General features: G+C 72.1%; 54 protein-coding genes (1 of these 54 only partly in view). 34 read left to right on the top strand and 20 right to left on the bottom strand.

The features are described 5' to 3' along the window. Positions 1–479: the 3' portion of an ABC transporter permease gene (locus tag ACLQ26_RS30880; protein ID WP_425747884.1), read on the top strand. It extends 508 nt beyond the left edge of the window; only the last 479 of its 987 coding nucleotides appear in the window; the start codon falls outside the window, past its left edge; it ends in the stop codon at positions 477–479. A gap of 146 nt (positions 480–625) precedes the next feature. Next, positions 626–2,368 carry an ABC transporter substrate-binding protein gene (locus ACLQ26_RS30875; protein WP_425747883.1) on the top strand — a complete coding sequence of 581 codons (1,743 nt, stop codon included), beginning with the start codon at positions 626–628 and terminating at the stop codon, positions 2,366–2,368. 115 nt (positions 2,369–2,483) lie between these two features. On the opposite strand, the gene ACLQ26_RS30870 is transcribed toward ACLQ26_RS30875, so the two are convergent. Together ACLQ26_RS30870 and ACLQ26_RS30865 are read right to left on the bottom strand one after the other, a co-directional pair. Further along, entirely contained in the window at positions 2,484–3,290 is an 807-nt protein-coding gene (locus tag ACLQ26_RS30870; RefSeq protein ID WP_425747881.1) for a class I SAM-dependent methyltransferase, read from the bottom strand. Between the two features lie 10 nt (positions 3,291–3,300). Beyond that, positions 3,301–4,494: an NYN domain-containing protein gene (locus tag ACLQ26_RS30865; RefSeq protein ID WP_425747880.1), complete on the bottom strand. Its 1,194-nt coding sequence runs from the start codon at positions 4,492–4,494 to the stop codon at positions 3,301–3,303. Between the two features lie 159 nt (positions 4,495–4,653). Here ACLQ26_RS30865 and ACLQ26_RS30860 point away from each other — a divergent pair, with 159 nt between their 5' ends. The 6 genes from ACLQ26_RS30860 (at position 4,654) to ACLQ26_RS30835 (ending at position 8,712) form a co-directional block, all read left to right on the top strand. Continuing rightward, positions 4,654–5,634: a sensor histidine kinase gene (locus ACLQ26_RS30860; RefSeq protein ID WP_425747879.1), complete on the top strand. Its 981-nt coding sequence runs from the start codon at positions 4,654–4,656 to the stop codon at positions 5,632–5,634. Further along, positions 5,631–6,278: a response regulator gene (locus tag ACLQ26_RS30855; protein ID WP_425747878.1), complete on the top strand. Its 648-nt coding sequence runs from the start codon at positions 5,631–5,633 to the stop codon at positions 6,276–6,278. The genes ACLQ26_RS30860 and ACLQ26_RS30855 overlap by 4 nt, the downstream gene beginning before the upstream one ends. A gap of 169 nt (positions 6,279–6,447) precedes the next feature. Beyond that, positions 6,448–6,987 carry a GNAT family N-acetyltransferase gene (locus tag ACLQ26_RS30850; RefSeq protein WP_425747877.1) on the top strand — a complete coding sequence of 180 codons (540 nt, stop codon included), beginning with the start codon at positions 6,448–6,450 and terminating at the stop codon, positions 6,985–6,987. A gap of 117 nt (positions 6,988–7,104) precedes the next feature. Then, positions 7,105–7,497: a hypothetical protein gene (locus tag ACLQ26_RS30845; protein ID WP_425747876.1), complete on the top strand. Its 393-nt coding sequence runs from the start codon at positions 7,105–7,107 to the stop codon at positions 7,495–7,497. A 71-nt stretch (positions 7,498–7,568) separates the two neighbouring features. After that, positions 7,569–7,943: a DUF805 domain-containing protein gene (locus ACLQ26_RS30840; RefSeq protein ID WP_425747874.1), complete on the top strand. Its 375-nt coding sequence runs from the start codon at positions 7,569–7,571 to the stop codon at positions 7,941–7,943. A 130-nt stretch (positions 7,944–8,073) separates the two neighbouring features. Further along, on the top strand, positions 8,074–8,712 hold the full coding sequence (locus ACLQ26_RS30835; protein WP_425747873.1) for an AAA family ATPase: 639 nt from the start codon (positions 8,074–8,076) through the stop codon (positions 8,710–8,712). Positions 8,713–8,777: 65 nt separating this feature from the next. On the opposite strand, the gene ACLQ26_RS30830 is transcribed toward ACLQ26_RS30835, so the two are convergent. Continuing rightward, positions 8,778–9,137, bottom strand: a complete 360-nt coding sequence (locus tag ACLQ26_RS30830; RefSeq protein WP_425747871.1) for a nitroreductase family deazaflavin-dependent oxidoreductase — start codon at positions 9,135–9,137, stop codon at positions 8,778–8,780. A 142-nt stretch (positions 9,138–9,279) separates the two neighbouring features. On the opposite strand from ACLQ26_RS30830, the gene ACLQ26_RS30825 reads away from it, so the two are divergent. Beyond that, on the top strand, positions 9,280–9,666 hold the full coding sequence (locus ACLQ26_RS30825) for a nuclear transport factor 2 family protein (RefSeq protein ID WP_425747870.1): 387 nt from the start codon (positions 9,280–9,282) through the stop codon (positions 9,664–9,666). Between the two features lie 9 nt (positions 9,667–9,675). Here ACLQ26_RS30825 and ACLQ26_RS30820 read toward each other — a convergent pair whose 3' ends face one another. The 3 genes from ACLQ26_RS30820 to ACLQ26_RS30810 all read right to left on the bottom strand — a co-directional run bounded on the left by ACLQ26_RS30820 (position 9,676) and on the right by ACLQ26_RS30810 (position 13,094). Next, positions 9,676–9,888: a DUF1737 domain-containing protein gene (locus ACLQ26_RS30820; RefSeq protein ID WP_425747868.1), complete on the bottom strand. Its 213-nt coding sequence runs from the start codon at positions 9,886–9,888 to the stop codon at positions 9,676–9,678. A 53-nt stretch (positions 9,889–9,941) separates the two neighbouring features. Beyond that, the gene (locus ACLQ26_RS30815; protein WP_425747867.1) at positions 9,942–10,862 is read right to left on the bottom strand and encodes an alpha/beta fold hydrolase; all 921 of its coding nucleotides are present in this window, start codon (positions 10,860–10,862) and stop codon (positions 9,942–9,944) included. An 87-nt stretch (positions 10,863–10,949) separates the two neighbouring features. Beyond that, positions 10,950–13,094 carry a prolyl oligopeptidase family serine peptidase gene (locus tag ACLQ26_RS30810; RefSeq protein WP_425747866.1) on the bottom strand — a complete coding sequence of 715 codons (2,145 nt, stop codon included), beginning with the start codon at positions 13,092–13,094 and terminating at the stop codon, positions 10,950–10,952. A gap of 86 nt (positions 13,095–13,180) precedes the next feature. On the opposite strand from ACLQ26_RS30810, the gene mshB reads away from it, so the two are divergent. From mshB to ACLQ26_RS30795, 3 genes are all read left to right on the top strand, one after another. Further along, entirely contained in the window at positions 13,181–14,107 is a 927-nt protein-coding gene (mshB, locus tag ACLQ26_RS30805) for an N-acetyl-1-D-myo-inositol-2-amino-2-deoxy-alpha-D-glucopyranoside deacetylase (protein ID WP_425747865.1), read from the top strand. A gap of 17 nt (positions 14,108–14,124) precedes the next feature. Continuing rightward, positions 14,125–14,562, top strand: a complete 438-nt coding sequence (locus tag ACLQ26_RS30800) for a hypothetical protein (RefSeq protein ID WP_425747864.1) — start codon at positions 14,125–14,127, stop codon at positions 14,560–14,562. A gap of 79 nt (positions 14,563–14,641) precedes the next feature. Beyond that, positions 14,642–15,106: a hypothetical protein gene (locus tag ACLQ26_RS30795; protein ID WP_425747863.1), complete on the top strand. Its 465-nt coding sequence runs from the start codon at positions 14,642–14,644 to the stop codon at positions 15,104–15,106. A gap of 111 nt (positions 15,107–15,217) precedes the next feature. On the opposite strand, the gene ACLQ26_RS30790 is transcribed toward ACLQ26_RS30795, so the two are convergent. Beyond that, positions 15,218–16,171 carry a GNAT family N-acetyltransferase gene (locus ACLQ26_RS30790; protein WP_425747862.1) on the bottom strand — a complete coding sequence of 318 codons (954 nt, stop codon included), beginning with the start codon at positions 16,169–16,171 and terminating at the stop codon, positions 15,218–15,220. Positions 16,172–16,250: 79 nt separating this feature from the next. Between ACLQ26_RS30790 and fdxA the strand changes: the two genes are divergently transcribed. The 5 genes from fdxA to ACLQ26_RS30765 are packed head-to-tail and all read left to right on the top strand — an operon-like array spanning position 16,251 to position 20,089. After that, a complete protein-coding gene (gene fdxA / locus ACLQ26_RS30785; protein WP_007464872.1) occupies positions 16,251–16,577 on the top strand; it encodes a ferredoxin in 327 nt (108 codons plus the stop codon). Continuing rightward, complete coding sequence (dapC, locus tag ACLQ26_RS30780; RefSeq protein ID WP_425747934.1) at positions 16,574–17,680, top strand: succinyldiaminopimelate transaminase; 1,107 nt, start codon at positions 16,574–16,576, stop codon at positions 17,678–17,680. Before fdxA ends, dapC begins: the two co-directional genes overlap by 4 nt. A gap of 15 nt (positions 17,681–17,695) precedes the next feature. Beyond that, positions 17,696–18,784, top strand: coding sequence for a prephenate dehydrogenase (locus ACLQ26_RS30775; protein WP_425747861.1), 1,089 nt, complete (start codon positions 17,696–17,698; stop codon positions 18,782–18,784). Positions 18,785–18,794: 10 nt separating this feature from the next. Further along, complete coding sequence (locus tag ACLQ26_RS30770) at positions 18,795–19,442, top strand: SIMPL domain-containing protein (RefSeq protein ID WP_425747860.1); 648 nt, start codon at positions 18,795–18,797, stop codon at positions 19,440–19,442. Next, the gene (locus ACLQ26_RS30765; protein WP_425747859.1) at positions 19,442–20,089 is read left to right on the top strand and encodes a nucleoside/nucleotide kinase family protein; all 648 of its coding nucleotides are present in this window, start codon (positions 19,442–19,444) and stop codon (positions 20,087–20,089) included. The genes ACLQ26_RS30770 and ACLQ26_RS30765 overlap by 1 nt, the downstream gene beginning before the upstream one ends. Positions 20,090–20,330: 241 nt before the next feature. On the opposite strand, the gene ACLQ26_RS30760 is transcribed toward ACLQ26_RS30765, so the two are convergent. Further along, positions 20,331–20,888: a sugar O-acetyltransferase gene (locus ACLQ26_RS30760; protein ID WP_425747858.1), complete on the bottom strand. Its 558-nt coding sequence runs from the start codon at positions 20,886–20,888 to the stop codon at positions 20,331–20,333. 137 nt (positions 20,889–21,025) lie between these two features. Here ACLQ26_RS30760 and ACLQ26_RS30755 point away from each other — a divergent pair, with 137 nt between their 5' ends. Beyond that, positions 21,026–24,376: a S8 family serine peptidase gene (locus ACLQ26_RS30755; protein ID WP_425747857.1), complete on the top strand. Its 3,351-nt coding sequence runs from the start codon at positions 21,026–21,028 to the stop codon at positions 24,374–24,376. 51 nt (positions 24,377–24,427) lie between these two features. Here ACLQ26_RS30755 and dapD read toward each other — a convergent pair whose 3' ends face one another. Beyond that, complete coding sequence (gene dapD / locus ACLQ26_RS30750) at positions 24,428–25,387, bottom strand: 2,3,4,5-tetrahydropyridine-2,6-dicarboxylate N-succinyltransferase (protein WP_425747856.1); 960 nt, start codon at positions 25,385–25,387, stop codon at positions 24,428–24,430. A 78-nt stretch (positions 25,388–25,465) separates the two neighbouring features. Here dapD and dapE point away from each other — a divergent pair, with 78 nt between their 5' ends. Further along, positions 25,466–26,539: a succinyl-diaminopimelate desuccinylase gene (gene dapE, locus ACLQ26_RS30745; protein ID WP_425747855.1), complete on the top strand. Its 1,074-nt coding sequence runs from the start codon at positions 25,466–25,468 to the stop codon at positions 26,537–26,539. A gap of 101 nt (positions 26,540–26,640) precedes the next feature. On the opposite strand, the gene ACLQ26_RS30740 is transcribed toward dapE, so the two are convergent. Continuing rightward, on the bottom strand, positions 26,641–26,817 hold the full coding sequence (locus ACLQ26_RS30740; RefSeq protein ID WP_007464846.1) for a hypothetical protein: 177 nt from the start codon (positions 26,815–26,817) through the stop codon (positions 26,641–26,643). 154 nt (positions 26,818–26,971) lie between these two features. Here ACLQ26_RS30740 and ACLQ26_RS30735 point away from each other — a divergent pair, with 154 nt between their 5' ends. From ACLQ26_RS30735 to ACLQ26_RS30705, 7 genes are all read left to right on the top strand, one after another. Further along, positions 26,972–27,835 carry a TIGR00730 family Rossman fold protein gene (locus ACLQ26_RS30735; protein WP_425747854.1) on the top strand — a complete coding sequence of 288 codons (864 nt, stop codon included), beginning with the start codon at positions 26,972–26,974 and terminating at the stop codon, positions 27,833–27,835. Next, positions 27,835–28,380, top strand: coding sequence for a TIGR00730 family Rossman fold protein (locus tag ACLQ26_RS30730; protein ID WP_425747853.1), 546 nt, complete (start codon positions 27,835–27,837; stop codon positions 28,378–28,380). The genes ACLQ26_RS30735 and ACLQ26_RS30730 overlap by 1 nt, the downstream gene beginning before the upstream one ends. A gap of 131 nt (positions 28,381–28,511) precedes the next feature. Next, positions 28,512–32,207 (top strand): ATP-dependent helicase, encoded by a 3,696-nt coding sequence (locus ACLQ26_RS30725; RefSeq protein ID WP_425747851.1) that lies wholly within the window; start codon positions 28,512–28,514, stop codon positions 32,205–32,207. Further along, complete coding sequence (locus ACLQ26_RS30720; protein WP_425747850.1) at positions 32,204–35,641, top strand: ATP-dependent helicase; 3,438 nt, start codon at positions 32,204–32,206, stop codon at positions 35,639–35,641. Before ACLQ26_RS30725 ends, ACLQ26_RS30720 begins: the two co-directional genes overlap by 4 nt. Before the next feature lie 226 nt (positions 35,642–35,867). Then, complete coding sequence (gene cspE, locus ACLQ26_RS30715) at positions 35,868–36,071, top strand: transcription antiterminator/RNA stability regulator CspE (RefSeq protein ID WP_007464836.1); 204 nt, start codon at positions 35,868–35,870, stop codon at positions 36,069–36,071. 223 nt (positions 36,072–36,294) lie between these two features. Beyond that, positions 36,295–37,608 (top strand): DEAD/DEAH box helicase, encoded by a 1,314-nt coding sequence (locus tag ACLQ26_RS30710; protein WP_425747849.1) that lies wholly within the window; start codon positions 36,295–36,297, stop codon positions 37,606–37,608. 250 nt (positions 37,609–37,858) lie between these two features. Continuing rightward, positions 37,859–38,059 (top strand): hypothetical protein, encoded by a 201-nt coding sequence (locus ACLQ26_RS30705; RefSeq protein ID WP_425747848.1) that lies wholly within the window; start codon positions 37,859–37,861, stop codon positions 38,057–38,059. Positions 38,060–38,168: 109 nt separating this feature from the next. Here ACLQ26_RS30705 and ACLQ26_RS30700 read toward each other — a convergent pair whose 3' ends face one another. From ACLQ26_RS30700 to ACLQ26_RS30685, 4 genes are read right to left on the bottom strand one after another with little or no spacing between them, the layout of a single operon-like run. Continuing rightward, on the bottom strand, positions 38,169–38,630 hold the full coding sequence (locus ACLQ26_RS30700) for an RrF2 family transcriptional regulator (RefSeq protein WP_425747847.1): 462 nt from the start codon (positions 38,628–38,630) through the stop codon (positions 38,169–38,171). 1 nt (position 38,631) lies between these two features. Next, positions 38,632–39,516, bottom strand: coding sequence for an ABC transporter permease (locus ACLQ26_RS30695; RefSeq protein ID WP_393301645.1), 885 nt, complete (start codon positions 39,514–39,516; stop codon positions 38,632–38,634). After that, complete coding sequence (locus ACLQ26_RS30690) at positions 39,506–40,285, bottom strand: ABC transporter ATP-binding protein (RefSeq protein ID WP_425747846.1); 780 nt, start codon at positions 40,283–40,285, stop codon at positions 39,506–39,508. Before ACLQ26_RS30690 ends, ACLQ26_RS30695 begins: the two co-directional genes overlap by 11 nt. Then, on the bottom strand, positions 40,282–41,346 hold the full coding sequence (locus ACLQ26_RS30685; protein WP_425747845.1) for an ABC transporter substrate-binding protein: 1,065 nt from the start codon (positions 41,344–41,346) through the stop codon (positions 40,282–40,284). Before ACLQ26_RS30685 ends, ACLQ26_RS30690 begins: the two co-directional genes overlap by 4 nt. A 141-nt stretch (positions 41,347–41,487) precedes the next feature. On the opposite strand from ACLQ26_RS30685, the gene ACLQ26_RS30680 reads away from it, so the two are divergent. The 4 genes from ACLQ26_RS30680 to nudC are packed head-to-tail and all read left to right on the top strand — an operon-like array spanning position 41,488 to position 46,273. Continuing rightward, positions 41,488–42,603, top strand: a complete 1,116-nt coding sequence (locus ACLQ26_RS30680; protein ID WP_425747844.1) for an LLM class flavin-dependent oxidoreductase — start codon at positions 41,488–41,490, stop codon at positions 42,601–42,603. Positions 42,604–42,613: 10 nt separating this feature from the next. Continuing rightward, positions 42,614–43,924 (top strand): M16 family metallopeptidase, encoded by a 1,311-nt coding sequence (locus ACLQ26_RS30675; RefSeq protein ID WP_425747843.1) that lies wholly within the window; start codon positions 42,614–42,616, stop codon positions 43,922–43,924. Then, positions 43,921–45,267, top strand: coding sequence for a M16 family metallopeptidase (locus ACLQ26_RS30670; protein ID WP_425747842.1), 1,347 nt, complete (start codon positions 43,921–43,923; stop codon positions 45,265–45,267). The genes ACLQ26_RS30675 and ACLQ26_RS30670 overlap by 4 nt, the downstream gene beginning before the upstream one ends. A gap of 46 nt (positions 45,268–45,313) precedes the next feature. Next, positions 45,314–46,273: an NAD(+) diphosphatase gene (gene nudC, locus ACLQ26_RS30665; RefSeq protein ID WP_425747840.1), complete on the top strand. Its 960-nt coding sequence runs from the start codon at positions 45,314–45,316 to the stop codon at positions 46,271–46,273. Between the two features lie 126 nt (positions 46,274–46,399). Here nudC and ACLQ26_RS30660 read toward each other — a convergent pair whose 3' ends face one another. The 3 genes from ACLQ26_RS30660 to ACLQ26_RS30650 all read right to left on the bottom strand — a co-directional run bounded on the left by ACLQ26_RS30660 (position 46,400) and on the right by ACLQ26_RS30650 (position 48,182). Beyond that, positions 46,400–46,675 (bottom strand): hypothetical protein, encoded by a 276-nt coding sequence (locus ACLQ26_RS30660; protein ID WP_425747839.1) that lies wholly within the window; start codon positions 46,673–46,675, stop codon positions 46,400–46,402. A 212-nt stretch (positions 46,676–46,887) separates the two neighbouring features. Further along, on the bottom strand, positions 46,888–47,127 hold the full coding sequence (locus ACLQ26_RS30655) for a DUF397 domain-containing protein (RefSeq protein ID WP_425747837.1): 240 nt from the start codon (positions 47,125–47,127) through the stop codon (positions 46,888–46,890). Between the two features lie 74 nt (positions 47,128–47,201). Continuing rightward, the gene (locus tag ACLQ26_RS30650; RefSeq protein WP_425747836.1) at positions 47,202–48,182 is read right to left on the bottom strand and encodes a helix-turn-helix domain-containing protein; all 981 of its coding nucleotides are present in this window, start codon (positions 48,180–48,182) and stop codon (positions 47,202–47,204) included. Between the two features lie 217 nt (positions 48,183–48,399). Here ACLQ26_RS30650 and ACLQ26_RS30645 point away from each other — a divergent pair, with 217 nt between their 5' ends. Then, a complete protein-coding gene (locus ACLQ26_RS30645) occupies positions 48,400–49,698 on the top strand; it encodes an MFS transporter (protein WP_425747834.1) in 1,299 nt (432 codons plus the stop codon). Positions 49,699–49,766: 68 nt separating this feature from the next. Here ACLQ26_RS30645 and ACLQ26_RS30640 read toward each other — a convergent pair whose 3' ends face one another. Further along, entirely contained in the window at positions 49,767–50,009 is a 243-nt protein-coding gene (locus ACLQ26_RS30640; protein WP_425747832.1) for a mycoredoxin, read from the bottom strand. Between the two features lie 93 nt (positions 50,010–50,102). Here ACLQ26_RS30640 and ACLQ26_RS30635 point away from each other — a divergent pair, with 93 nt between their 5' ends. The 3 genes from ACLQ26_RS30635 (at position 50,103) to ACLQ26_RS30625 (ending at position 53,134) form a co-directional block, all read left to right on the top strand. After that, complete coding sequence (locus ACLQ26_RS30635; protein ID WP_425747831.1) at positions 50,103–52,268, top strand: ATP-dependent DNA helicase UvrD2; 2,166 nt, start codon at positions 50,103–50,105, stop codon at positions 52,266–52,268. Between the two features lie 122 nt (positions 52,269–52,390). Further along, positions 52,391–52,639: a hypothetical protein gene (locus tag ACLQ26_RS30630; RefSeq protein ID WP_425747830.1), complete on the top strand. Its 249-nt coding sequence runs from the start codon at positions 52,391–52,393 to the stop codon at positions 52,637–52,639. A 129-nt stretch (positions 52,640–52,768) separates the two neighbouring features. Beyond that, positions 52,769–53,134: a WhiB family transcriptional regulator gene (locus ACLQ26_RS30625; RefSeq protein WP_007464802.1), complete on the top strand. Its 366-nt coding sequence runs from the start codon at positions 52,769–52,771 to the stop codon at positions 53,132–53,134. A 306-nt stretch (positions 53,135–53,440) separates the two neighbouring features. On the opposite strand, the gene ACLQ26_RS30620 is transcribed toward ACLQ26_RS30625, so the two are convergent. Beyond that, entirely contained in the window at positions 53,441–54,787 is a 1,347-nt protein-coding gene (locus tag ACLQ26_RS30620; RefSeq protein ID WP_363680101.1) for an ABC1 kinase family protein, read from the bottom strand. Further along, the gene (locus tag ACLQ26_RS30615) at positions 54,784–55,896 is read right to left on the bottom strand and encodes a hypothetical protein (RefSeq protein WP_425747829.1); all 1,113 of its coding nucleotides are present in this window, start codon (positions 55,894–55,896) and stop codon (positions 54,784–54,786) included. The genes ACLQ26_RS30620 and ACLQ26_RS30615 overlap by 4 nt, the downstream gene beginning before the upstream one ends. Positions 55,897–56,163 lie beyond the last annotated feature (267 nt).

Here is a 56,163-nt window from a genome sequence, read left to right as displayed (position 1 = left end):
TCTACAACCTGCGGCTGCTGCCGGTGCCCAGCTACACGTCCCTGTTCGACAATCCGGCGAAGTGGGCAAGTGGGCTGGTGCTCGCCTGGGTGGCGCTGGCCTTCCTGTTCTCGGCCATCTACGCCCGGCTGTCGCGGGCACAGATGCTGGAGACGCTGTCCGAGGACTTCGTCCGGACCGCGCGGGCCAAGGGCCTGGCCAAACCCAAGGTGTACGGGCGACACGCGCTGCGCGCGGCGATCACCCCGGTGGTGACGATCGCCGGCCTGGACGTGGGCGGGGCGCTGGGCGGCACGGTGATCACCGAGACGACGTTCGGCATCCAGGGGTTGGGGCGTACGGCGGTGGACGCGGTGCGCTCGGGTGACCTGCCCACCATCATGGCGACCGTGCTGATCGCGGCCGTCTTCGTGGTGCTGGCGAACGTGCTTGTCGACCTGCTCTACGCGGCCATCGACCCGCGGGTCCGGTTGCGCTGACCGGCTCGATGTGAAGCGCGTGGCCGGTGGCGAAATTTATCGACAACTGTTACACAACTCGTAGGTTTTCTTCCTTACGATCCTCGGGACGTCGGCGGTTCTCGCCCCGGCGAAACCGCACGGCACATGGGTGAAGGGGGTACTTCATGCGACTACGCGTGGCGGCTGCCGCAGGCGGCGCAATCGCTCTGGCGGTGACATTGGGTGCGTGCTCGAAGAACACGGGCGAGGGCACCACCGTGGACACCGAACGGCAGCAGACCGGGGTCATCGCGACCGACCCGAAGGACTCACAGGGGCCGGCGGCCGAGGTGAGCGGCGCCGCGAAGGGCGGCACCTTCACCATCATCCGGGAGTCGCCGATCTCCCACCTGGACCCGCAGCGGACGTACTCGTTCGCCGGTCTGATGACCAACCCGCTCTTCGCGCGCTACCTGACCACCTGGAAGGACGACGGCAAGGGCGGCCTGGTCCTGGTGGGCGACCTGGCCGAGACGCCGGGCAAGAACGTCAACAACGACTGCAAGGTCTGGGAATTCACCGTCAAGGACGGGGTGAAGTTCGAGGACGGCCGGCCGATCACCTCCAAGGAGATCGCGTACGGCATCGCCCGCTCCTTCGACCCGGACCTCGCCGGCGGCCCGACCTACATCCAGGAGTGGCTGGCCGACACCCCGCAGTTCGACACCAAGTGGGACTTCAAGAAGAACAAGACGTCGCTGCCGCCCGGCCTCACCACGCCGGACGCCAAGACGCTGCGCTTCGAGTTCGCCAAGCCGCGCTGTGACCTGCCGTTCGCGGTCTCGCTGCCGACCACCGCGCCGCTGCCCGCCGACAAGGACACCGGCGTCGACCTGGACAAGCAGCCGTTCTCGTCCGGCCCGTACAAGGTCGCCAAGAACCAGGTCGGCGTGCAGATCACCCTGGACCGCAACCCCAACTGGGACCCGAAGACCGACCCGGTCCGGCACCAGTACCCCGACCAGTTCGTGTGGAGCTTCGGCCCGACCGCGGACGCCGCCAGCAACCGGGTGATCGCCGACAACGGCGCCGACCAGAGCGCGCTCGCCTTCAACAGCGTGCCCGCCTCGCTTGTCGCGAAGGTCGCCGGGGACGCCTCGCTCAAGGCGCGCACCATCCTCTCCCCGACGCCGAGCGCCAACCAGCTCGTCATCAACAACCAGCGGGTCACCGACCTGAAGGTCCGCCAGGCGCTCAACTACGCCATCGACCGCGAGGGCCTGATCAAGGCGATGGGCGGGCAGACCGTCGCCGCGCCGCTGACCACGCTGATGCCGCCGGCCACCATCGGCTACAAGGCGTACGACGCGTACCCGGCGGGCGCCAACGGCAACGTCGACAAGGCCAAGGAGCTGCTCGGCGGCAAGACGCCGGAGCTGGTCCTCGGTGTCGCCGACAACTCGACCGAGCAGCAGCAGGGCGCCCAGCTCAAGGCCAACCTGGAGCGGGCCGGCTTCAAGATCACGCTGCGGAACATCTCGGACGACGCCAAGCTCGACGAGGTCAAGAAGAAGGACAACCCCTGGGACCTCTACATCGGTAACTGGGCGGCGGACTGGCCGAGCGGGGCGTCGATCCTGCCGGTGCTCTACGACGGCCGCACCATCAAGCCCGAGGGCAACAGCAACCAGTCCTACTTCAACGACCCGACGATCAACGCCGAGATGGACCGCATCCAGGCCATGCCCGCCGCCGACCAGGGCCCGGAGTGGGCCAAGCTCGACGAGCGGATCATGAAGGAGTTCGCGCCTGTGGTGCCGCTCTTCGTCGACGTGGCCTACCACGTGCACGGGTCCAAGGCGGGCGGCGTCCTGATCTCCAGCGTCTTCGGCTACCCGTCGTTCGTCAACGCGTACGTCAAGCAGTAGGTCGCACCGCAGGCCAGAAGGGTCCCCTCCCGACAGCGTCGTCGGGAGGGGACCCTTCTGTCCGTGGTGGCGAGGCGTCCTACCCGGTGGCGGCGGGCGACCAGATCCGCCCGTGTCATGCGGTCGCCGCCGATGCCGGCGTGGCCGTCACGAGGAGATATTCGAGGTCCAGCCGGAAGCGATCGCCATCGACCGCTCCTCGGTCGCCGACGAACGAGCGCAGATCGGCGCGCAGCGCGTCCCACCGACGCTCTGCCGCGAGCCGATCCCGTTCGGCGGCCACGTGCCCGGCGGTGTCGATCAACAGGTTGGTCGCCGCCTCGGCGCTGGAGAAGCTCAGGCCCAGCCGGTGCACGGCCGCCGATGTGATCCTCAGTTCGGCGGCTTCCAGGTACCGTCCGACCAGCTCGCGGTCTCCCCACCGGCTCGGCGGGGCGCCTGCCGCCGGGGGTGGCGGTAGGTAGCCGCCCAGGACCTGGCCCATGGCCGGCAGGAGACTGCCCGGCGTCCACGCAACCAGCAGGACCCGGCCCGACGGGGCGCACACCCGGCCCAGCTCTCGGGCCGCAGCATGGTGGTCGTTCGCGTACATCACCCCGAAGACGGACAGCACCACGTCGGCCGAGTCGTCCGGCAGGGGCAGACAGCTCGCGTCGCCGACCCTCCAGTCGATCGCCAGGCCGTCGTCTGCGGCACGCCGCCGGGCCAACTCCAACAGCGCCGGCTCCAGATCCACCCCGACGGTACGGGCTCCGGCCTGTGCCGCCAGTATCGCCGCGTTGCCCGTACCGGTGGCGACATCGACCACCCGGTCGCCCGGCCCGATCGCGCCAGCTCCGACCACCGCTTCGGCGATCGGCATCAGCCGCCGCGCCATTGCCGGATAGTCCCCGGCCGCCCACGTGGTCACGAACGCACTCATCACGCCTCCCTCATCGCGGAAGGCGCCCTTGATCCGATGTCTCCGGGTGAGCGTGGCGGACCGAGTCCGTCGCAGCGCCTCTCACCTGGGGTATCGCCGACCGTAGATGGTCGGAGTCGGCTCCGGCAGCCCCGCCACCCTGTCCGCAGTGTCGGCAGGCGCCGCGCCGTCGTAGGTGGTAGGTGATGGTGGCCGCGCCGAGCGCGACTCCCCAGAGCACCCAGGGCACGCTGGGAAGGCGCAGGCCCCACCCGTCGTGCAGTTCGAGGTCCCAGAGCATCATCAGCCCGGCCGGGATGAGCACGACGGCGACGAGGGACGCCGGAACGATCGCAAGTGCCGGCGGCACCGGTCTCCCGGCCCTGAACCAGATCCACCGAGGGTAGATTTCGCCCCACCGGCTGACCAGGCCGTGCGTGAGTACGCCACCCAACACCGAGGCTATGGCGCAGCCCAGACCGATCCCGAGCATGCCGTTGGTGTCCTGCATCATCGTGAGAAATTCCCGGCTGACGCCCAGCGGATGCCCGAAGAACCAGGCCACTCTGGTGATCTCGTAGGGCAGTGGCGCCAGGCAGGCGATCACGACGGCCCAACGCCCCCACCGCAGCAGCGCCCGCTGGGACGGTCCGTCGCCGGCCGGTCCGTAGCGACGGCCGCAGTGCTGACATGCCGCACGCCTGCGGCGCTGGTACGCCAGCGTGGCCACGGCCCACAGCAGACCGCCGACGAACAGGATGATCAGGTTGTTGCGGTGCCAATACAGGATGTCACCGATGCCGTCCTGAGGGCCGGGCACGCCGGTGAAGGCGAACACCAGCAGCAGCGGGGCGAACGCCAGCAGAGCGATCAGGGTGTAGTCGGGGATGATCATGGTGAGGCTGGCCGCCACGATCCAGCCAAACGTGATCATCGTCGCCGACTGGCGGCGGGAACCAGCGCCCCGAGCCATCGCCAGCGCGACACCAGCACCGAGCAGGCCGAGCGCCGCCATGAGCGGCGCGCCCACCCCGACTGGGAGGCCCTCCAGAATCGAGCCCGTCTTGTGGTCGTCGTCGATCGGCGCGAACGGGAACCCGTCACCGCCGGCCGTCCAGTACACGCCGAGCATGGCGTACGCCGAAGACCAGCCGGCTGCCGCGTACCCCGACCATGCCGGCCAGCGCTGCCACCACCTGATTTTGCCCTTGAACCCTGGAGACATGTCACTCCCCGCGAGAGCGCGGCGTCCGATCGCCGCTGCCTCACCAGCCTTGGCGATGTCCGGTGTGCGCCACCATCTGCCAACGAGGCGAGATGGAGCACGACTGCCGTGTCGCCCTACGCCGATCGGCATACGGCGATGCCCACCTAGGATCAGGTGATGATGCGACGGCACCTCGGCCGGATCAGCATGGCGGCCAGCGCCTGCACGCTGGGCGTTCCGTTCGTGGGCGACCTTGGCGGCCCGCCGTACCCGTTCGTCCTGGTCATGGCGGCCCTCGCGGTGCTGTTGGCCGTCGCGGTGCGGTGGGGACCGCACCGGCACATCGCTCCTGCTGTCGTGCTCGCCGGGGTGGCGATGGCTCTGGTCCTCTGGTCGATCACCGACGGCATGGCCACGGCGGAACGCATCGGCGCGGCAGTGGTCTGGACGACGCCGGCACTTGTCGCGGTCGTCGCTGGAGGCTACCCACGGCTGATGCTGCACCGGCGGGCGCTGGCCGTCGAGCAGGCCGAGCGTGCTCAGCGCCTGCAGATGGCGCGTGACCTGCACGATTTCGTCGCCCACGACATCAGCGGGATCGTGGCGCAGGCCCAGGCGGCCCGCTATGTCGCTGCCAGCCAGCCGGAGGCGGCCGGTCCAGCGCTGGAGCGTATCGAGGCTGCGGGTCTGGCGGCGCTTGCCACGATGGATCGGGTGGTCGGCATGCTGCACGCGACCGATGCCGGCACGGTGCGGCCGCTGCCCACACTGGACGACCTGCCGGGCCTGGTGGACCGGTTCGGCACCGCGGGTCACCTCGACGCGCGCCTCGTCCAGGATCTCGCCACGGGTGAGGTGTCACGCGACAACGCCGCGGTGACGTACCGGATCGTGGTCGAGGCCCTGACAAACGTCCGGCGCCACGCGCCGACGTCAACCCGCGTCGACGTGTCAGTCACCGGCGATGCCACCGGCATCACGGTGCGGGTCCACAACGACACGGCGCTGCCGCCACCGCCGAAGCGGCGGAACGGGCACGGCGGGACGGGCCTTGCTGGCCTACGGGAGCAGGTTGCCGCGGGTGGCGGCACTCTGTCGGCCGGCCCGTCTGAGCGTGGTTGGGAAGTCGTCGCCGTCATTCCGGCGGTCGCGGCATGAACAGCACCCGCGTCCTGCTCGCCGACGACCAGCCGGACGTGCGCAGCGGCTTCCGCCTCGTTCTGGACTCCCAACCTGACATCACGGTCATCGGCGAGGCCACCGACGGGACCGCGGCCCTGGCCCTGGCGACCAGGCTGCGGCCAGACGTCGTGCTCACCGACATCCGGATGCCCGGCATCGACGGACTGGAACTGACCCGGCTGCTCACCGCCGCGGGCATGCGGGTGGTCGTGGTCACCACCTTCGACCTCGACGAGTACGTGGACGCCGCACTGCGCAACGGTGCCTGCGGCTTCCTGCTCAAACGATCAGGGCCAACGCTTCTGGTCGAGGGAGTCCGTGCGGCAGTGGCGGGTGACGCCCTGATCAGCCCTCAGGTCACCATCCGGCTGCTGCGCGCGGTGACCACGGCCGACCAACCCCCGGTGCCCAACCCTCTGACACCCCGCGAGATCGACATCGTACGGCTTGTCGCTCAGGGGCTGACCAACGCGCAAATCGGGGCCGAACTGTTCATCTCCGCCGGCACCGCCAAGACCCACATCGCGAACATCCAGGCGAAGCTGGGGCTCAACAACCGGGTGGGCATCGCGGCCTGGGCTTGGCGAGCTGGTCTGGCCGATCCGCAAGCCGGGGCATGAGGGTGGGGTCGGGGGTGCCGACCTGCGACATGTGACGACACTCGACTGAAGGCACACCGGGTTGATACGCAGTCAGGCGTTGGTCGAGCGGACCCGACGAGCCGGAGACGTACCTGGGAGGACGAATAACCCGGTCGTGGATCTCGGCAACGGCTGTTAGCTTCGCGGGATGTTCGCCACCGACCGGGTCCGACTGCGCCCGCCCACGCCCGACGACGCACCGAACATGTTCCGCCTCTACGGTGATCCCGAGTTGCACCTGGTCACCGACGGCGAGCCGTTCCTGCCGCGCCACGTCGGTCAAGTCAGGGCCCGCCTGGAGAAACAGGTCATCGAGCCGCCCGACGGACAGACCGCGGTGTCGCTGCTTGCCGAGACGGTGGCCGACGGCACTTTCCTCGGTGGCGGCTCGCTGTGGGGGGTCAACCCGTTCAATCAGTACGCCCACCTCGGCATCTCGCTGCTGCCGGAGGCGCGTGGCCAGGGGTACGGGACCGAAGTGATCCAGCTGCTCTGCCGGTACGGCTTCCGCAACCGCAACCTACGCCGTCTGGAACTGGAGACGCTGGCAAGCAACACGGCCATGCGGCGGACCGCGGAGACATGCGGCTTCACGCACGAGGGCACCCAGCGGGAGCGCGAGTACGACGGCGACGGCTTCGCGGACATGGTGATCTACGGTCTGCTCCGGCGCGACTGGACGCCCTAGCCGGCCGGAAATCAGGGCTGGGTTGCGTTCGCGCACTTCAGATGTGGTCGATGTAGTCCCGGGACTCGATGATCAGCCCGTCGCGAATGCGCATCGCGAGGTTTCGGTGGGCTACTCATGCCGCTGATCGCCGCCCGCGCCGAATACCAGATCTCCACGGGCAACGACGCCGACGCCGACCGGCACGGCATCGTCACCCCCGACGCCGGCCTGATGAAACCCAACCACGCCTTAGTCAAATCGGTTGATGTCACTTGGGGCAGGCAGCGACAAATCCAGGAATGGTCGGCGCCTCATCGACGGCACGCTACCGAAATCAGCCCTGATTTGGCTGCCCCGAAGCGCTTCGTCGGCCTGGCAACCGACGATCTCGAGCTGCATGCGTCCAGATCGCACTCGACCACAAGCTGGTCCACTGGCCTGACTCCGGAGATCGGTAGCCAGGCAAGAGCCAGAGCTCTGTGGAGTGTCGGCGTTGCGGCTACTGCGCCTCGCCCGCTCGGCTGTTGACCCCGCGACATCGATCTGCTTGGCTGCCTCCGCAATGACCTTGAGAACCCCTCAAATAACGGGAGATAGCTGTGTCCTTCGGTGACGCAATCAAGTCGGTCTTTAGCCAGTATGTCGGCTTCAAGGGGCGGGCCCGCCGGTCTGAGTACTGGTGGTTCGTCCTGTTCACTTTCCTCGTCATTCTTGCCGCAGCCATCCTGGACAACGTGCTGGGGCTGACCGTCGGGGAGGACTCGTCGACCGGTTACATCACTCTCGTCGCCTACCTGGCGCTGCTGCTGCCGACGCTGGCGGTCGCGGTGCGACGCCTGCACGACACCGACCGGGCAGGGTGGTGGTTGCTGATCGGCCTGGTGCCGATCGTGGGTGGCATCGTCCTGCTCGTGTTCTACGTGTTGGACAGCACGCCCGGAGCGAACCGGTTCGGCCCCAACCCCAAGGGCTGACCGCCGGCCGCGCGCCCAGCATCGCGTGAGCATTCCGAACGCGTACGTCGGGCGGTAGCTCGATCGCAGGCAGGGGTCCCCTCCCGACGTTCATGACGGGAGGGGACCCTTCCGTTCACGGTTCCCGACCTTGGAGCGCACCCCACTGACCTTCGACGCCACGAGCGTTGTGCCACCTGCGGCCCGGGCGGATGTCAGCGATGATGGGGCGTTCGGCCGGAGGCGGGTGATGATGAGGAAACCAAGGCTGTTTTTGACTGTGGGGCTCCCGTGCACGGGGAAGACCACTGCTGCTCGGCGCATCGAGACCGAGGAGAACGCCCTTCGTCTCACCAAGGACGAGTGGGTGAAGGCTCTCTACGGTCACGAGAATCCGCCCTCGGCTACGGACGTGATCGAAGGCAGGCTCATCCAGATCGGGCTGCGCGCCCTCGAACTCGGCAACAGCGTCGTGATCGACTTCGGCCTCTGGAGTCGGGACGAGCGCTCGGCGCTACGGCAGGCGGCAGCGGACGTCGGCGCGACGGTGGAGATGCGCTACTTCGCAATCAGCCCCGCCGAGCAGCGCGAACGAGTCGATCGACGTCAGGCCGAGGCGCCACACACGACGTGGCCCATGTCCGACGAGGAGCTCGCCGAGTGGGCTGCCAGCTTCGAGATCCCCACGTCCGGCGAACTGGACGGCACCGAAGCCATTGACCACCCACCGGCCGGATTCGCGACATGGGACGAGTGGCGCTCCCACCGCTGGCCGCCGTCGGTCCTTTGACCTCTGCTCGCTGCAGCGCGCCACGGCCGCTCGTCGACATGATCGAACGCCGTGTCGACCGAACGTCAACCGAGAAGCGCGATCTCCACCAGCGGGCTTCCGGCAATCCAGCTCTCCAGGCTCTCGGCCCAGTCCAGGGTGGGGACGATCTCGCCGAACACGAGTGCCCGCTCGTCCGGATCGGTCACGGGACGGGCCTGTGCCGGAAGATCCCGGTCGGCCAGATGCAGCGTGAACTCGGGATGAGCGAGCATGTTGGCGTACCAGTCACGGGAGCCAGGGCTTCCCGTGAGCCAGTAGCGACCACCGGCTCGATAGCGCCACGTCTCGGTCCTCCTGGGCTGACCGCTTCGTCGTCCGGTCGTGGTGATCTCAATCGTTCGCTGCCGCTCCAGCGCCTGCCGCGTCTCGTCCGTCGCCGTCATGCACTCATGCTCCGGCCTCAAGTGAGCTTCAGGTCAAGGCCGTCGGCGCATGCGCGCCGATCGGGAGCCGGTACGGCGGACGCACTACTGACGCCCGTTCGGCAACAGATCCGGAGGCCGTCGGCACGTTCATACTCGTCTCGTGACCGACCACAGCGATGCCGCCCGACAGGCCGCCCACGCCTATGTCGATCTTCTAGAGCGCCGTGACTGGCCTGGACTGGCCGCACTGCTCGCCGACGACGTGGTCTACGAGATGCCGCAGACTCGGGAGCGCGTTCGCGGCAAGGACGCGTTCCTGCGGTTCAACACCGAGTATCCCGGCGACTGGCACCTGCGGCCGCGACGGGTGATCGCCGACGGCCGCCTCGCTGCCCTGCTGCTCGACGTTCGCGTGGGCGTCGAGCAGCAGGACGCGTGCGTCTGGCTTGAGATGTCCGAGCAGGGGCTGATCAGCAAGATCATCGACTACTGGCCCGAGCCGTACGATCCGCCGCAGGGCAGGGAACACCTCGTGGAACGTTGGTGATCGTGGGCTCTACCTGGCGCTGCCCTCGGGCGCCTCGGAGCCGACGGAGCGCGGCAGCACCAACGCCTGTGCGGCGATGACGCGTTCGCCGTCGAAGGTCAGCGCCGGCGACCCGTGCAGTTGATAGCCCTGGTCGAGAAGGGCGCTGACGCGGGCGCAGAATTCGGCATCGTCGGGCCCCGTGATGAGGCGGTAGCCGAGTGGCTTGGGGAGATCCGACACCGGCTCATTGTCGGAAAGTGCCACCGCGGCGACCGGCCAAGCGGTCCCGCGGTTCAGGAACGGCCGATGGTGCGGTCCAGGAAATCGTGGATCATCGGCGCGGCGACGTCGAGCTTGTCCTCCAACAGGAAGTGGCCGGTGTCGAGCAGATGGAACTCGGCCGACGGCAGGTCCTGCCGATAGGGGTGCGCGCCGGCGGCGGGGAAGACCGGGTCGTTCTGGCCCCAGACGATCAACGTCGGTGGCTGGTGGTCGCGGAAGAAGGCATGGAATTCCGGGTACAGCGTGACGTTGCTGCCGTAGTCGTAGAACAGATCCAGCTGGATGTCCGCGTTGCCGGGCCGAGCGAGCTGCGTGTCATCGTGGAGCCACCTGTCGGGGTCGAGCCGACTGAGGTCCTGCACACCCGCCGTGTACTGCTGCTTGACCGTGTCCGAGTTGAGGATGAACGCGATGGCCTGACGGCGCTCGTCGGTCTTCTCGGCCCAGTACGCCTTGATCGGATCCCAGAACTCGCTCAGGCCCTCCTCGTACGCGTTGCCGTTCTGCACGACGAGCGCGGTGACCCGCTCCGGCCGCTTGAGGGCCAGTCGGTAGGCGGTCGGCGCCCCGTAGTCGAAGCAGTAGAGCGCGTAGCGGTCCACGCCGAGCTGGCCGAGCAGGCCGTCCATCAGATCGGCGAAATTGGCGAAGGTGTAGTCGAACGTCGACCGGTCCGGACTGGCGCTGTGGCCGAAACCCGGGAAGTCCGGCGCGATCACCCGGTACCGGTCCGCGAGCAGGGGAATCAGATGGCGGAACTGCGAGGACGCCGTGGGGAATCCGTGTAGCAGCAGAACGGCGGGGCCGTCGGCCGGGCCTGCCTCGCGATAGAAGATGTCGATCCCGTTCACCGTCGCCGTGCGAAAGTGCGTGACCGGGAACTCGCCTTCCTGAACGGCGGCGACCGACGGTTTCTGCGCAATGCCCACCATGCTGGAATCCTTTCGGCACAAGGAAAAGCCGGGTCCCGCTTCCGTCAGCATGGCACGCGGCGAAGGGCCCGGTCCGCCGAATGCCGCCTAGCGCAAATGCGTACGGAGGAAATCGAGTTCCAGCGGGAGCAGGCGCTCGGCGGTGCCGTTCGCGGCCATGTGCGTGGCACCGGTCAACGGCAGCACGGCGTGCGGACGACCCGTGCTCAGCAGCGCCGCCGAGAGTCTCAGCGTGTGCGCGGCCACCACGTTGTCGTCGGCCAGGCCGTGCACCAGCAGCAACGGGCGGGCCTGGTCCGGGCCGATGACCGGCTCCGCGGCAAGCTCGATGAGCGAGTGGTGCGCGTACACGTCCATGCCGTCCTCCGGCAGGCCGAGATAACGCTCGGTGTACGCGGTGTCGTACAGCGCCCAGTCGGTCACCGGGGCGCCGGCGATGCCGCACTTGAACAGCTCCGGATGGCGCAGCACCGCCAGACCGGCCAACCACCCACCGAACGACCAGCCACGCACTGCCACCCGTTCCAGATCCAGGTCCGGATGCTTTCCGGCGAGCGCGGTCAGCGCGTCGATCTGGTCGGTAAGGATCACGTCCGCCATCCGCCGGTGGATCGCCTTCTCGAACGACGGGGCCACTCCCGGCGTACCCCGATTGTCGATGGTGACCACCGCGAACCCGGCGTCGGCCCACCACTGCCGCTCCAACCACGCGGCCCGGGCCGCCACCACCTCCTGGTGCCCCGGGCCGCCGTAGATGTCCAGCAGCACCGGCAGCCGCCGGCCCGTCACGTGGTTGTCGGGGTAGAGCACCGCCGCCGGCAGCCGCCGGTCGGTCACCCGCTCCAGCAGGGGCAGCGGGGAGTACGGCGGAGTCGCGGCCAGCGACCGCAGCTCGGCCAGCTCCTGGCCGCCCCGCGACACCGTCCACCGGACCCCGGCGTGGTCCAGCGAAGCCGTCCCGACCACCAGCACGTCGCCGCCGACGGCCGCCGTGTGCCAGCCCGAGTCGGTGGTGAGCCGCCGCGCGTCCACCCCGCCCCCGATTGTCGTACGGACCCGGAACAGGTGCCGCTCGCTCGGCTCCCCGTCGCTGGCCTCCACCAGCAGGTCCGCCGGGCCGCTGACGGCCGGCAGCCGACCCACCACCCGCCGCACGTACAGCGACGGGGGAGTGAGCAGGGTGCCGTCGGCGAACAGGCACCGCGCGTCGTACCCGTCGTGGGCCAGTTCGCCGCCGACAAGCACGCGGCCGTCGGGCAGGTGCGCCGGGGTGCCGGCGATCGGCTCCACCCAGCGCGGATCGGCCAGCTCGGCGTGCACCTGCGTCTCACCGGTCCGCGGGTCCACGGCGAGCACCAGCCCGTGCTGCTGCGAGCGACGGAGCACGGTGATCAGCGGACTGCCCTCGCCCCAGCTCACCGCGGTCAGGTACGGGTAGGTCTCCCGGTCCCAGTGCACGTCGACCCAGCCGTCGTCCAGGTCCAGCAGGTGGAGGCTGACCTCGGCGTTCGGGCCGCCGGCCCGGGGGTACGCGACGGCCGTCGGAGGGCTGGCCGGCTCTGCCGGGTCGTGCAGGTGCCAGCGGTCCAGCCGGGACTCGTCCACCCGGGCGGCGAGCACCATCCGCCCGTCCGGCGCCCACCAGTAGCCCCGGAACCGGCCGAACTCCTCGGCCGCGATGTGCTCGGCCAACCCCCAGCTCACCCCGGCGTCCTCGCCGGCCAGCAGGGTGTCCGTGCCATCGGCCTCGATGATCCGCAGCTCACCCCGGCGCACACCACCGGCCGCGTCGGTCACGTAGGCCAGGCGTTCCCCGGTCGGGTCCGGTCGAGGATCCAGCACCGGACCGACGGCGGCCACCTCCACCACGTCGCCGTGCACCAGGTCGGCCCGGAACAGTCGGCCCGCCAGCGCGAACACCGCCACCCGGCCGGCGGCGTCCAACGCGTACGAGCCGATGCCGGCGGCGGTGAGCCGCAGTCGCTCCCGCAGCGCCCGCTCACCAGGCGAGAGCACCCGGACGTCACCGTCCGCGCCCAGCAGGGTCGCCGGGTCGGCCACCAGGCGTTCCTCGCCTGTCGCCACGTCCAGCAGCCAGAGCGCGTCCGCCGGGTCCTCCGGGCCCGCGGAGCGCAGGAAGATCACCCGGGAGCCGTCATCGGCCACGGAGACAGCGCGCGGCGCGCCGTGGCTGAACCGGCGGGTACGGGCGGCCAGCTCCGGAAAGTCCACAGGCCAAATCGTAGAGCCGCGCCGGGCGTGATGTGGCCGACCTGGGCGGACGCGTCGACGACTCCTGGGCAGAACGGCCAGTTAGAGTGACCGTCGTGACGACGTTGCCCGACCGCCGCCTGCTGCTGGTCCACGCGCACCCCGACGACGAGTCGATCGGCACCGGCTCGACCATGGCCCACTACGCCGCCGCCGGCGCACACGTCACGCTTGTGACCTGCACCCTCGGCGAGGAGGGCGAGATCCACGTACCGGCGCTGGCGCAGCTCGCCGCCGCCGAGGCCGACCAGCTCGGCGGGTACCGGATCGCCGAGCTGGCCGCCGCCTGCGCCGCGCTCGGCGTCAACGACCACCGATTCCTCGGCGGCGCGGGCCGCTACCGCGACTCGGGAATGATGGGCCTCGCGACGAACGACCACCCCCGCGCCTTCTGGCAGGCCGACCTCGACGAGGCCGCCGGGCATCTGGTGGAGATCATGCGGGAGGTACGCCCCCAGGTGCTGGTCACGTACGACCCGAACGGCTTCTACGGCCACCCCGACCACATCCAGGCGCACCGGGTGGCGATGCGCGCCGTCGAGTTGGCCGCGGCCGAGGGCTGCGCCCCGCTCAAGGTCTACTGGACGGCCATGCCGCTCAGCGTGCTGGAGGCCGGCATGGCGCACTTCGCCGAATCCTCGGACAACCCGTTCGCCGGCATCCAGGATCTGGCCGAGCTGCCCTTCGGCACCCCTGACGACCAGATCGCCGCCCGGATCGACGGCACCGACCAGCACACGGCCAAGGAGGCGGCGATGCGGGCGCACGCCACCCAGATCCCGGCCACCTCCTGGCTCTACTCGATCGCCGGCAACTTCGGCGGCGAGTTCATGGGCGTGGAGTTCTTCACCCTCGCGGTCGGCACGAAGGGCCCGGGCGTCGGCCCGTACGGCTGGGAGAGCGACCTCTTCGCCGGGCTCACCGGGGAGGCCTCTGCGGACCGGTCCCCGGTCGCGGCGGCCGGTTCCCGGTGACGCTCCCCGCCGCGCCGATGTCTGTCGTCGACGATCAGGACTCCCCGCCCGAGGCGGGGCCACCGCCGCGACTGCTGGACCTGGGTCTGCGGGTGAGCGGCGCGATCGTCGTGATCGTGGCGGGGGTCGTGACCGGTGTGCTGGAGCTGCTGCTCGCCACCCTCCGGGTCGGCGGGCAGCTCATCGGGGTCTCGGCGCTGCTCGCCGTCGGCGCCAACATCGTGCTGAGCTGGTTCGCGCACGCGGCGGTCGGCCGTCGCTGGGCGGTGGCACTGCCGGCGGTGCCCTGGTTCGCACTGATGGCGGTGGCCGCCATCCGCACCACGGAGGGCGACCTGCTGCTGGCCGGCGACAACTGGGTCGGCCTGGCGATGATCGTGGCCGGCGCGATGACGTTCGCCGTGATGGGTTTCCGGCAGGTCCTCGCCCCGCCGCCCACGCTCGGCCGCTGGTGACGGCACACAGGTACGAGTGGTAGATATTCCTGCCAGGGATGTGGCCCCGCGCACGGGGCGTACGGCAGGAGGTCGTGCGATGGACAAGCGGTGGGGGACCATCGGGGTGCTCGCGGGTGGGCTCTTCGCGGTCAACGTGGTCGCCCGGCTGATCATCCGGTTCGGTTTCGACGGTGACGACACCGCCGCCGACCGGGTGTCGCTGGTGATGTTCGTGGTGATCGGGCTGACCCTGGCCGCGGTCGCCTTCCGCTGGGGACGCCTGCGGCCGCTGGCCGAGTGGGCGGGCGATATGGCCGTGGTGGTGGTGGCGGCCCTGGCCCTGACCGTGCTGGTCGGGCCGCTTGTGGTCGGCCACAGCCCGTTCGCCGGCGGCGCGGGCACGTTCTTCGCCCAGATCTGGCTCTACCTGCTCACCACCCTCCTCGGCACCATGATCGGGTACCTGGTGGCGACCGCCCTCGGTCTCGACCACCGCTCACAGCAGCTCAAGCGGTACGCCGAGGTCAAGGCCGCCAAGCCCCGCCGCGTGGTCCGGCGCTGACCCGCCGCTGGGCGCCGGGGCCGCGCGCCGTTTGATCGACTCGGCTTCCAGGAAGTCGTGGTGTCGGGGCGGCTCGGATGCCCCGATTTCCTGGAACGCGAGATCACCGCGTCAGTGCGGCGCCACCCGGGTCAGGTAGGTGTGGTGGGTGGTGAAGCCGAGCGTCCGGTAGAGCGCCACCGCTGCTGTGTTGTGCTGCTCCACTTGCAGGAACGCGTGTGTCGCGCCGGCCGCGGCGCCCCACTCGACAAGCGTGTCGATGACGCGCCGGGCCAGCCCCCGCCGGCGTAGCGGCGGCAGCACCTCGATGAGGCTGAGCCCCAACCAGCGCCCCTGACCGGTCACCGCGCCCCGCCCGATCGCCACCAGCGTGCCGTCGACGTACGCGTGGGCGAAGCGGATCTGGTCCACGGCGGTGAGCACGTGGCGGGCGGCATCCGGCAGGCCGCCCTTGCGGCCGGCGGCGACGGCCAGCCACTCGTCGGTCGGCGCGGTCGCCACCTCGATGACCGCACCGACCGAGGCGGCGCCGGGCGTCGCCAGGGGGAGCGGCGCGGTCTGTACGAGTGTGGGTGGGCGGCTGTCCCAGCCGCGTTCGTCCAGCTCGGCGCCGACCGGCGCGGCGAGCGGCAGCGGTGTGTTGATCATCGCGGGTTGGCCCTGGTCGGCGTACCAGCGCTCGACCGCGTCCACTGCCGCCGGCAGCGGCCGGTCCGGGTCGCCGATCGGCAGCGCCGAGTTCGCCCGGCCGGTCCACCCCTCGGCCGAGCGCAGCAGCCAGTCACCGAGCCGGCCGCGCGTCGGCGCTGGCCAGGCCTCGTCGGCGGCCCGTTCGAGCGCCACCACCGCGGCGGCAGTCGGCCGGCGGGTCGGCGGCACTCGTTTGGCCCGGTGCACCTGCGCCATCGGAACCCGTAGCGGGCCCTGGGCCGTGGCGAGGGTGAGATGAGTCTCGCTCAACTCCACCAGCTCGCCGAGGGCATCGGAAAACAGCGGGCGGCCTTCGCGAATCCCCACAATCCGGCGGACCACGATCCGGTGTCCCACATCCTGCTGTCGGAGCACGATCGACCCCCTCCCCGGCGAGATACTAGGCTCTTACCGTCGCGGGAGATCGCGGCGCGTCTTGCGGAGGAGAAGACCGGTGACCTACATCATCGCCGAGCCGTGCGTGGATGTGCTCGACAAGGCATGCATCGAGGAATGCCCGGTCGACTGCATTTACGAGGGCAACCGGATGCTCTACATCCACCCCGACGAGTGCGTCGACTGTGGTGCCTGTGAGCCTGTCTGCCCCGTGGAGGCGATCTTCTACGAGGACGACGTCCCGGAGCAGTGGAAGGACTACACGGGCGCGAACTACGAGTTCTTCGAGGACCTGGGCTCGCCCGGTGGCGCCTCGAAGATCGGCAAGGTGGAGAAGGACGCCACCTTCGTCGCCGCGCAGCCGCCGCGCGGCGAGGGCCACTGAACCGGCCCGAGCCGGTCTCGGCACGGCTGCCCGAGTTCACCTGGGACACCCTGGACGCCGCGGCCACGCTGGCCGCGGCGCATCCGGAGGGCCTGATCAACCTCTCCATGGGTACGCCTGTCGACCCGGTTCCGGCGGTGATCCGTCAGGCGTTGGCGGACGCGTCCGACGCCCCGGGTTACCCGCTGACCGCCGGCACACCGGCTCTGCGCGACGCGATCGCCGCGTGGGTCGCCCGGGCCTGTGGCGCCGGCGTCGACGGTCTCGGCGTGCTGCCGACCATCGGCTCCAAGGAGTTGGTCGCCTGGCTGCCCACCCTGCTCGGCATCGGCCCCGGCGACGTGGTGGTCGTGCCGTCGATCGCCTACCCCACCTACGAGGACGGGGCCCGGCTGGCCGGTGCGACTGTGGTACGCGCCGACTCGCTCACGGCGGTCGGGCCGACGTCGCGCGTCCGGCTGGTGTGGGTCAACTCGCCAGGTAACCCGACCGGGCGGGTGCTGCCGGCGGCGCACCTGCGCAAGGTTGTCGACTGGGCCCGGGAACGCGGCGCGGTGGTCGCCAGCGACGAGTGCTACCTCCCGCTGGGTTGGTCGGCCGAGCCGGTCTCGGTGCTGTCCCCGCAGGTCTGCGGCGGCGACTACACCGGGGTACTCGCCGTGCACTCGCTCTCCAAGCGGTCCAACCTCGCCGGCTACCGGGCCGGGTTCGTGGCCGGCGATCCGGCTCTCGTCGCCGAGCTGTTGAAGGTCCGCAAGCACGCCGGCATGATCGTGCCCGCGCCCGTGCAGGCCGCCATGGTGGCGGCGTTGCAGGACGAGCGGCACGCCACCGAGCAGCGGGAGCGCTACCGCGCCCGGCGCGAGGTGCTCGCCGCCGCGTTCACCGGCGCCGGTTTCACTGTCGAGCACTCGGAGGCGGGCCTCTACCTCTGGCTCACCCGTGACGAGGACTGCTGGCAGACGGTCGACTGGCTGGCCCGGCGCGGCATCCTGGTCGCGGCGGGTGTCTTCTACGGCCCCTCCGCGCAGCGGCACGTCCGGGTCGCGCTGACCGAGTCCGACGAGCACGTCGCCGCGGTCGCCGGCCGGCTGCGGGCCTGAGCCCGGCGGCCGGCGATGACCGACGGCACGACCGTCCCGACGCCGGATGCCGGGGCCGGCACGTCGACAGGTGGTCCACGTCCGGCGCCGAACGGGCCGTACGCCCGGGTGCGGGCGGCGGTCGTCGGCACCGGCCTGATCGGCGGTTCGGTGCTGCTGCGGCTGCGCGACGCTGGCCTCGACGTGACCGGCTGGGATCCCGACCCGACCACCCGGGAGCACACACGGTCCCGAGGTGTGTCGGCGCCGGAGACCGTCGAGCAGGCCGTCGCCGGGCGGGACGTGGTCTTCCTCTGCGGTCCGCTGCCCACCCTGCCCCGGACGCTGGCCCGGGTGGCGGACCTGACCGCGCCGGGTTGTGTGTTGACCGACGTCGGCAGCACCAAGGCCGAGGTGGCAGCGGCCGCCGACCGGCTGGGGCTCGCCTACCAATTCGTGCCCGGGCACCCGATGGCGGGCGCGGAGTCCGCCGGCCTGACGGCGGCCTCCCCGACGCTGCTGACCGGCGCCGCCTGGGTGCTCTGCCCGGCGGCGGGTGCGGCGACGATCGCCTTCCGCTGGCTGACCGGCCTGCTGGTGGAGCTGTTCGACGCGCGGGTGGTGCCGATGTCCGCGCCGTCGCACGACTCGGTGGCCGCGCTCGCGTCGCACGTGCCGCACGTGTTGGCCGGCGCGCTGGCCGGGGCGGTGCAGCGGTCGCCGCTACGCGACGCGGTGTTGGCGCTGGCCGCGGGCAGCTTCTCCGACGGCACCCGGGTCGCCGGCACACCTGCCGAGCGGACGGCGAACATGCTGCTCGGCAACCGCGAACGGGTGCTGCACGAGCTGGCCGAGGTGCGCGTACTCCTGGATGAGCTGGCGGACGCGCTGCGGGCCGGCGACACCACGGGGCTGACCGCCCGGTACGCGCAGGCCGGCGCGGCGCGGTCGGCGTTGCGGGGTCGCCGGTTCGCCCCGGCGGACCGCGAGTTCCCGGCCGGCGGCGACCATGCCGCCGAGGTGGCCTGGCTGCGCGGGCTGGGCGACGCCGGTGGCCATCTGACCGGCTGCCGGATCGACCCGGACGTGGTCTCCTACCCGGCGTGGCTGCCGGTGGCTGACTAGGCTGGCAGGCATGGCGACGGACGGCCCAGTGGTGCAGGTGCGCGGCGAGGTGACCCGGGAGGTGCCGCCCGAGTTGGCGCGGTTCGCGGTCGTCGTGACGGCCCGCGGTCGGGATCGGGAGGCGACGCTGACGCAGCTCGCCGAGCGGGCCGCCGCCGTCCGGGTGCTGCTGGACGGTTCCGAGCCGGCGGTGGCCGGGCGGGAGGCCGGCGACCTGTGGGTCCGGCCGCAGACCAAGCGTTCGGGCGAGCGCGTGGTGGGCTGGCTCGGCAGCGTCACCACGACTGTCACCGTCACCGATTTCACAGCTCTCGGTGAGCTGATGCTCCGGCTGGCCGACCAGGACCAGGTCTCGGTGACCGGTCCCTGGTGGGAGCTGCGCCCGGACAGCCCCGCGCACCGCGAGGCGCGGCACGCCGCGATCAGCGACGCGCTGGTGCGCGCCCGGGAGTACGCGGAGGCGCTCGGCGCCCGCGTCACCGCGCTGATCGAGCTGGCCGACGTCGGCCCGGGGGACCGGCCGATGTTCGCCCGCGCGGCCTTCGACGTCGGGGGCTCCGGCGGCGGGGTGCCCGAGCTGGAGCTGGACCCGCAGCCGCAGACCGTGCAGGCGGCGGTGCAGGCACGGTTCACGATCAGCGATCCGGTGCTGGGCTGATGCCGCCGGCCCGGGTGCTGGCCGTCGACGAGCTGGTGGCGCGGGCGCTGTCGCTTGCCGACGCGGGCCCGCGGCAACTGCTCGGCATCACCGGGGCGCCCGGTGCCGGGAAGTCCACCCTGGCCGAGCGGATCGTCGCCGAGGTCGGGCCGAGCGCCCGGCTGGTGCCGATGGACGGCTTCCACCTGGCCCAGTCGCAGCTGGTCCGGTTGGGCCGCGCCGACCGCAAGGGCGCGGTCGACACCTTCGACGCCAACGGGTACGTCTCACTGCTGCGCCGGTTGCGCCGGCTGGAGCCGACCTCGGTCTACGCGCCGGAGTTCCGCCGGGAGATCGAGGAGCCGGTGGCCGGGGCGATCGAGGTGCCGCCGTCGGTCCGCCTGGTGGTGACCGAGGGCAACTACCTGCTGGTTCCGGACTTCCCGTGGCAGGAGGTCCGGACGCTGCTGCACGAGGTGTGGTTCCTCGACCTGGACGCCGAGCTGCGCCAGCGCCGGTTGACCGCCCGGCACGAGGCGTACGGGCGGTCACCGGAGCAGGCACGGGCCTGGGCGTTGGGCAGCGACGAGGCGAACGCGGCCCGCGTCACTCCCACGGCCGAGCGAGCGGACCTGGTGGTTCGCCTGCCCGATCCGTCGGTGGATTGAGCGGGTCGCTCTCACTGGCCGCGGTCGTCGCGGGTCATGTCAGCGGTCGCGGGCGGTTGTGACGAGGGGCGGTGGCCGTCGCCGTTGGCTGCCCGCCGTGTCGATGTGCTGTTGAGCGGTATACCGCAGAGGTATGAATATGACTCTGAGGTATACCGCTGACGACCGCGTCCGCCTCCACGGAGGTGACCGACGGTAACCGCCGGCCGCCGGCCGCAAGAGTTGGGACTTACTCGTCCAGCTAGTCGAGTTCGCGGACCGGTCGGGCCGGGTTGCCGACGGCGACCACGTTTGCGGGTAGGTCGCGGGTCACCACCGCTCCGGCGCCGACGACTGTGTTCGCACCGATCGTCACGCCCGCGAGCACTATCGCGCCGCCGCCGAGCCACACATTGTCGCCGATGGTGATCGGTTTGGCGGCCTCCCACTTGTCGCGGCGCGGGTCGGGTTCCACGGGGTGGGTGGGCGTGAGCAGTTGGACGCTCGGTCCGACCTGGACGTCCGCGCCGATGGTGATCGCCGCGACGTCGAGGAAGATGGCGTTGTAGTTGACGAAGCTGCGCGGGCCGATCCTGATGTTCCAGCCGTAGTCGCAGGAGAACGGTGGACGGATCCAGGTGTCCTCGCCCAGGTTGCCGAGCAGGTCGCGCAGGGCCGCGAGTCGTGCCACCGGATCCGCCGCCGAGCTGGTGTTGAAGCGTTCCATCAGCCGGGCGGCCCGGTCCAGGTCGGCGACGAGCTCGGGATCGTCGGCCAGGTAGGGCTCGCCCGCGAGCATCCTGTCCTTCATGGAGGTCACCGCCCGATCATGCCGGCTTACTTCGTCGGCTTGTGGCGGGTCCGTCATCTTTCGGCCTTCTTTTTGCATACGCGGTATGCAATTCTGGGTTGTCAATGTGACTCCCGTACATCAAGACGCTTGACGAGGAGGATCCGTTGCACCAGGCAAGAAGATTGGCCGCTCTCGGCCTCGTATCCGCGCTGGCGCTCTCCGCGCCGGTCCCCGCATCCGCCGCAGCAGCCCCGCCGGGTGGCGCCGGCAAACAGTCCACTTCGGGTGGGCCCATCGCCAACCGCTCGACCACCGTCACGCTGATCACCGGTGACCGGGTCACGGTCACGGCTGCCGGCGCCTCGGTCCACCGCGGCCCCGGCCGCGAGGGGGTGCGGTTCCTGGTCCAGCGCCAGCACGGTCGCCTCTCGGTGACGCCGACGGACGCGCTGCCGCTGCTGCGCTCGGGCCGGGTGGACCGGCGACTGTTCGACGTCACCGGGCTGGTCGAGGCGCGCTACGACGACGCCCACCGCGACACCCTGCCGCTGCTGGTGTCGTACGGCTCGACGGGCACCGCCCGGCGTACCCCGGCCGCGCTGCCCGGCACGCGGGTGACCCGCGACCTGCCGGCGATTCGCGGCGCCGCCCTGACCACCGGAAAGTCCTCCCTCGGCGCGGTCTGGACGACGGTCACCACCGCTCCCGCCGGGGCCCGTGTCGACGCGGCGGGGGGCGTCGAGCGGATCTGGCTGGACGGCCGCCGCCGGGTGACCCTGGATCACAGCGTGCCGCAGATCGGCGCGCCGGCCGCCTGGGCGGCCGGGTTCACCGGCAAGGGAGTGTCAGTCGCGGTGCTGGACACCGGCGTCGACGCGACCCACCCGGACCTGGCCGGCAAGGTGGCCGAGGCACGCAACTTCAGTGAGGCCCCCGACGCTCGGGACACGGTAGGCCACGGCACCCACGTTGCCTCGACCATCGCCGGCACCGGCGCGGCCTCCGGCGGTAAGTACCGGGGTGTGGCGCCGGACGCGACGCTGCTGGACGGCAAGGTCTGTGAGGACCAGGGCTGCAGCGACTCGGCGATCCTCGCCGGCATGCAGTGGGCCGCTGTGGAGAAGAACGCCGCGGTGGTCAACATGAGCCTCAGCGGCTGGGACACCCCGGAGGTCGACCCGCTGGAGGAGGCGGTGCAGACCCTGACCACCCAGACCGGCACACTGTTCGTCCTCGCCGCCGGCAACGACGGCTCGGACGGCTCGGTCGGCTCCCCGGCCAGCGCCGACGCCGCCCTCGCCGTGGGCGCTGTGGACCGTGACGACAAGCTGGCCGACTTCTCCAGCCGGGGCCCCCGGATCGGCGACGACGCGCTGAAGCCGGACATCACCGCGCCCGGCGTCGACATCGTGGCCGCGCGGTCCGCCACCGGCGTCATCGGCGACCCGGTGGGGGACCGCTACGTCACCCTCTCCGGCACCTCGATGGCCACCCCGCACGTGGCCGGTTCCGCCGCGCTGCTGGCCCAGCAGCACCCGGGATGGCAGGCCGACCGGCTCAAGGCCACCCTGATGGCCGCCGCCAAGCCGCAGCCGGACCAGACCGCCTACCAGCAGGGCGCCGGGCGGGTCGACGTCGCGCACGCGATCACCGAGCAGATCACCACCGACCCGGTGAGCGTCTCGTTCGGGCGTACGCTCTGGCCGCACGGTGACGACACCCCGATCACCCGCACGGTGACCTGGCGCAACGACGGCCCGGCACCGGTCACCGTGGACCTGGGCGTCGAGGGCGCCGGCCCCGACGGTCGCGCGCTACCGGCCGGCCTGTTCGTCCTGGGCGCCAACCGACTCACCGTGCCGGCGGGCGGCACGGCCGCCACGACCGTCACCGCGAACACCCGGCTCGGCGACGCCGACGGCTACTGGACCGGGCGGATCGTGGCCCGATCCGGGACGGCGGTCGCGGTCACCCCGCTGGCCGTGCACCGGGAGGTGGAGAGCTACACGCTGACCGTGGAGCACCTGAACCGTGCCGGCGCCCGCGCCGCTGAGCACTCGAGCAGCCTGGTCGGCCTGGACACCTTCGCCTGGTGGGACCTCTACGGCCCCGACGGCGTGGCCACCGTGCGGGTGCCCAAGGGGCACTACGGCCTGACCAGCCTCATCTCAGAGCCCGCACCCGACGATGAGCAGGGTGGGATGTCGGTGCTGGCGCAGCCCGAGCTGACAGTCGACCGGGACACCCGGATCGTGGTGGACGCCCGCCGGACCAAGCCGGTGCGGACGACAATCCCCGAGCGCGGCGCCACCCCGGAGCTGATCGACGTCAGCGGCAACTTCACTGCCGACGACGGCAGCTCGTACACCATCGGGATCTGGGCGGACACGTTCACCGGCCTGACCAGCGGTCAACTCGGCAAGCCGGTCTCCGACGAGCGGTTCGTCTCCACTATCAGCAGCCAGTGGACCAAGCCGGACACGGCCAGCAGTCCCTACCTGTACGCGCTGGCCGATGCGATCCCGGGCCGACTGCCCACCGGGTTCGTCCGCAACTACACGCGGCGGGACCTGGCCACCGTCGTGCACCAGTTCCGCGGTGGCGCTCCCGGGCTGGAGGCCGAACGGACCGTGTACCCCGTGCTGGAGTACAACGTCGGCGGCTCCGCCCTGGTCCTGCCCACAGACGTGCCCGGCCAGCGGGTCGAGCACTACAACACCAGGGGCGTCAAGTGGGAGTCCGACATCTACTTCGGAACGCGGGACGAGGACGGCTGGTTGAACCCGCAGACGGCGCTCTTCTCCGTCCCGACCGCGTACCGGGCGGGGCGGACCGTGCAGGAGATCTGGAACCAGGCACCGTACGGGCCGTCGTTCCCGGCTCCGCGCTGGCCCGAGGACAACGTCACCCGCGTCGGTGACACCATCCTGGTCGGCCTGCCGATGTTCAGCGACGCCGCCGGGCACCCGGGCGCGTCGCTCGTCGACAGCGAGCGGACCGAGCTCTGGCGCGACGGCAAACTGGTCGGCGAGAGCGAGTACTCCGGCTACGGCGAGTTCACGGTGCCACCCGGTACGGCGAACTACCGGCTCGTCACGTCGGCGAAGCGCAGCGTCACGGACCTGAGCACCGAGGTGGAGTCCACCTGGACCTTCCGGTCCGGGCACGTCGCAGGTGACACGCCGGCCCGGCTGCCCCTGTCGGCGGTGCACTTCGCGCCGCCGTTGCGCGCCGACAACAGCGCTCCGGCCGGTCAGGGCTTCGTCGTTCCGGTGCGCGTGCAGCGGCAGCCCGGCGCCCCGGCCGCCCGGGTGGAGAAGCTGACCGTCGACGTCTCGTACGACGGCGGGAAGACCTGGCGCAACGCGACGCTTGTCCGGGCCTCCGGCGACAGCTGGTTGGCAGTGCTGCGCCATCCGGCGGGTGCCGGCCACGTGTCGCTGCGGGCCACCGCTCGGGACACCGCCGGCAACACGGTGACCGAACGGATCATCCAGGCGTACCGGTTGCGGTAAGGCGTACCCCTGTCGGGTCCGCGGCCGAGTGCCGCGGACCCGGCGGGGCCGTCAGTCGTTCGCGTGCAGGGCGGCGTTCAGCTCGATGCCCCGGCCCGTGCGCGGCCGGGCCTCCAGCCCGCCGGTGACCGAGTTGCGCCAGAACAGCAGGCCGTCGACGCCGGACAACTCCCGGGCCTTGACCACCCGGCCGTCCGGGAGGGTGATCTTCGACGCGGCGGTGATGTAGCAGCCGGCCTCGACCACGCAGTCGTCACCGAGTGAGATCCCGACGCCGGCGTTCGCGCCGACCAGGCTCCGCTCACCGATGCTGATCTTCTCGGTGCCGCCGCCGGAGAGGGTGCCCATGATCGAGGCCCCGCCGCCGATGTCGGAGCCATCGCCGACCAGCACGCCCTGCACGATCCGCCCCTCGACCATGGAGGTGCCCGCCGTGCCGGCGTTGAAATTGATGAAGCCCTCATGCATCACAGTGGTGCCGGCGGCCAGGTGCGCGCCCAGGCGGACCCGGTCGGCGTCGGCGATCCGCACGCCGGAGGGCACCACGTAGTCGGTCATCCGGGGGAACTTGTCCACCCCGTACACCGCCAGGTGACGGCCCGCGGCCCGCTCGATCACCCGCAGCTCGTCCACCCGCTCCGGCGGGCACGGCCCGGCGGACGTCCAGGCCACGTTCGCCAACTTGCCGAAGATGCCGTCGAGGTTGAGCTGGTTGGGTCGCACCAGGCGGTGGGAGAGCAGGTGCAACCGGAGGTACGCGTCGGAGGCGTCCTTGATCGGGTCGTCCAGCGAGCCGATCACGGTGACCACCTGGACGGTACGCAGACCGGGCAGCGGTCGGTCGCCAAGCGCGCCCGGCGGCAGGTCCAGCACGTCCGACTCGCCCTCACCGGCGACCAACGGCAGCTCGCCCAGGCCCAGCTTGCCGGTCGGATACCAGGTGTCGAGCACCTGCCCGTCGGCGGTGACGGTGGCCAGGCCGATGCCCCAGGCGGAATCTGCGGACGTCACTGTTACACCTCTCGGTCGCGGCCAGGCCGGCCTCGGCTCGCTCCTCGCGCTGACAGACCTGAAGGTACCGTGCGAACCATGGAGAACCCGCTGACCCCCGAGGTCCTCGCCGATCCGGTGCAGCTGACCCGCGTACTGGTTGACATAGAGTCCGTGTCCCTCAACGAGAAGGCGATCGCCGACTGTGTCGAGGAGGTGCTGCGGGGCGTACCGCACCTGTCCACGTTCCGACACGGCAACACCGTGATGGCCCGCACCGACCTCGGCCGGTCGCAGCGCGTCGTGCTCGCCGGTCACCTGGACACCGTGCCGCTGAACAACAACTTCCCGTCGACCATGCGCGGCGACCTGATGTACGGCTGCGGAACCTCCGACATGAAGTCCGGCACCGCGTACGCCCTGCACCTGGCCGTGACGCTGCCCGAGCCGCGCTACGACGTGACGTACTTCTTCTACGAGGCGGAGGAGATCGAGTCGCGCTACAACGGGCTGAACCTGGTCGCCCAGGCGTTCCCGGAGTGGCTGGAGGCGGACTTCGCGGTGCTGCTGGAGCCGACGTACGGCATCGTCGAGGCGGGCTGCCAGGGCACCATGCGGTCGGTGGTCACCACGACGGGCGTACGCGCCCACTCGGCGCGCTCCTGGCACGGCGTGAACGCGATCCACGCCGCCGGTGAGGTGCTGCGACGCCTCCAGACGTACGAGGCGCGACGGGTCACCATCGACGGCTGCGACTACCGCGAGGGCATGAACGCCGTACGGATCAACGGTGGCGTGGCCGGCAACGTGGTCCCCGATCTCTGTGAGATCGAGGTCAACTACCGGTTCGCTCCGGACCGCACCCCGGCCGAGGCGGAGGCGCACCTGCGTGAGGTGTTCGCCGGCTTCGAGGTGCGGGTGACCGATACCGCGGCGGGTGCCGCCCCGGGGCTGGAGGCGGCCCCGGCGAAGGAGTTCCTGGCGGCGGTCGGCGCCGCGCCGATCGGCAAGCTGGGCTGGACGGACGTGGCCCGGTTCGCGGCCATGGGGATCCCCGCGCTGAACTTCGGCCCGGGCGACCCGAACCTCGCCCACCACCCCGACGAGCACGTCGAGATCAGCAAGATCCGTGACGGCGCGGCGACCCTGCACCGCTGGCTCGCCCCGGCCTGAGCCGGTCGGATCCGCTCCGCTCCGCTCGGGCCGGCCTGAGCCGGTCTGGCCCGCTCCGGTCGGGCCGCTCGGCCCCGTTCCCGGCGATCAAGAGGTTCGCGTCAGCCTGGCCCGTTGTCGGCGGCGCGAACCTCTTGATCGGCTCCGGATCCCGTGGTGGCGGCGGCGGGCGACAGGGCGGGGTCGAGATCGCGGGTGCGGCGGCGCTCGGCCACCACATCGTGGATCCGTCGCTGCATCTGTCGACGGATCCGGATCATCTCGCTGTTGCTGATCACGCTGTCTCCTCCCCCGAAGGCGCGCGCCGGGGCATACCCGGTATGTGAATAGTAAGACGTACGGGGAAGCCAAATAGTTGCCCTTGATCGCGAACTATTTCCCGGCGTCGGTAGCCCGCGCCCCCGGCGTGTGCGGCTCCACTACGGTTGCTTCATGAGCCAGAACAACGGGCGGGAGGCCGGCCGCGGCCCGGGGCGGGAGCGACACCGGGGCGCCGTCACGCTGCGCCGGGGGGCGATCCCGAGCAGCACCGCCGACCAGCGGTTGCTGGACTCGCGCGGCCGCGAGGACTGGAAGACCAGGGACGCCTGGCGGGCGCTGCGCATCCTCTCCGAGTTCGTCGAGGGCTTCGACACCCTCGCCGACCTGCCGCCGGCGGTAAGCGTCTTCGGTTCGGCACGCAGCGGCCCGGACACGGCCGAGTGCCGGCTCGCCGAGGAGATGGGCGGCGCGCTCGCGCGGGCCGGTTACGCGGTGATCACCGGGGGTGGCCCGGGCGTGATGGAGGCCGCCAACCGGGGCGCCACCGAGGCCGGCGGGCTCTCCGTCGGGCTCGGCATCGAGTTGCCGTTCGAGCAGGGCATCAACGACTGGGTCGACCTGGCCATCGACTTCCGCTACTTCTTCGCCCGCAAGACCATGTTCGTCAAGTACGCGCAGGCGTTCGTGGTGCTGCCCGGCGGTTTCGGCACCATGGACGAGCTGTTCGAGGCGCTCACCCTGGTGCAGACCGGCAAGGTCACCCGGTTCCCGGTCGTGCTGATGGGGGTCGCCTACTGGCAGGGGCTGCTCGACTGGCTGCGCGACACCATGGCAGCCAGCGGCAAGATCGGCCCGGTGGACCTGGATCTGATCTGCCTCACCGACGACGTCAACGCGGCCGTCCGACACATCGTCGAGGCCGAGGCGGCGCTCTCCGTCGAGCAGGACGCGGTCCGCGACGAGGCGGTCGCCCGCACCGGTGCCGACCAGCAGGCCGCCGCCGAGCAGGCCGCCGACCGGCCCCGGGAGGGCTGATGGCGGCGGTCTGCGTCTTCTGCGCCTCGTCCCGTACCCTCGACCAACGCTGGCTCGACCTCGCCGCCGAGACCGGCGCCGAGCTGGCCCGGCGCGGGCACACGCTGGTCAGCGGCGGCGGCTGCGTCGGCATGATGGGCGCGGTGGTCGACGGCGCCCGCGCCGCAGGCGGGCGCACCGTGGGAGTCATCCCACAGGCGCTCGTCGATCTGGAGGTCGCCGACCTCGCCTCGGACGAGCTGCTGGTGACCGACTCGATGGCCAGCCGCAAGACCCTGATGCTCGACAGGTCGGACGCGTTCCTCGCCCTGCCGGGCGGGCTCGGCACCCTCGACGAACTGTTCGAGGTCTGGACCACCGCCACCCTCGCCCAGCACACCAAGCCGATGGTGCTGATCGACGCCGACGGCTTCTACCGGCCCCTGCTGGACTGGCTCACCAGCCTCACCGACCAGCACTTCCTCAAACCCGCCGGCCGCAACCTGCTGACCGTGGTCGCCACGGTCCCCGAGGCCCTGAAGGCGCTGGAGTCCGCCCTACCCTGACTCCGGACCACCGATCATGGGGTTGGCGGCAGGGCCGTCGGCGTGTCGTGCCGCCAACCGCATGATCGACGGGGGTGGATGGGGTGAGGTTGGGGCGAATGGGTGTCGTATGGGCGTGATGGGATTTGGTGATGCAGGCGTACCGGTTGGTGCGACGGTCCGCGGGGCCGGCGCGGGGGGACGGGGCCGGCACCTTGCCCGCTGGCGGCGGTGCGTCCGTCGACGGCGGCGCCTCCCTCGCCGCTGAGCCTGGGTCCGTCGGCGACTCAGGGCCGGCGAGCGGTGACCCGGGCTTCCGGGCCGATCAGGTGCAGGCCGAGGTCGTCGGGCACACCGACGGGCCGATGCTGGTGCTCGGCGGTCCCGGCACCGGCAAGACCAGCACCCTCGTCGAGGCGGTCGCCGCCCGGGTCGCCGAGGGGGTCGATCCCGAACGCGTCCTGGTGCTGACCTTCGGTCGTCGTGGTGCCACCGCGCTGCGTCAACGCATCGAGGCGCGGGTCGCGCAGGACGGCTACCGGGTGCTGCGCGAGCCGCTGGTACGCACCTTCCCGGCGTACGCCTTCGGGTTGCTGCGCCGGGCCGCCGCCGAACGCGGCGAGCCGTCGCCCCGCCTGCTCACCGGCCCCGAGCAGGATCTGATCATTCGCGAGTTGCTGGACGTGGTCGGCGAGGAGCCCGAGGACGACCCGGTCGGCTGGCCCGACGACCTGCGTCCGGCGCTGCGCACCCGGGCCTTCGCCGGTCAGTTGCGCGACCTGCTCATGCGCGCCGCCGAGCGCGGGGTGGGCCCGGTCGACCTGGCCCGGCTGGGTGAGAAGCTCGGCCGCGCCGACTGGCCGGCCGCCGCCCGCTTCCTGCGGGAGTACGTCGCGGTGCTCGCGCTGCGCGACGTCAGCAACCGGGGCTCCATCGCGTACGACCCGGCCGAGCTGGTCCGGGCCGCCACCGGTCTGCTGCGCGACGACGAGGAGCTGCTGGCCGCCGAGCGCCGCCGCCTCGCCCACGTGTACGTCGACGAGCTGGCCGACACCGATCCCGCCCAGCTCGAACTGCTCTCGGTCATCGCCGGCGGCGGCAAGTCGCTCGTCGCGTTCGCCGATCCCGACTCCTCCACGTACGCCTTCCGTGGTGCGGACCCGGCCGGGGTGACCACCTTCGGGCACCGTTTCCGGACGGCTTCCGGCGCGCCGGCCGCCCAGGTGCTGCTGAGCACGTCGTACCGGGCCGGCCCGGTCCTGCTCGCCGCGATGGCCCGGCTGGGCCGCCGGCTGCGCGGTCCGATGGCGCACCGCCGGCTGCACCCGTTGCCGGAGGCGCCGGCCGGTGTGGTCGAGGTGCACACGTTCCGCTCGGCGACCAGCGAGGCCGCCTGGCTCGCCCACGCGCTGCGCACCGCGCACCTGCTCGACGGCGTGCCGTGGTCGCGGATGGCGGTGCTGGTGCGATCCACCGCGTTGCAGTTGCCCACCCTGCAACGCGCGCTGCACGCCGCCGGCGTCCCCACCGTGGTGCACGGCGAGGACCTGCCCCTGCACCTGCAACCGGCGGTCGCGCCGCTGCTGCTCCTGCTGCGCTGCGCGTTGGAGCCGGCCCGTCTGGACGAGGAGGCAGCGGTCGCGCTGCTGCACTCTCCGCTGGGCGGGGCCGACCCGCTTGCCGAACGGCGGCTCCGGCAGGGCCTGCGTGCCCTGGCGCTGGCCGGCGGTGACCGCCGCCCGTCCGGTGAGCTGATCGTCGAGGCACTGCAGGACCCGACAGAGCTGGCCGGCATCGACAGGCGGTGGGCCGAGCCGGCGCAGGCGGTGGCCGGGCTGCTCGCCACCGCCCGGGACGCCGCGGCCCAACCCGGCGCGACCGCCGAGACCGTGCTCTGGGAGGTCTGGGACGCCAGTGGGCTGGCCGAGCGCTGGGCCGGCGCGATCGCCCAGGGGCGGCCGGTGGCCGGCGAGGGGGACGTGGCCCGTCGCCGGCGAGCCGAGGCAGCCGACCGGGACCTGGACGCCGTGCTGGTGCTCTTCGACGCCGCGGCCCGCTTCACCGACCGGCTGCCCGGCGCCCGCACCGAGGTCTTCCTCGACCACGTGCTCGCCCAGGACCTGCCCGCGGACACGATCGCACCTACCGCCGACCGGGGCGCGGCGGTCCGCCTGCTCACCGCGCACGCGGCGAAGGGCCTGGAGTGGGACCTGATCGCGGTCGCCGGTGTGCAGGAGGGCATCTGGCCGGACCTGCGCCTGCGCGGCAGCCTGCTCGGCTCGGAGCGGCTTGTCGACGTGCTGGCCGGCCGATCCGTCGGCGGCGCCCGGGCGGCCAACGTGGTGGGGCAGACCTCCGCCCTGCTCGACGAGGAGCGCCGGCTCTTCCACGTCGCCATCAGCCGGGCCCGGCACCGCCTGCTGGTCAGCGCTGTGGCGTCGGCGGCGGTCGGCGGCGACGACCACGAGGAGCAGCCCAGCCGCTTCCTGCACGAGCTGGGCACGAGCGCCCCGCCGAGCGCCCCGCCGAGCGCCCCGCCGAGCACGCCGCCGAGCACGCCGCCGAGCACGCCGCCGGGCCCGCCGAGCACGCCGCCTACCCCGCCCGGCCCGCGTTCCGGCCCTCCGGGTGGCGAGTCCGTCACCGGCTCACCGAGCGACGCCCCCGCCATCGACGGAGCGACCGGCAGTGGCGAGTCCCACGGCGGCGCGACAGGCGGCGGCGCGACCGGCAATGGCACTGCCTCCACAGGCGCGACCGGCAATGGCGCGACCGGCGGCGGCGCGACCGCCTCAACCAGCGAGGACGGCGACGAGGACCAGCCCGGCGCGCTGCCCGTCACCCGGCCGCCCCGGGCGCTCACCCTGCCGGCGTTGGTCGCCGAACTGCGTACCGCCATCACCGACCCCGCCGCGCCGGCGGCCCGGCGGCGCGCCGCGGCGGCCGAGCTGGCGCGGCTGGCCGCCGCCGGTGTGCCCGGCGCGCACCCCGACGACTGGTGGGGGCTGCGGGCGCTCTCCGACGACCGGCCGCTCGTCGAGGAGGGGACGCCGGTGCGGGTCACTCCCTCGGCGATGGAGAGCGCGCTGCGGTGCAGCCTGCGCTGGCTGCTGGAACGGCACGGCGGCAGCGGCCCGACCAGCACCGCGCAGGGGGTGGGCAACCTGGTGCACGCCGCCGCGATGCTCGCCGAGGACGCCAGCGCCGACCGGGGTGCCCTGCTCGACTACGTGGCCGCCCGGTTCGACGCGATCGAGTTGGCCGCCAGGTGGATGGCCGGCCCCGAGCGGGAGCGCGCCGAGGCGATGGTCGACAAGCTGCTGCGCTGGCTGGCCACCAACCCGCGCCGGCTGCTCGCCATCGAGCACGAGTTCGCGGTCCGCCTGGACGATCCGCAGCGACCCGTCGACCTGACCGGGCGGGTCGACCGGCTGGAGGTCGACGAGGCCGGCCGACTGGTGGTGATCGACCTCAAGACCGGCAAGTCGACAGCGGTGACCGGCTCCGAACTGGCCGAGCACCCGCAGCTCGGCGCGTACCAGGCGGCGGTGGAGGCGGGCGCGTTCGCCGAGTTCGGCGACGAGTCCGGCGGCGCGGCGCTGGTGCAGCTCGGCACCTCCGCGAAGGATGCCCGGGAGCAGAACCAGCCGGCGGCGGGCGAGGGCCCGGCGGCCGGCTGGGCGACGGCGCTGGTCCGGCGGACCGCCGATACGATGGCAGCCGCCACGTTCGCCGCGGTGGCCAACTCGAAGTGCCGGGTCTGCCCGGTGCGCACCAGCTGCCCGGTCTCCGGGCAGGGGCGCCAGGTGGTCGAGCCGCCGACCGTCCGTCCTCCGGAGAACCCATGACCCAGCCCACCCTGTTCGGCGCGGGCCCCGCGCCGACACCCCGGCTGGCGGACTCCGGGCCCCGGTACACCCCGGTCGAGCTGGCCAAACTGCTGCGCCTGCCGGCGCCCACCCGGGAGCAGGCCGCGATCATCGCCGCCCCGGTGGAGCCGCTGCTGGTGGTGGCCGGGGCCGGGTCCGGCAAGACCGAGACGATGGCCGCGCGGGTGGTCTGGCTGGTGGCCAACTCGTACGTGCGCCCGGAGCAGATCCTCGGGCTGACCTTCACCCGCAAGGCTGCCGGCGAACTGGCCCACCGGGTCCGTACCCGGCTCGACCAGCTCATCCGCCGCCTCGGTCGGCAGGGCCGCGACCCGCTGGACGACCCGCTCGCCGGTGAGCCCACCGTCTCCACCTACCACTCGTACGCCGGCCGGATCGTCACCGAGCACGGTCTGCGGGCCGGCTACGAGCCGTCCACCCGACTGCTCACCGAGGCGTCCCGCTGGCAGCTGGTCGACCTGCTGGTGCGCAACTACGACGGCGACATGTCCGAGGTCGACCGGATGCCGAGCACCATCACCGACGCGGTGTTGGCGCTCGCCGGGGAGCTGGACGAGCACCTGGTCGCCCCGGACCAGCTGGCCGCCTGGACCGGGCGGTTCTTCGCCGAGGTGCAGTCGCGGCCCGGCCGGGTGTACGCCGACGTGCGCAAGGCACTCACCCTGCAACAGACCCGGCTGCGCCTGCTGCCGCTGGTGCGGGCGTACGCCCGGCGCAAGGAGGACTTCGAGGCGATGGACTTCGCCGACCAGCTCGCCCGGGCGGCGCGTGTGGCCCGGGATCATCCGGGGGTCGGCGAGATCGAGCGGGACCGTTTCCGGGTGGTGCTGCTCGACGAGTACCAGGACACCAGCCACGCCCAGGTGGTGCTGCTCAACGCGCTCTTCGGCGGCGGGCATCCGGTGACGGCGGTGGGCGACCCGTGCCAGTCCATCTACGGCTGGCGGGGGGCCAGCGCGGGCACCCTGGACCGGTTCCCCACCGAGTTCGCCCGCGCCGACGGTGAGCCGGCCCCGGCGCTCGGGCTCACCACCAGTTGGCGTAACCGTCCGGAGATCCTCCGGGTGGCGAACGCACTCTCCACCCCGCTGCGCGCGGCCGGCGCCCGGGTGCCGGAGCTGCGCTCCGCGCTTACCGTCCGCGACCCGATCCCGCACCGCAGCCCCGGCGGGGCGGCCGGCGGGACGGTGCACTGCGCGCTGCTGCCCACGTACGCCGACGAGGCTGCGTGGATCGCCGACAGCGTGCTCGCCGCCTGGCGCGGCGCGGCCCGGATGCCCGGCGCGGCGCCCGAGCACATACCGGTGGCGCAGCGACCGACCACCGCCGTCCTGGTCCGGGTCCGCAGTCAGATCCCGGCGATCGAGTCGGCGCTGCGCGAGCGCGGCCTGCCGGTGGAGGTGGTGGGCCTCGGTGGTCTGCTGGACACTCCCGAGGTCCGCGACGTGGTGTGCACGCTGCGGGTGCTTGCCGATCCGACCGACGGGGCCGCGCTGCTGCGGCTGCTCACCGGTGCCCGCTGGCGGATCGGGCCACGTGACCTGGTGGCACTGCACCGGCGGGCCCGGGCCATCGCCAACGCTCGACGCCAGGTGGCCGCCGACGAGAACGCGGAGATCAGCCCCGATCTGCTGGACGAGGCGACCCTGGTGGAGGCGCTGGCCGACCTCGGCCCGGCGCAGGCGTACTCGGCGGAGGGGTTCGCGCGGCTGCGCGCGTACGGCATGGAATTGGCCCTGTTGCGGTACCGCCTGGACCAGGCCCTGCCGGATCTGATCGCGGACATCGAACGCACGATCGGCCTGGACGTGGAGGTCGCGGTGCGTGCCGGTCGCGACGGCGCCGGTGACGCCGGCCTGGCCCGGGGGCACCTGGACGCCCTGGGTGACGTGGCGGCCCGCTTCAGCGGGGAGACGCCCGGCGCGACGCTTTCCGGTTTCCTGTCCTACCTGGCCGCCGCCGAGGACGAGGAGCGCGGTCTCGCCCCGGGCGAGGTCGAGGTGGTGGAGGGCGCGGTGCAGGTGGTCACCGCGCACGCCGCGAAGGGGCTGGAGTGGGACGTGGTGGCGGTGGCCGGGCTGTGTCGTGGTTCGTGGCCCGGACCGGTGCGCAACTCCGACCACTGGCTCGGCGGGCTCGGTGTGCTGCCGTTCCCGCTGCGCGGCGACGCCGACGGGTTGCCCGAGCTGGCGCTCGACGACGCGGCCGACCAGCGGGCCGTGGCCCGGGCGGTGAGCGACTTCACCGACGCCTGGCGGGCCCACGACGAGCGGGAGGAGCGCCGGCTGACGTACGTGGCTGTCACCCGGCCGCGCCGGCTGCTGCTGTGCTCCGGGTACTGGTGGGGGGAGGGGACGAAGCGGCCGCGGGGCCCGTCGGTCTTCCTGCGCGAGGTGTACGACGCCTGCCTGGACGGCGGCCCGGGGCACCTGGTCGACGCGTGGGCGCCGGAGCCCACCCCGGACGCCTCGAACCCGACGGCAGAGGTGGTGCTGCGCGCGGAGTGGCCGGCCGACCCGCTGGGCGGCCGTCGGCCGGCGCTGGCCGAGGCGGCCGGGCTGGTGCGCCGCCTGATGACCGACGGCCCGGCCTCGGTGGGCGTCGGGCCGGTCGGCTCGGTCGGTTCGATGGTTGCCGCGCCGGTCGGCCCGGTCGTCGCCGGGCCGATGGTGACAGTCGAGCCGGAGGTGGACCCGGAGGTGGCCCGCTGGCGTCGTGAGGCGGATCTGCTGCTGGCCGAGCGGGCCGAGCTGACCCGGTTGTCCGGCGCGGTCGAGGTGGCCCTGCCCGGGCAGTTGAGCGTCACCCAGCTGGTGGCGTTGCGCCGTGACCCGGCGGCGCTGGCCCGTACGCTGCGCCGTCCGGTGCCCACCGAGCCCAACCCGTACGCACGCCGGGGCACCGCCTTCCACGCCTGGCTGGAGCAGCGTTTCGGCGCGGACCGCCTGCTCGACCTGGACGAGCTGCCCGGCGCGGCGGATGCGGACGCCGCGCCGGACGAGGCGCTTGTCGAATTGCAGGAGCGGTTCCTGGCCAGCGAGTGGGCCAACCGGGTGCCGGTCGAGGTGGAGGTGCCGTTCGCCACGGTGATCGCGGGCGTGGTGGTCCGGGGGCGGATGGACGCCGTCTTCGCCCGCCCCGGCGACCGGTTCGACGTGGTCGACTGGAAGACCGGCGCGCGGCCCACCGGGCCGGCGGCGGACGTGGCGGCCGTGCAGTTGGCCGTGTACCGGCTGGCGTGGGCCGAGCTGGCCGGCGTGCCTGTCGACCGGGTGGGCGCGGCCTTCCACTACGTCCGGCACGGCGTGACGGTTCGGCCCGCCGACCTGCTGGATGTGACCGGGCTCACCGCCATGATCACCCATCTGCCCGGAGATTCTGGCCAAGTTTGACCACCACGGGAAAATCCGTGGTAGGTTGACCGGGTTGCAGTTTTGGTTACCAGAGACTCTGTGTGCGCCTGGCGGGATTGTGGCCCCAGGCGCTCTTTGTTGTGTCCGGAGTTCTCCGGGCGGGGCGACCAGAAGCGACAGGCGATTCGCGCATTCCCGCGCGGAGCGCTCCTCTTCGAGTCCGCAACACGTGCGGGCTCGACGTTCCGTCAAGGAGACGAAACACATGGCTATTGGCACCGTGAAGTGGTTCAACGCTGACAAGGGCTTCGGCTTCATCACCCCGGACGGCGGCGGCGCTGACGTCTTCGCCCACTTCTCGGCGATCCAGTCCTCCGGCTACCGGAGCCTGGACGAGAACCAGCGGGTCGAGTTCGAGGTGACCCAGGGCCAGAAGGGCCCGCAGGCGGAGAACATCCGTCCGCTCTGATCTTCGGATCGGTCGGTAGTACCCGTCGCGCCCTCCGGGTGTGACGGTGACGGGACCGGCCCGCCCCGCCGTCGACCTGCGTAAGCAGGCGGCGGCCCGGCGGCGGGCCGGCCCGTACCCTAATCGGTTCGTGCTTGTGAGTCCTGGCGGCCTTGTGCCGCTGGTGACAGCGCCGACTTCGGCGCCCTCCCTCGACACGTGCCGCGTCGAGGAAGGCTTCTGCGTGACCACAGTTATTCCGTCTTTCGCCCATACCGGTCTGGCGCCGGCGCTGCTGAGCGCGCTGACCGCGCAGGGCATCATCGAGCCGTTCCCGATCCAGTCGGCCACCCTTCCGGACTCGCTCGCGGGTCGGGACGTGCTCGGCCGGGGTCGTACCGGCTCGGGTAAGACGCTCGCCTTCGGGCTTCCCCTGCTGTCCCGCACCGCCGGCCGCAAGGCCCGGCCGGGTCGTCCGCTGGCCCTGGTGCTGGTGCCGACCCGGGAGTTGGCGCAGCAGGTGACCACCGCGCTGGCCCCGTACGCCCGGGCCGTCGGTCTGCGCTGCGCCACAGTCGTCGGCGGGCTGTCGTTGCAGCGGCAGGCGGACGCGCTGCGTGCCGGCGCCGAGGTGGTCGTGGCGACCCCCGGCCGGCTGCACGACCTGATCAACCGTGGCGACGCCCGGCTCGACCAGGTCGAGATCACCGTGCTGGACGAGGCCGACCAGATGGCCGACATGGGCTTCCTGCCGCAGGTGACCAAGCTGCTGGAGCAGGTCGCACCGCAGGGTCAGCGGATGCTCTTCTCCGCCACCCTCGACGGCGGCGTGGACCGGCTGGTCCGCCGCTTCCTCAGCAGCCCGGTGACCCACTCGGTCGACCCGGGCACCGCAACGGTCACCGCGATGACCCACCACGTGCTGCACGTCGACGCGGTCGACAAGCCCGACGCGTTGACCCGGATCGCCGCCCGTGAGGGCCGCACCATCCTGTTCATGGGCACCAAGCACCGCGCCGACCGGCTCGCGCGCCAGTTGCTCTCCAAGGGTGTACGCGCCGCCGCGCTGCACGGTGGCAAGTCCCAGCCGCAGCGCACCCGCATCCTGGAGCAGTTCCGCAACGGCCAGGTGACCGCCCTGGTCGCCACGGACGTGGCGGCGCGGGGCATCCACGTCGACGGCCTCGACATGGTGGTCAACGTGGACCCGCCGACCGAGGCGAAGGACTACCTGCACCGCGGTGGTCGGACGGCCCGCGCCGGCGAGTCCGGCTCCGTCGTCACCCTGGTCCTGCCCGAGCAGCGCCGGGACGTGTCCCGGCTGATGGCCACCGCCGGCATCCGGCCGCAGTCGGTCCAGGTGCGCTCGGGTGACGAGGCGCTGGCCCGGGTCACCGGAGCGCGCGAGCCCTCCGGTGTGCCGGTGACGATCGCCGCCCCGCCGGTGGCAGTGAGCCGGGGCCGCACGGCCGGTGGCTCGGCCACGGACGGCGGCGCACGCCCGGCGCACCGCGCGTCGGGCCGGTCCCGTCGTCCGCGCCGCCCGCGTACCGTCTGATCCCGCACGCACGTCACCGACCCGTCCCGCTTCGGCGGGGCGGGTCGTTTCGTCTGCGGGATGGTTCGGGTTCCGCCCGGGTCGGCCGCCCCGACGGTCGTGGCGGCCGGTCGCCCGCGCCGCCCGGCCACCGACCCGAGTCGAATATCAGCAGTTGGTTGGTCGGCTGGCCGACTGTGCCCTGGCCCGGTGTGGTCGAAGCTGGCCACCGGGGGGAGCCGGGCGGGGGCCCGGCGCGGGAGGGGTGACCATGGCGGGCGAAGCCGGCTCGGGGGCGCTGCGCGAACTGATCCTGGTCGTCGCGGTCGGGCTCGCCGGGTTGCTGCTCGCGATTTTCGCGGCCTTCGCGCCCTGGCACGCCACCCCGGCGGGTAATGCTCCCGCCGGTCTGGTGGAGCTGCGCAGTCCCGGCGACCCGGGCTCCGGCCCGGCGGTCGAGCACCGGGGCTGAACAGCGACCGGTCGACCGGCACGCGGCGCAGGGGCAGGCCGGGTCCGGATCGGTACGGGGGTGTGGTCGGGGCCGGCGGGGCACCGACCCGACCACACCGCCCCGGTGGTCAGGACGTCGTGGACGCCCGGTCGGTAGTGGTGCGTCTGAGCAGGTCGGCGAGGCTGGTGCTGTCGACAACTGTGGCGATCGCCCCGTGCACCGCCAGCCAGACGTCGGTCAGCCCGGCAGCCACCCCGTGGTAGCCGGCGCGTTCGGCAGGCAGTCCGCGTACCGTGGTCAGCGAGCCGCCGACCGCGCGCAGCACGTCCCCGACGGTGATCTCCTCGGGTGGCCGGGTCAGCGCGTATCCGCCCTCGGCGCCCCGATGGCTGAGCAGCAGACCGGCCCGGCGCAGGTCGAGCAGGATGCCCTGCAGGAAGCTGAGCGGGATCTCCTGCACATCGGCCAGGCTGCCCGCCTTCACCAACTCGCTGCCGCCACCACCGCCCTCGTCGCCGTCGCCGCGGACGGCGGCGGCGACGGCGAGCATCGCCCGGAGCGCGTAGTCGCTGCGCGCGGAGACGTACACGTCACTGACCAGCCTGGTCCAGTACGCCCCAGCGACGGCGGATCGCCTTGTCGGCCGCGCCGAACGCCGCGTCGACAGCCAGACCGACGACCAGGATCACGATCATGATGGCCATCAGCCGTTCCGCGTCCGAGAAGTCCCGGGCGTAGGTGAGCTGAGCGCCGATCGAGGTCCGGGATGCGATGACCACCAGCAGTTCGCCAGCCATCAGGCTGCGCCAGGCGAAGGCCCAGCCCTGCTTCAAGCCGGCCACGATCGCGGGCAGCGCCGCGGGTGCGATGACATACCGGTAGAGGTTGAGCCCGCGCGCGCCCAGGTTGCGGCCGGCCCGCTTCAGCAGCGGCGGCACGTAGTCCACGCCGTGGATCACGCCGTTGGCGATCGACGGCGCCGCGCCGAGCACCACCACGAAGAAGATCGCCTGCTCGCTGAGCTGGAACAGCAGGATGGCCAGCGGGAACCAGGCGATCGACGGCATGGTCTGCAACGCGGTGATCATCGAGCCGATGGCGGCCCGGAGCACCCGGGACTGGGAGACGCCCAGCCCGAGGAGCAGCCCGACGGCGACCGCTGCGGCGAAGCCCACCACGGCACGTCGGGCGGTGGTGGCCAGGCCGTCCCAGAGCGCAGAACTCAACGCGTAGTCGGCGAGGTCGGAGAAGACCGGGCCCGGGCCGGGCAGGGCCCACGGATCCTTCCATCCACTCCAGACCACCACCTGCCAGATGCCGACGGCGATGGCGAGTGCGGCCAGCTTGGGCCAGGTGGCAGCCCAGAGCCGGGCAACCCGGGTGGCTTCCTTCTCCTGACCGGCGATCTCCAGCGCGTCCAGGCCGGAGATCTCCGCGTCGGAGCGCGCGGTGCTGGCGAGGGTGTCACTGGCCATGGCGGCTCACCTCCGTACGGAGTCGCTCGGTGACGTCGGCGGCGATCGCGGCGACCTCGGGCGAGTCGATCCGCCGGGGCCGCGGGATGTCCACCTCGGTGGAGTAGATGATCCGGCCGGGGCGGCTGGACAGCAGGATGATCCGGTCGGCCAGCCGGGCGGCCTCGCGGACGTTGTGCGTGACGAAGAGCACCGAGAGATGGCGCTCGGACCAGATCCGTTCCAGCTCGTCGTGCAGGATGTCCCGCGTCATCGCGTCCAGCGCGCCGAACGGCTCGTCCATCAGCAGCACCGGAGTGTCCAGGGCCAGGGTGCGGGCCAGCGCGACCCGCTGCCGCATGCCGCCGGACAGCTCGTGCGGTCGCTTGCGACCGAACTCGGCCAGGTGCACCGTGCGCAGCAGCTCGGCCACCCGCTCGCGGCGCTCGGCCCGGGGCAGCCCGCGCAGCTTGAGCGGCACCTCGACGTTCGCGTCGACAGTCAGCCAGGGAAAGAGCGCCGGCTCCTGGAACATCAGTCCCGGATTCGCGTCACCGGCGATGCCGATCTGGCCGCCGCTGGGCCGGTCCAGGCCGGCGACCAGGTTGAGCAGGGTGCTCTTGCCGCAGCCGGACGCGCCGACGAGGCAGACGAACTCGCCCGGCGCGACGTCCAGCGAGACCCCGTCCAGGGCCAGTACGGCGTTCGACCCGCGTCCGTACACCTTGGTCACGCCGGAGAGCGCGACCGCTGTGGTCGCGCTCTGCGGCGTCGTCGTGGTCGACGTCATGGCTGGACGACCTCGGCCTTGCCGGCCGCCTTGAGCGCCTTGTTGAGGTACGTCAGGTCGTACAGGCCCTTGAGGTCCACCGGCTCGGTCAGCTTGACCTCCACGGCGTGGTCGAGCCCGGCCTTGAGCGAGGTGGGGATCGGGTCGTTTGTGAACTCCAACGTCGGCCACGCCTGCTTGATGAGCTTGAGGTCCAGCGGCTTACCGGTGATCTTGCCGATGGCGTCGGAGATGGCCTGCTGGGCCTCGTCCGGCTTGGTGTTGACGAACTCGTTCGCGGCGACCTGACCGTCGACAAGCTTCTGCACCACGTCCGGGTGTGCCTTGAGGAACTTCGTGCTGACCAGCAGGTTGGTGATGACGAACTTCTTGTCCGGCCAGAGGTCGCGCTCGTCGACGAGCACCTTGCCGCCGGCGTTGACCAGCCGGGAGACGAACGGCTCGGGCACCCAGGCGGCGTCGATCGCGCCGCTGTTGAAGGTCTCCACCGTCTGGGCGTTCTCCTGCGGCACGATCTTGACGTCGCCGCCGCCCTCCTTCGTGGTGGTCAGCCCCTGCTGCTTGAGCCAGTAGCGGACCGCCACGTCCTGGGTGTTGCCGAGCTGCGGGGTGGCGACCTTCTTGCCCTTGAGGTCCTGCGGGCTGTTGATGCCGGGCTTGACCACAAGAGCCACGCCTCCGGAGGCGGCGCCGGAGACGACCCGGACGGCCTCGCCCTTGGACTTGGAGAACGCGTTGACCGTGGGGTTCGGGCCGATGTAGGTCGCGTCCAGCGCGCCGGAGAAGACGGCCTCGATGGCGGCCGGGCCGGCGTTGAAGGTCTTCGGTTCGAGTTTGACGTCGGCGCCGAGCTTCTCGGCGAAGATGCCCTTCTCCACGCCGACGACGGCAGGCGCGTGGGTGATGTTGGGGAAGTAACCGAGCCGCAGGGTCACCGGGCCGGAACCGCCCCCCGCGCCCTCGCTGTCGTCGCCGCACGCGGCGGTGGTGCCCAGGGTCGCCGCGCCGAGGGCGGCGAGGGTGGCCAGGGTGACCAATCGGCGCAGGGGATGCCGTCTCATCGTCCATCCAATCCGCAGTATTCCTACTTAGTTGGTAGGAAGAGTGGGCCAGAGCAGGGCCAGCGTCAAGACTCATCCACATGCCGGGAAGGGGCGTCTCAGTTATGTCGGTAATTCCTACCAACTCGGTAGGGTGATCGAATGATTTTCCACTGGTTCCTGCCTACCTCCGGTGACGGCGACCAGGTCGGCGCCGCCACCGTCACCGCCGGTGCCGCCCGCCACGACCGGGCCGCCACCGTGGCGTACCTGGCCGAGGTCGGCCGCGCCGCCGAGGCGGGCGGCTTCGCGGCCGTGCTCACCCCTGTCGGCGCCGGCTGCCCCGACCCGTGGATCGTCTGCGCGGCGGTCGCCCAGCACACCGAGCGGCTCGGCATGCTTGTCGCCGTCCGGGCCGGATTCGCGCTGCCCACCCTGATCGCCCAGCAGGCCGAGGCGTTCCAGGCCGTCTCCGGCGGACGCCTGTCGCTCAACATCGTGACCGGGGGAGATCCCGCCGAACAGCGCGCGTACGGCGACTTCCTGGGCCACGACGAGCGCTACGCGCGTACCGGGGAGTTCATCGAGGTCCTGCGGCGCGCCTGGGCCGGCCGGCCGTTCGACCACGCCGGGACGCACTACCGGGTCGACGGCGGTGGGCTGGCCACCCCGCTGGCCGATCCGCCGCCGATCTACTTCGGCGGCGCGTCCCCGGCCGCCGAGACGGTGGCCGCCCGACAGGCCGACACGTACCTGATGTGGGGCGAGCCACCGGCGGCGATCGCCGCCCGCGTCACCCGCATCCGGGCGCTCGCCGCCGAGCGGGGCCGCACCCTGCGCACCGGGCTCCGGCTGCACGTCATCGCGCGGCCCACAAGCGCCGGCGCCTGGGCCGAGGCCGACCGGCTGCTGGCCGGCATGAGCCCGCAGCGGATCGCCGCCGCCCAGGCGCGGTTCCGTCGGATGGACTCCGTCGGTCAGGCCCGGATGGCCGCGCTGAACGCCGGCCGCACCGACGGGCTCACCGTCGCACCGAACCTCTGGGCCGGGGTCGGCCTGGTCCGCGAGGGCGCCGGCACCGCGCTCGTCGGCAGCTACGCCGAGGTCGCGACCCGCATCGACGAGTACGCGGCACTCGGCGTCGACGAGTTCATCCTCTCCGGCTGGCCGCACCGGGAGGAGGCCGAGCGGGTCGGCGCCGAGGTTCTGCCCCGGCTCGCCGACCAGGTGACGGTGGCTCCGCGGAGGTCGCCGGTGGCGGGGGTGTCGACGCGCTAGGGTCGATCCCGTGGCGGCGCGGAGATCCAGAATTCCAGCGACGAAGTATCCGGTCGAGCGGTTCACCCTCGACAACGGCCTGCGGGTGGTCCTGACCCCCGATCGCAGTGCCCCGGTGATCGGGGTGGCGGTGGTCTACGACGTCGGCATCCGCTCGGAGCCGGAGGGGCGGACCGGCTTCGCCCACCTCTTCGAGCACCTGATGTTCCAGGGCTCGGAGAACCTGGAGAAGTTGGCCCACTTCCGGCACGTGCAGGGCGCCGGCGGCACGTTCAACGGCTCCACCCACCTGGACTACACCGACTACTTCGAGACGCTGCCGAGCAACGCGCTGGAGCGCGCGCTGTTCCTGGAGGCGGACCGGATGCGCGGGCCTCGACTGACCGAGGAGAACCTGCGCAACCAGGTCGACGTGGTCAAGGAGGAGATCCGGGTCAACGTGCTCAGCCGGCCGTACGGCGGCTTCCCCTGGCTGACCCTGCCGCCGGTCATGTTCGACACCTTCCCGAACGCGCACGACGGCTACGGCTCGTTCGACGACCTGGAGTCGGCCACCGTCGCCGACGCCGCCGACTTCTTCCGCCGCTACTACGCCAGCGGCAACGCGGTGCTGGCCGTCAGTGGCGACATCGACGTGGCCGAGGCGACCGAGCTGGTCAACAGGCACTTCGGCGACGTGCCGTCCCGCCCCGCACCGCGGCGGCCCGACTTCACCGAGCCCGACCTGACCGCCGAGCGGCGCAGCTCGTACACCGACGCCCTGGCGCCGTTGCCGGCGGTGGCCGGCGCGTGGCGGGTGCCCGACCCGATCGACGACTTCGCCGGCTACCTGCCGTACGTGGTGCTGGCCGAGGTGCTCACCGACGGCGACGCGTCCCGGCTGGTCGAACGACTGGTCCAGCGCGACCGCACGGTGACAAGCCTCGGCGGCTACCTCGGGTTCATGGGCGACCCGTTCGACGTCCGCGACCCCACCGCGCTGCTGCTCGATGCGCACCTGCCGCCCGGCGGCGACGTGGACAAGGTGCTGCGCACAGTCGACGAGGAGTTGGACCGGCTGGCCACCGACGGGCTGACCGACGGTGAGCTGGCCCGCACCCAGGCCCGGATGGCCACCCACCTGCTGCGCGACACCGACGCGGTGCTCGGCCGGGCGCTGCGGATGGCGGTCCTGGAACAGCAACGTGGCGAGCCGGGCCTGCTCAACGACCTGCCCCGACTGGTAGGCGACGTCACCGAGGAGCAGGTCCAGGCCGCCGCGGCCACCCTGCGCCCGGAGCGCCGCGCCGCGGTCGAGGTCATCCCCGGAGGTGCCCGATGAGCACCACCGCCACCACCACCGGGCCGCGTACGCTGCCCCCGCTCGGCCCCACCCGCAAGCTCAAGGTGCCCAAGCAGGCCGAGCGCACACTGCGCAACGGGCTCACCGTGATCGCCGTACGCCGGCCGGCGGTGCCCCTGGTCGAGCTGCGGCTCTGGGTGCCGTTCGGCCGTGCCCACCTCGCGCGCGGCGCGATGCTCTCGCAGACCATGCTCTCCGGAACCGGGTCGATGACAAGCGTGCAGTTGGCCGCCGAGCTGCAGAAGGTGGGCGGCGGGCTGTCCGCGGGCGTCGACCCGGACCGGCTGATGCTCTCCGGCGCCGGCCTGGTCACCGGCCTGGACCGGATGCTGGAGCTGCTGGCCGAGGTGCTGACCGGCGCCAGCTACCCCGGCGACGAGGTGGCCGCCGAGCGGGACCGGCTGATCGACCGGATCCAGGTCGCCCAGAGCCAGCCGGCGCACCTGGCCCGGGAGGCGCTGCTGAAGCGGGTCTACGGGCGACACCCGTACGCCACGCAGACCCCGGAGCCGGGCCAGATCCGTGCCGTCCGACCGGCGGCCCTGCGCACCCTGCACGCCGAGCGGGTGCACCCCGCCGGGGCGCAGCTCGTGGTGGTCGGTGACGTGCAGCCGGAGAAGGCCCTGGACGCGGCCGAGCGGGCGCTCGGCGGGTGGGCCGGTGCCGGGCGTACGGCCACCCTGCCGGCCACCCCGCCGCTGGAGCCGGGGCCGCTGCTGCTCGTCGACCGGCCCGGCTCGGTGCAGTCCTCGCTGCGGGTCGCGCTGCCCGCCGTGCCGCGCACCGACCCCGACCACGCCCCGCTGCAACTGGCCAACCTGATCTTCGGGGGCTACTTCTCGTCCCGCTGGGTGGAGAACATCCGCGAGGACAAGGGCTACACGTACGGCCCCCACTCGGTGATCGAGCACTCGGTGGCCGGGTCGGTTCTGGTCGCCGGCGCCGAGGTGGCCACCGAGGTCACCGGCCCGGCGCTGCTGGAGACCACGTACGAGCTGGGCCGGCTGGCGTCGCTGCCGCCGAAGCCGGAGGAGCTGGAGCAGGCCCGCCAGTACGCCCTGGGCACCCTCCAGCTCGGCATGTCCACCCAGGCCGGTCTGGCCGCGCTGACCAGCGCGTACGCCGGCAACGGCCTGCGTCTGGAGTTCCTCGCGGAGTACGCGGCCCGCCTGGCGAAGGCGACTGTGGACGACGTGGCGCGGGCCGCCGCCCACTACCTCGCGCCTGCTCGGGCGGCGGTGGTCGTGCTCGGCGACGCCGAGCGGATCACCCCCGGGCTGGCCGCGCTGACGCCTGTGCACACCGAGCCGGTGCAGCCGTGAGGCGCCGCCACGCCATAGGGCGTGCCGTCGGCCGCGGAGCCCGGACATGAGCGGGGAGACGGCGCCGCCGCTGGCACGGTCCACGCTGGATCGCGCCGCACACCGCCGGGGCGACGCGCAGTGGTTGACCGAGGCGTGGCTGCGCGGCCGGATACTGCTGCTCGACTCGACCGACGGCGGGCGGGCGCTCGCCCGTACCGACGTGTCGCCTCCGGCGCTGGTGCTGTTCGGCGCGGCCGACGTCCCGGCCGGCTCCGAGTCGACGGCGATGTTCCTCGGCGTCGAGCCCGACGGGGTGCCGGTCTTCGCGCTCGACGCGCCGCTGCCGACGGTGCCGGGCACCCGGCCGGTGAACCTGCGGGAGGTGGGCCACCTGCTCGGCGACCGGGAGGCCGGCATCTTCACCACGGCGCTGGCGCTGCTCAACTGGCACACCCGGCACGGCTACTCGACGGCAACCGGTGCGCCGACGGTGATGGACGAGGCCGGCTGGTCCCGGGTGGATCGCGAAGGCGGGCGGATCTGGCCGCGTACCGACCCGGCGATGATCGTGCTGGTGCACGACGGCGTGGACGGCCCCGAGGGCCGCTGCCTGCTCGGCAACAACGCCGGTTGGCCGGGCACCCCGGGCGGTCGGCGCTACTCGTGCCTTGCCGGGTACGTCGAGCCGGGGGAGTCGGCGGAGGCCGCCGTACTGCGCGAGGTCCGCGAGGAGGTGGGCATCTCGGTCGAGCGGATCGGGTACGTCGGCAGCCAGGCCTGGCCGTTCCCGGGCTCGCTGATGCTGGGCTTCCTGGCCACCGCGGACCCAGCGGATCCGGTGCGGGTCGACCCGTCCGAGATCGCGTACGCCAGGTGGTTCACCCGTGCGGAGATCGGGGCCGCGTGTGCGGGGAGGGCGGTGGACGTGGGGGACGGGGCTCGGCTGATCCTGCCGCCGCCGTCGTCGATCGCGTTGTTCCTCGTCCACCGTTGGCTGGACGGCTGGGTGGACGCCGACCGCTGAGCACGGTCCCGGCCCGTGGCTGCCGTTGCCGCGGCGGTCACGGGCCGGGAACACCGGCCGTCGTGGTCGGTGGGAGCGAATGACGCGGCGGGGGAGCCGAGCCGACCACGACGGACGTCTGGTGGGTCAGGTGCCGGTGCGGCCGGGTCTGCGCCGGAACGCGGGCCGCGGCTCGCCGAGCGGCAGGACCTTGACCCGTTGCTTGCCGGCGCGCACCGCGCCGACCGAAGACAGTGCCCGGGCCAGCAGCAACGCGGCGTCCCGGTCCTCGGCGTGCACGGTCTGCCGGCGCGGTTCCGGCGTGGTCGTCTCGTCGCGGAGGCGATGGCCGTCGGCCCATGCGGCGGCGATGTCCCCGTCGGCGACGGTGCGGATGTCGGTGCGAACGATCAGGAACCGCATAAGGGTCTCCGGATGAACCGCGACGAATGAGCCAGTGTGGAAGTTCCACGTTCTCGTGCGTCATGTTACGCCCCGTGTTCATCCCAGCAAGTGAAACGCGCCTATTGGTTCCGAGCCTCGTCCGATCGGCGGATGCCTGGTCAGCGGGGTCGTCGCCGGACACGACGACGGGGCCGCCGGCACATGCCGACGGCCCCGCCCGGTCGGGGAGATCAGTTCAGATCGAACTGGCCCGTCTTCGCGCCGGTGATGAAGCCGAGCCAGCCGGCCCGGTTGAACAGCAGCACCGGGCCGCCCCGGTCCTTGCTGTCGCGCAGCGCGACAGCCGACGGGCCGGTGCCCAGGGGGGCGACCTCCACACAGTTGGAGGTCTGGCTGCGTGTGCTGGTGCGCCACGGGGCGTCCGCCAACGAGCTGGCGGAGACGGACGGCGTGCTGTGGATGTCGTTCATGGCTCTGCTCCTGGTGTGAACCGATCCGATGGGACGAGTGGTGCCGCACGCCCCGACGGAGGGTCCCCCGTGGATCACCGATCCGTCAGTCGCCCCGAATCCCTGCGGCGCTGGGTCGGCGCCGTTGCCGGCCCGAACGCCACTGTGGATGGGGGCGTCGCCCCGGCCGGCCGTCCCGTCGCCTCGATCAGCCAGGAGAGGGTGTCCGAGGCGTCAAGTGCCGCCGTGCATAGCCACTCGAACACCACTTTATAGCGATTTAGCGTGATTGACTCGGTCGACATGACGTCCTTGAACCCCCCTTCGATGGCCAATGTCTCCGGATCGAGCGGATCGGCGAACCGATAGAGGGAGAAGGCGGTCGGCGGAAGGTACCAATCGCCGATCTGCGTGTCCCGCAGAAGCAGGTGCAACGTCACGTTGGGGAGCTGGGCCAGCTCGCACAACTGGACCAACTGCTCGTGCAGCACTTCGGGCGGGCCGGCCCGGCGGCCGAGGGCCGCCTCCTCCAGAACGGCGGTGTAGCTCGGCGCGTCCGGCTCCCGGGTCAGCAGCAACTGGCGGGCCAACCGGGCCTGCACCTCGGTCTCCGGCTCCTCGGCCGGGTCCGGCTCGCCGGCGCCCTCGCTCGCCTGGCGGGCCGAGACGATCCGGACCTGCGCGTACCCGGCGGTCTGCAGCAGGCCCGGCACCAGAACCGGGTTGTACTCGGAGATCTCCGCGCAGCCCGCCTCCAGCTCGGCCCAGCTGCGCTGCTGCTGTGTCATCACCGGAAAGTTCTTCAACCAGCCACGCATGTCGCCGGCGCCGCCGGCGATCCCGAGCAGCTCCTCGCGTGACGCGGCGTCGGCCCCGTAGAGGTCGAGCAGAACGCCGACATCCTGCGGATCCGGACGGCTGCGGCCATTCTCCAGGCGGGACAGTTTGGACGCGGACGCCCAACCGATCCGTTCGATAACCTGGTCGCCGGTGAGGCCCGCGGCTTCGCGCAGGCTGCGCAGTTCGATGCCCAACCGTCGACGACGCATGATCGGGCTGGGTGCGGCAGGAGGCACAGTGTCCTCTTTCCCGTCGACCGCCGCAGACGCGACGGTAACTGTATGAAATTCGCCCCCCACGGTCAGTATGGACGGCGCGACCGACGTCGGAGGCCCGGCGGGGGCGTGTCTTACTCGAAAAATGAACCATGGGATTCCCGGACGACGACGGACCCGTGGTCCCAGCCCCGTCGACCGCGCCCAGCCGGGCATGCCATCCCGCCGGAGTGACCCCATGCGTACCGTCCTGCGCCGCCCCGACTTCCGCCTGCTGTTCGGTGGCCTGCTGGCCAGCATGACCGCCGAGTCGATCCTGCTGCTCGCGCTCGCCATCTGGGTCAAGGATCTGACCGGCTCCAACGGGCTCGCCGGGGGCATCATCTTCGCAGTCGTCGCCCCGATGACGTTGGCGCCGCTTGTCGGTTGGTTCGTCGACCGGTACCCGCGCCGTCCCTTCTTCGTGACCGCGAACGTGGTCACCGCACTGCTGCTCGCCCCGTTGTTCACGGTCCGCGACGCGGGCGACGTCTGGCTCGTCTACCTGGTCGCCGCCCTGTACGGCCTGTCGTCCATCACGCTCGGCGCGGCGCTCAGCGGGTTGATCCGACAGTTGGTGCCGATGGAACTGCTCGCCGAGGCGAACGGGGTGCTGCAGACCGTACGCCAGGGGCTGCGGCTGGTCGGCCCGCTTGTCGGCGCGGCGCTCTACGCGGCGCTCGGCGGTTGGGTGCTGGCCGGGATCGGCATGGTCGGCTTCGCGACCGCGGCCGCGGTGGTGACCGCGGTGCCGAGCCCGGCGCCGACGACGCCGTCCGTACGGCTGCGCTGGCCCGCCGAGCTGGGCGCTGGCCTGCGGCACCTGACCGGTGAGCCGGCGCTGCGCCGGGCCCTGCTCGGCTACGGCCTCGGATCGCTGGTGATGGGCTTCAGCGAATCGCTGATCTTCGCCTACGTCGACCAGGGGTTGAATCGGGACGCCGCGTTCGTGGGCGTGCTGGTCATGGTGCAGGGCGTCGGCGGACTGCTCGGCGGGCTCTGCTCACCGACGCTGGTCCGCCGACTGGGTGAGATCGGCACGCTGGCCGCCGGGGTGGCCTTCTTCTCGCCTGCCGCGCTCGCGCTCGCGTACCCCGATCTGCGCGTCGGGTTCGTGGCGGTGCTGCTGGCCGGCGTCTCGCTGCCGTTGACGATGGTGGGCCTGCACACGCTGATCCAGCGCCGTACGCCACCCGGGCTGGTCGGAAGGGTCGCGGCGGCAACCCAGGCGCTGGTCAGCGGCCCGCAGGCGCTCTCCATCGGCGCCGGCGCCCTGCTGGTAGGCGTCCTGGACTACCGGGCCCTGTTCCTGTTGGTAGGGGTGGCCACGCTGGCCGCCGGCGTCTACCTCTGGCGCGGCCGGCACCTGAGCGCGCCGGCCGGCGGCCGTGGACCCACGCCGCCGCCCCGCCCGACGCTCCCCGCGCCGCGCCGCCCGGTCGACGCCGACATCGACGCGCCGGTGGCGACGGGACCCCGCCGGCCGCGCCGGCAGTGACGGATGTCGGACACGACGAACGGCCGCCCGGATCGGGGCGGCCGTTCGTCGAGAGGTGACCCGGCCGGTCAGGCGTTGAGGGTCGCCAGGTGCTGCTTGACCTGTGTGATCGAGGGGTTGGTCAGGGCGCTGCCGTCGTCGAAGCGCAGCGTGGGCACCGTCTGGTTGCCGCCGTTGACACTCATCACGAACTCCGCGGCCTCCGGGTCCCGCTCGATGTCGACCACCTCGTAGCCGATGCCCTCCCGGTCGAGCTGCGACTTCAGCCGGTGGCAGTAGCCGCACCAGGGGGTGGAATACATCGTCAGCATGGTCGGATCCTCCAACTCCTCTGACCGCCGGCTTGCGGATCAAGCCGAGGCTGTTCGCTACAACGTCCGGAGGAGCTGAGATGATTCCTGGTTGTGGTGGTTCACTCAGCGTCGGAACAGGTGCTCGCCGGGCTCGACCCGGAGCAGCGCTCCGCGGTGACCGCACCCGCCGGTCCGGTCTGCATTCTCGCCGGCGCCGGCACCGGCAAGACCCGCGCGATCACCTCCCGGATCGCCCACCGGGCTCTCTCCGGGGAGATCTCCGCCCGGCACGTGCTCGCGGTCACCTTCACCGCCCGCGCCGCAGCCGAGATGCGTAGTCGGCTCACGGTGCTCGGGGTGGGCGGTGTCCAGGCGCGGACATTTCACGCCGCGGCGCTGCGGCAGGTGCGGTACTTCGCCCCCCGCCTGCTGGCCGGCCGGGCCATGCCCGAGCTGCTGGACAGCAAGGTGCGGCTGGTCACCCTCGCCGCCGCCCGGGTCGGCCTGCGGACCGACCGGGCCGCCGCGCGAGACCTGGCCGGCGAGATCGAGTGGGCCAAGTCGTCGCTCGTCGAGCCGGGGGACTACGTCGTGTCGGCGGCCCGGGCGCTGCGGGATACGCCGCACGAGCCGGCGAAGGTCGCCGAGGTGTTCACCGCGTACGAGCAGCTCAAGCGCTCCAACGGGGTGATCGACTTCGAGGACATGCTGCGGGCCGCGGTGTGGGGCATCGAGGAGCACCCGGACGTCGGCGAGCAGATCCGCACCCAGTACCGGCACTTCGTGGTCGACGAGTACCAGGACGTCAACCCACTCCAGCAGCGGCTGCTGGATGCCTGGCTGGCCGGCCGCGACGACCTGACAGTGGTCGGCGACGCCAGCCAGACCATCTACTCCTTCACGGGGGCGACCTCGGCGTACCTTGTCGACTTCCCCCGCCGGCACCGCAACGCCACTGTCGTCCGGCTGGTCCGCGACTACCGCTCCACCCCGCAGGTCGTCGGGCTGGCCAACGCGGTGATCTCCCAGGCCCGGGGCACCGAGGCCCGGCTGCGGCTGGAGCTGAGCGGGCAGCGCCCCCCGGGACCGGAACCCGATCTGCGGATCTTCACCGACGAGCCGGCCGAGGCGAACGCGGTGGCCGCGCGCTGCCGGTCGCTTATCGACACGGGCACCCCGGCGAAGGAGATCGCCGTGCTGTTCCGGGTCAACGCGCAGTCCGAGGCGTACGAGAAGGCGCTCACCGAGGCCGGCGTCCCGTACGTGGTGCAGGGCGCCGAGCGGTTCTTCGAGCGTGCCGAGGTACGCCAGGCGATGGTCGCCCTGCGGTCGGCCACCCGCTCGATCCCCGGGGAGACGCCGTTGCCGACCGCCGTGGTCGAGGCGCTCACCGCTGTCGGCTGGGCCCCGGACGCGCCCCCGGCGGGCGGCGCCGCCCGCGAGCGTTGGGAGGCGCTGTCCGCGCTGGTCCAGCTCGCCGAGGAGTACGCGGCCACCCCGGAGGTGGTGCCGATCGGCGAGGCCGCGTCGGTGGAGCGCCCGGTCACCCTCACCGACTTCACCGAGGAGCTGGCCCGGCGGGCCGCCCAGCAGCACGTGCCGACGGTGGACGGGGTCACGTTGGCGTCGCTGCACTCGGCCAAGGGGCTGGAGTGGGACGCCGTCTTCCTGGTCGGCCTCGCCGAGGGCACCCTGCCCACCACGTACGCCAAGACCGTCGAGCAGGTCGAGGAGGAGCGCCGGCTGCTCTACGTCGGGATCACCCGCGCGCGGCAGTGGCTCTGGCTGTCGTACGCCGCAGCGCGCTCACCGGGCGGGCGGGCCCGGCGGCCGTCGCGGTTCCTGCCCCAGCTGGACCGCTCCGGCGGCACCGAGCGGGCCGGCGCCTCCGCCGGTCCCGCGCGCCGTCCCGAACGACGCCGGACGCAGATCGTGTCCTGTCGGATCTGCGGCGCCACCCTGCTCGCCGGCCCCGACCGCAAACTGGGTCGATGCCCCACCTGCCCGTCCGACATCGACGACGAGCTGCACGAACGGCTGCGCGAGTGGCGGCAGCGGGTGGCCGGCGCGCAGAAGGTCCCGGCGTACGTGGTGTTCACCGACGCCACGTTGACCGCGCTTGCCGAGCGGCGTCCCGGCCGGCCGGAAGAGCTGATCGCCATCGCCGGCATCGGCCCCCGCAAACTGGGCCTCTACGGAGAGTCGGTGCTGGCGCTCGTGCAGGGCGCGGGAGTGGACGACGTCTGCCCGGAGAAAACTTTCGAAATCTCGTCGTAAATTCGTTTGCCCTCGCCCCCAGGCGAGGAATAGCCTCAGAACACACCACGCGAGCGGCGCCATTCCGGCTGCTCACGGGGGTTGGTCCAGTCGATTCGAGGAACGTGAGGGAGGTGGCCACCGTGGAGATCTTCACCTATGAGCGTCTGACGGCGATGCCGTCTGTCTGCGCTCCGCTGTCGGCTGTCCGGGTGGCCCTCGCGGCCGCACGACCGTCGGTTCCGCAGGTGCACCAGGTTCAGACCGAGCTGATCCTGGCCGTCGCACCCACCGGATTCAACGGGACCAGTGGCAGCACGGGCATGGACATCAATGGCGTCAAGAAGCGCACTGATGTCCGCGGCGTTCCACCTCGAGGTAGACCAGTCTGATCCTCAGACACCGGCTCACCTCGAGGCCGCGGAACCCGCTACCGGGATCCGCGGCCTCAGTTTTTTGCCCCGCCGAAGTACGTCGGAATGCGATCCACGAGATCGAAGTGAGAGAGAGGTGACCGGGAGATGAGTCTGGCGTTGGCCCCCCTCGATGTGAGCGTCGAGCTGGAGGCGAACCTGCCCTGCCGGAAGTTCGACCCCGACCTGTGGTTCTCCGACTCGCCTGCCGAGCTCGAGCTGGCCAAGTCGCTCTGCGGGGACTGCCCGCTGCGCGTCGAGTGCCTGGCCGGGGCGGTGGAGCGAGCGGAGCCGTGGGGCGTCTGGGGCGGCGAGATCTTCGAGCGTGGCGCGGTCGTCCCGCGCAAGCGGCCCCGTGGCCGTCCGCGCAAGGAGGACGTCGCTCGTGACGCCGAGCTTCGGGTCGAGGCCGAGGCGCGCCTGGCGGCCAGTGGGCTGTCCGAGGTGCGTGGCGCGGTCCGGCTGGCAGCCTGACATGTTCCCGACCCGTACCAACTACGCCGGTGGCACACCGGCAGTGAGTGAGAAAACGATGTTGAACGTTCCGAGTGGAGCCTTCGAGATGCAACTACTCCACGAAGCGTTGACCAGGGCTCGAATGCGCCGGCCTCAGGCCGGTCGTACCACCACGCGCACTGAGGCAACCCGATCCGCCCGTACCGTCGCCATGAACAGCCGCAACCAGTCGGCGCGCGACCTGGGCGTTCTCTAGTACCACCCCACGCAGAAGGGCGGGTGCCGACCGGCACCCGCCCTTCGTGACGTCTCGCCCCGGCCCGCTCAGGCCACCGGCGCGAAGCCCGGCAGCCAGCGCTCCAGGATGCTCCGGTACGGCGCCTTCGCCTCCAACTGGCAGAGCACACCGATCGACCCGAGCGTCACCCGGTGGATGAGCAGGTACGACGGTGGCAGGTTGAGCTGCCTGCTCAGCTGGTAGGTGGGGGAGCGAGGGCTGGCCAACCGACCCGCCTCGGCCCGCAGCCAGGCCCGGGTGAAGCGGAACCCGTCGGCCGCGATGGGCTCCAGCATCGGGCGGAGGAAGTCGAGGACACCCTCGGCGTCGATCTCGTCGGTGGCACCGATGAACCCCTCGTCCCGCAGGCCCGCCACCACCCCGTCCGCGTCGCCGCGCAGGGCCCGCCCGGCGATGCGGCCGATCGGCTCCGGCGTGCCCTCGGGCATCCGGGCCACCGCACCGAAGTCGATCACCCCGAGCCGGCCGTCGGGCAGCAGCCGGAAGTTTCCCGGGTGCGGGTCGGCGTGCAGGAGACCGGCCCGCTGAGGCGCGGAGAGGTGCAGCGTGGCCATCAGCCGGCCGGCCTCGTCCCGCTGCTCCTCGGTGCCCTCCCGAATGATGTCGGCGAGCGGTGTGCCAGTCACCCACTCGGTGACCAGCACCCGCGGCGACGCGGAGACCACCTCCGGGATGAAGATCTCCGGATCGTCGGCGTACGCGGCGGCGAAGGTGCGCTGCGACTCGGCCTCGAGCTCGTAGTCCAGCTCCTCGGTGATCCGCTCTCGCAACTCGACGAGGAGGGGCTTGACGTCGAGGCCGGGCTGGATCGCCCGGAACATCCCGCCCAGTCGGGAGAGCTGCTTGAGGTCGGAGAGCAGCGCGTCACCGGCGCCCGGATATTGGATCTTGACGGCCACGTCGCGGCTGTTCGGCTCGCCGGACGGGCCGTACCCCGGCTCACGCCACCGCGCCCGGTGCACCTGACCGATGCTGGCCGCCGCCGCCGGGGTGTCGTTGAACTCGACGAACCGATCGCGCCAGTCGGGACCGAGCTGCTCGGCAAGCACCTTGTGCACGCTCGCGGCCGGCAGCGGAGGCGCGGCCTCCTGAAGTTTGGTCAGCGCCTGGCGGTACGGTGCCGCGATCTCCTCCGGCAGTGCGGCCTCGAAGACCGACAACGCCTGGCCGAACTTCATCGCCCCGCCCTTGAGCTGGCCCAACACGCTGAACAGCTGCTCGGCGGTGCGCTGCTGGATCTCCGCGGAGATCACGTCGGAGGCGAGCCCGGTGACGCGCTTACCCATGCCGAGGACGGTCCGACCGGCGAAGCCGAGCGGCAGAGCGGCGAGCTTGGCGGTCCGGGACACGGCGCGGCGCGGGATGTCGGTCACTTCGCCATTGTTACCGACCGGAGGGCTCCGCTGCTGCTGTGCGGCCGGGCTGGTGCGTACACCCGGCTCGTCGAGCACCCGCACGCCGGGTGCGGCGGCCAACCCCGGCGGCGGAACCGACCCGCTCCGGTGATCTCCATGGCACCGCCAAGCGTCTCGGGGTGCCCCCCGTCGAGGTGCGCCAGAGCCTCCGCCACCGCGTACCCGATGGCCGCGAGCAGGGTGCCGGTCGAGCCGGCGGCCGCCGGTTCGGCTGCGGCGAGTTGGGCCGCGAGCCCCGGCCAGGCCGGGTCGCGGTCGGCGCGATGCAGCTCGACGCAGCGCAGGCAGGGGCCGGCAGGTGGGCGGACCAACGGCCCGATGACCGGTACGCCCTCGCGGAGGATCACCAGCAGGTGCGGTTGACGGCGCTGGGCGAGACCGGCGGCGAGCAACGCGGGCGGACGGTCCGCGCCGAGCTGGACCACCAGGTCAACCCGGGTGGCCCGGACCGGATGGGTGCCGGTGCCCGGTGCCACGCGGTCGACCGCCGCCCGGATCGCCGGGGCCAGCGGCCGGCCCAGCTCGGTGGCGGGGATGCCCGTCCCGACCAGGTCGACTGGCCGCACCGGGCCGGTGAGCTGTGGGATCACCTGTCCGACGCCGGCCTGGGCCAGCGCCACCGCCAGCGGGCCGCCGAGCGCACCGGCACCGGTGAGCAGCACCCGGGCCGCCCGTCGGCGACGCAGGACCTGTGCGGGAGTGCCGGGCAGCCGGGCCGCGACCAGGGCCAACGCTCCGGCTTCGCCGGCGAGCCGGGTCCGGGCCGGCCCGGCCAGGTCGCGGGGGAGCAGGCTGTGCGCCGGCACCAACAGGCCCGCCGACCGCAGGGCGTCCAGCAGCGTACGTGCGTCGTCGATGCCGACCTGGGCCATGCTCGCCTGGGTCAGCACGTCCCGCTCGCTGCGGGTGCCGTCCAGCAGATCGAGCACGGCGGCGGTACGCGGATTGGCCAGCTCCACCAGCACGGCGGGCCCGGGACCGACACCGATCTGGAGGGTGTGCCGATCCCGCCAGAGCCGGCTGAGGCCGGGAAGAAGCGTGGGGCGGGGCAGGGCGCTACGACTCATGGTGACGAATCGTGACCGCTTCCCTGCGCTCGGTCGATCGTTGTCCACAGGCGTTCAGGGCCGTATCCAGCCTTGTCCACAGGATCTGCCGGGTTATCCACAGGCCACCGGATGTGTTGTCGCGCACCCGACAGGTCACCCGCTCCCGGGACCGCAACGGGGGGCGGGGGGGGCCCCCCCCCCCCCCCCCCCCCGACCGGGTCTTGGCCGACAAGGCGTACACGTCGAAAGCCAACCGCCGCTACCTACGCCGACGCGGGATCAACC

Origin of the sequence: Micromonospora sp. DT43 (assembly GCF_049841645.1) — a bacterium.
GTDB lineage: Bacteria > Actinomycetota > Actinomycetes > Mycobacteriales > Micromonosporaceae > Micromonospora.
This window is presented reverse-complemented; position numbering and strand designations above follow the sequence as displayed.

Excerpts from the sequence above, each read along its gene's own strand:
- ACLQ26_RS30875 (WP_425747883.1), top strand. The coding sequence starts at position 626 with ATGCGACTACGCGTGGCGGCTGCCGCAGGCGGCGCAATCGCTCTGGCG.
- ACLQ26_RS30870 (WP_425747881.1), bottom strand. The coding sequence starts at position 3,290 with ATGAGTGCGTTCGTGACCACGTGGGCGGCCGGGGACTATCCGGCAATG.
- ACLQ26_RS30865 (WP_425747880.1), bottom strand. The coding sequence starts at position 4,494 with ATGTCTCCAGGGTTCAAGGGCAAAATCAGGTGGTGGCAGCGCTGGCCG.
- ACLQ26_RS30860 (WP_425747879.1), top strand. The coding sequence starts at position 4,654 with ATGATGCGACGGCACCTCGGCCGGATCAGCATGGCGGCCAGCGCCTGC.
- ACLQ26_RS30855 (WP_425747878.1), top strand. The coding sequence starts at position 5,631 with ATGAACAGCACCCGCGTCCTGCTCGCCGACGACCAGCCGGACGTGCGC.
- ACLQ26_RS30850 (WP_425747877.1), top strand. The coding sequence starts at position 6,448 with ATGTTCGCCACCGACCGGGTCCGACTGCGCCCGCCCACGCCCGACGAC.
- ACLQ26_RS30845 (WP_425747876.1), top strand. The coding sequence starts at position 7,105 with ATGCCGCTGATCGCCGCCCGCGCCGAATACCAGATCTCCACGGGCAAC.
- ACLQ26_RS30830 (WP_425747871.1), bottom strand. The coding sequence starts at position 9,137 with ATGACGGCGACGGACGAGACGCGGCAGGCGCTGGAGCGGCAGCGAACG.
- ACLQ26_RS30815 (WP_425747867.1), bottom strand. The coding sequence starts at position 10,862 with ATGGTGGGCATTGCGCAGAAACCGTCGGTCGCCGCCGTTCAGGAAGGC.
- ACLQ26_RS30800 (WP_425747864.1), top strand. The coding sequence starts at position 14,125 with ATGTCTGTCGTCGACGATCAGGACTCCCCGCCCGAGGCGGGGCCACCG.
- ACLQ26_RS30795 (WP_425747863.1), top strand. The coding sequence starts at position 14,642 with ATGGACAAGCGGTGGGGGACCATCGGGGTGCTCGCGGGTGGGCTCTTC.
- ACLQ26_RS30775 (WP_425747861.1), top strand. The coding sequence starts at position 17,696 with ATGACCGACGGCACGACCGTCCCGACGCCGGATGCCGGGGCCGGCACG.
- ACLQ26_RS30770 (WP_425747860.1), top strand. The coding sequence starts at position 18,795 with ATGGCGACGGACGGCCCAGTGGTGCAGGTGCGCGGCGAGGTGACCCGG.
- ACLQ26_RS30765 (WP_425747859.1), top strand. The coding sequence starts at position 19,442 with ATGCCGCCGGCCCGGGTGCTGGCCGTCGACGAGCTGGTGGCGCGGGCG.
- dapE (WP_425747855.1), top strand. The coding sequence starts at position 25,466 with ATGGAGAACCCGCTGACCCCCGAGGTCCTCGCCGATCCGGTGCAGCTG.
- ACLQ26_RS30735 (WP_425747854.1), top strand. The coding sequence starts at position 26,972 with ATGAGCCAGAACAACGGGCGGGAGGCCGGCCGCGGCCCGGGGCGGGAG.
- ACLQ26_RS30730 (WP_425747853.1), top strand. The coding sequence starts at position 27,835 with ATGGCGGCGGTCTGCGTCTTCTGCGCCTCGTCCCGTACCCTCGACCAA.
- ACLQ26_RS30725 (WP_425747851.1), top strand. The coding sequence starts at position 28,512 with ATGCAGGCGTACCGGTTGGTGCGACGGTCCGCGGGGCCGGCGCGGGGG.
- ACLQ26_RS30720 (WP_425747850.1), top strand. The coding sequence starts at position 32,204 with ATGACCCAGCCCACCCTGTTCGGCGCGGGCCCCGCGCCGACACCCCGG.
- cspE (WP_007464836.1), top strand. The coding sequence starts at position 35,868 with ATGGCTATTGGCACCGTGAAGTGGTTCAACGCTGACAAGGGCTTCGGC.
- ACLQ26_RS30705 (WP_425747848.1), top strand. The coding sequence starts at position 37,859 with ATGGCGGGCGAAGCCGGCTCGGGGGCGCTGCGCGAACTGATCCTGGTC.
- ACLQ26_RS30695 (WP_393301645.1), bottom strand. The coding sequence starts at position 39,516 with ATGGCCAGTGACACCCTCGCCAGCACCGCGCGCTCCGACGCGGAGATC.
- ACLQ26_RS30690 (WP_425747846.1), bottom strand. The coding sequence starts at position 40,285 with ATGACGTCGACCACGACGACGCCGCAGAGCGCGACCACAGCGGTCGCG.
- ACLQ26_RS30685 (WP_425747845.1), bottom strand. The coding sequence starts at position 41,346 with ATGAGACGGCATCCCCTGCGCCGATTGGTCACCCTGGCCACCCTCGCC.
- ACLQ26_RS30680 (WP_425747844.1), top strand. The coding sequence starts at position 41,488 with ATGATTTTCCACTGGTTCCTGCCTACCTCCGGTGACGGCGACCAGGTC.
- ACLQ26_RS30670 (WP_425747842.1), top strand. The coding sequence starts at position 43,921 with ATGAGCACCACCGCCACCACCACCGGGCCGCGTACGCTGCCCCCGCTC.
- nudC (WP_425747840.1), top strand. The coding sequence starts at position 45,314 with ATGAGCGGGGAGACGGCGCCGCCGCTGGCACGGTCCACGCTGGATCGC.
- ACLQ26_RS30660 (WP_425747839.1), bottom strand. The coding sequence starts at position 46,675 with ATGCGGTTCCTGATCGTTCGCACCGACATCCGCACCGTCGCCGACGGG.
- ACLQ26_RS30655 (WP_425747837.1), bottom strand. The coding sequence starts at position 47,127 with ATGAACGACATCCACAGCACGCCGTCCGTCTCCGCCAGCTCGTTGGCG.
- ACLQ26_RS30645 (WP_425747834.1), top strand. The coding sequence starts at position 48,400 with ATGCGTACCGTCCTGCGCCGCCCCGACTTCCGCCTGCTGTTCGGTGGC.
- ACLQ26_RS30640 (WP_425747832.1), bottom strand. The coding sequence starts at position 50,009 with ATGCTGACGATGTATTCCACCCCCTGGTGCGGCTACTGCCACCGGCTG.
- ACLQ26_RS30625 (WP_007464802.1), top strand. The coding sequence starts at position 52,769 with ATGAGTCTGGCGTTGGCCCCCCTCGATGTGAGCGTCGAGCTGGAGGCG.
- ACLQ26_RS30615 (WP_425747829.1), bottom strand. The coding sequence starts at position 55,896 with ATGAGTCGTAGCGCCCTGCCCCGCCCCACGCTTCTTCCCGGCCTCAGC.